Source organism: Clostridium sp. NkU-1 (assembly GCA_001312405.1).
This window is the reverse complement of the sequence record BBDR01000025.1, coordinates 1-57,671: the sequence shown is the minus strand read 5'-3', so window position 1 is coordinate 57,671 and position 57,671 is coordinate 1. Positions and strand designations below refer to the sequence as shown.

Below are 57,671 nucleotides of genomic sequence, written 5' to 3'. Positions count from 1 at the left end.
GATTTCATCAAATAAGATACTGCCAGGTCCATATTATAAATGGGAATATCTTCATTGGAGTACATTCTCCCCAATTGATACATTGCAGAATCTTTCTCTTGTGCGGCTGAGTCATTCAGGTAAGAAATGGCAAGGGGATAATCCGGTTCCCCATAGTCAGGAGAGCTGAAGATCCTGCCCAGTTGGTATTGAGCGAATTGGTTTGCTAATTCAGCAGAACTTTTAAAATAATCAATTGCTTTACCGATAGCATAAAATTCAAGATCGGAATTTTTGTAGAGTACAGCCAGCCGGTACATAGCAAAGTCGTTGCCCTGTGCGGCCGAGGCCTCTAGGTAAGAAATAGCTAGAGAGTAATCAGTTTTCCCTAAGTCAGGAGAGTAATAGATCTTGCCCAGCTGGTATTGTGCAAATTGGTTCCCGTCATTGGCTGATTTTTCTAAATACTTTTTATCTTTATATAAACTAGTATCATCTGTTATGATGGAGTTATCATATACTTGGGATTTATAAAAGTGATCAATTTGATCATCTTCAACATGATGGCTATTGTATTGGTCAAGGAGAGCAGTGACAAAGGCTGTAAAGCCTGAATGAATCGCAATTTGTTTTTTTAATATCCTTGAGAATAACATTACTTAAATCTTTGCGTATATTAGCAATTGCATTATCTATCCATGCAGCATGTTTTTGTTTTGCTTCTGAAGGAGAGCAAGTCATACTAATTTTATTAATACTGCTTAGATACTTTTCATATGCCTCATTAACAGATGTATTTTTTTATATAATATCCACTATTTTATTAATCTGCTCTTTAACATGGGGGGCATGAGCTTATAATTCAGACGGCCTTTCTGTGGAATCATTGAAATAAGGGTCAATGCTCCTCTGTAGTGTTCTCAAGCTGTCTTATAGGAATTTTTTTGAGATAGAGTAGTATTATGTCTGATGCCAGAAGTCATGGTACTGATTTTATTTATTTCCTCAGAGGACCAAAACATATAATGAACGTGGGGATGTTCAATTTCTGCGTGATAAGCGGCTGCCCACTCCAGTTTATCTATGCCTATACCAAATTCTTTCGCTACATCTGGTATTACGGATCGGATATAGGTTTCCCACTTGGATTTATCATAATATCCCAATTCTTCTGCATCTCTTGAATCAAGAGATACGATTCCACGATAAATATTACGTTTTTGCTTTGATATTTCATATATGTCTTTACTAAATTTATTAATATCATCTAATGGTATATTTCCAAATAATCCATGGCTATGTGGGCGTTTTGCGATATACCGGGCATAATCTTCTGATGAGGCCATTTCTTTCTCAAATTTATCTGTATTTTCGCATTTTAATGGTGTAAGATCCGTTCCTTCTCTGGTCCCTATATATAAAATGATTTTTGTTATATATAGCAGCATTTTTTTGTTTGGGTTGTTACATCTTATTTTTGAGACTAAAACATTATGTGGCAAATTAGTACCTCCTTATGTTAATAAATCAGCCACATGATCGTTTCAGATTATGTGACTGATTTTCAAATTTATTATTCGTCCTCCTTTATTTTTCCCTTCATGTATGCTATCGATTTTTTCCTGGCTAATTCGTAGGATATTTCTACTTCCTGTTGCCTAGACGTCGGCGCAAACCATAATATGGCTTCTGCGGCTATATAAGCGGCTGTTCCCGATTGACATACAAGTCTTTGCGTTTAATGTTGCTAGACGGTCAATAGAAGGGCGTAAAACATCTTGTAATTGGGTACGGACTATATCGGTGATCAGACCAATGCTCTGAGCGTTATGATCCCCATTTAATCCCTGCAAAGACCAGTTTCTTACGACTTCGGCCATGGACTTTTTTTTGTTTGGCAGCAAGAAGTTTAATATGCTCATAAGATTCCGGATCAAAAGATACGTTGATTCTAGGATTTTCGCCTGTAGTTTTCGAAGCTTTTTTTACTCATCGCTTTACTCCTAATTAGGTTCTGATGCAACAGGCATAGGAACTGCCGGTTGCTGTCTATGCAATTCCTGGTACTGTAATTCCCGGACAAGTTCATGTATAATGGGCTGTTCCTCTTTGGAAAGAGAGTTCAAATTGCAGAACTTATTATGTATATCTTTTAAAAGATATGAGTTAGAAAACGGAATTGTAAGGGAACGGAATAAATCAGCTCGAAAAAGCAAACCTAAAGGGACTGGCCGGGTGCATCTATTAAGGGGCGATTCGCTTACCAGGCACGTAAATACAATGATTACATAGAAAGAAATATTTTATCGCGAATTGATTATCAGAAATTGTTTGATTCCTACCATACGGAAGATATGGAATATGCAAAGGGGATATTCAATCTATTGCACCAGGCAATGATAAAAACATATGGCAGTGATACTATTTCAGACGGAAATTCCTCTGAATCAATATTGATACCTGGTGCAGCTGCTGGAAATGGGGAAATATGTTTGGTATTATTAGTGCTTGATCTGGCCGGAACAATCAGGAGAGTTGATTTTCTTACAAAATATGGTTGCTGTACAGATTATGAGGACATGCTACCTGAAGAGAAAGAAAGATACAAGGAGGTAGCCCTGAGGTACACTCCTTATATGTGCGGATATGCGGTTGAACTTCTGGATGATAATTTTAATATGAATACGCTGCCAGATAAAGCTAAAGAATTGCTGACAAATTTTATAATTGCGAAGTAAGGCTGTTGTGCGATTGGAATATAAATCTAAGTTAATGTTAAGAAATGAATTATTCTTCTTGGCACTAACACTTAGAAAGGGTTTATTTATCTAGAAACTCTCTATAAATTTCGGCCGGTATTGCTGTTAGTGGTACTATAACAATAAAATTATACACTTTTGTTATGTAATATAGACATATATTTATTAAATCATTTGTTCCGCCTTCAGGCATTTTTCCGTAATTACTTATTGCATTATTGAAACTTTTAACAGTTAATTCATTAGGGTTCTGATAAGCGGTATATAAAGATATAATACAAATAAATGCTAAAACTAGCAAGAAACTTGTGTATATAAATCTATTGGCTTTTTTTTTCATTTTCTTTAGAGCAAGTTCTAACATAATCATGTAAAACAAAATTAGTATAAAGGCTATCACAGTAAAACGATTTGAACCTTTTATTATTATAAGTACACAAAAGTATAAAATAAAAAAATGTTATAAGAATGATAAAAAAAATAGCAATGATTGTTGATGGTATAGTGTCACTTTTTGTAAAAAAAGTAGATCATAAATATGGCTGCTATAAAAAAAGGCGACGATAATAATTATTGAATTTATAAAATTAGGTAATTCACCCATGTTCATTGAATATATTCCTGTATTCAAATATTGTAATGCGAGTAGGTATATTAAATTTTTTTTAGCTTACGTAAACTAAAATTGTATTTATACTTTCCTATTTCAAAAAAGTATGACTAAACTTATAAAAAAAATAAAAGAGAGAAAAAAACAATTATATTAAGCATTACATTAACCCCTTATTATACATTGTCTGTTATAATTATATATGGTAATAATTGGAAAGTAAATAGTAATAGTGTGATCAAAAAGTACACAAATGTGGAGAAAAACAGCCTGATCGATGATCTTATAGAAAAAGAGGAGCTTTTAAAGATTGTTCATATGATTCAGTATTTAAAGGAACCCCATCAAACAATAATTATTCAAAGGCTTTTTTTTAGAATTAGATTACTCTGAGATTGGAGAACAGTTTGGAAAAACGGAAAATTGGGTTCGTATAAATTTTTACAGAGCCAAAAATAAACTGCATGATATGATTAGTGAAATGGAGGATGTTGGTAATGAAATGTGAAGTTATTAAGGATTTACTGCCACTATATGCACAAGACTTGTGCAGCGAAGAAAGTAAGATAATTGTTAATGAACATATAAGTACATGCAGCGATTGCGGAAGACATCTGGATAGTATTACAAAGAAAATAGAGCCCCTTATTCCTTATGAAGCGGAAATCAAAAAAAAGAATGTCTGAAAAAGATCTGCTGTCTAAAAGTAAACAGAGCATACAAAATAATATATTGAAAAAGATACTAACGGCATTTAATATTATTTCAATCGCAATAACAATTCTTGCTATAATTATAAGTGTTATTTTTATGTTTAAAGAATATTCAATAAAGTATCCAATGCTTCACTATACACCTGGCATTAGCTTTTTCTACCTTATTTGTTTTATTATAGGATTATCACCTGTCCTTATTGCATTATTACAGTTATTTAGTATCATTAAAAATGATAATACACAACATTATATCCGGAAATTCATTTTTAATATCCTACTGCAAATCGCAGCATTGCTTTTGAGCTTAATTATAACTATTACAATATTTTTAATTGTTCCCCCATTGGAGTCACAAACAAATAAGATAAAAAAATATTTAGATGTGGATAGGGATATAATAAAGTATGAAGCTGTTTATAACAGTTTCTTCCCGGCAGAAATTCCGAAAGCTGCAGAAAATTTAGAATATCATTATAAGAAATACAGTAATCTAATTAATACCAATGTTCAAATACAATTTTCTATGGTACTGCCTGAAATGGAGTACTTAACTGAAAAAGACAGGGTGTTAGAAAATAATGCAGCCCCGATTACAGGAGAAGAAAATGCCTTTGATATTACACTGCATGGAGTAAGGTATCCAGGTAAAATTAAATTAGAATTTAGATTTGATGATGTAAGTAAAAAAATTAATTTATAATTTATATTTAGATGATAATTAAGTAATCTATGGTCTTTATATCTTGACAAGGAAGAGGATGCCCCAAAGGCATTCTCTTTTTTTGTGGAAATTCCATGATGTATGAAAAAGATGCCTCTTTCAGAGCAAATATTTTCGCACGCCTCCTAAGCGTTTTCCAGGAACTTCATATTAAAAATACTTGTTTAATTTGGCCGAATAGGAATGACCATTAAATTCGACGACATTCCTGTTCTTTACTCCTGTCTGCATGTTGACATACAGGAGCTTTTTTGTTGATCGATAGACCTGGATAATGCATTATCTGGTTAAACATTCGTAAATTTTTTGAAAAAAACAAGAATAATTTAACAATAATATAAGAAGAAATATAGATTATAAGTGAAAAATATAGATTTAAATTTAATAAGTTTGTATATAATGACGAAGTTTTGTCAGCGATAAGTCTATTTTTCACACTGGAAGAAATTAGTTGTTTTTTTCATATACAATTAAATCGTTATCAAAAATATTTAATCCTGTCGAGGTTTACATTTACTTCCTTTTTTTTCTTTTTTTCCTTTTAGGAGGAAGAAAAATATGGAGATAAACTAAGTACACTAATACAAGAATTTAAAGGCGGTGACAAAGAAAAATTTCTATTAATTTTAGACAAGATGGAACCTATAATTAAAAAGTACGTTCGTCTTTTATATAAAGATGAAAAAGAGGATACATATGCAGAGTTGGTACTTTGCCTTCTTGAGTCCGTAAACAAGATGGAATATTACGAGGACGAGGGTCAATGTGTGCGTTTTTTTGAGTCAAGCCATAAAAAACAGGTTTTATGAATTGTATAAAAAAAAGTAGAAAAAAATTTTGATAATAAGGTTGAAGTAGAGGAAGAATATTTTGACAGTCTATATTGCAAACAATCGGAATATGAAGATATTGTGATTAAAGAGGATTTAAGTAAATTACTATTAAAGGTAAACGGTAAACAATATCAAATATTTTATTCCATGATATTTAATGAAGAAACTGATGCTGAGATAGCTAAGAAGTTCGGGATATCCAGGCAATATGTAAATCGTGTAAGAAAAAAGTTAATTAAGTTACTTAAAGATGAGTATTTTTAGGTAAGTAAACAGAATAGAAGCAGCTTGTACCGTACCATTTTGAAAAGTATAATATAATATAGAAATGGAGACGATATCAGAATGAAAATAAATTTCATACAGGACGCTAAAAAAATATATGTAATTTTGAAAGGAGGTGGCCGCGTGGACAATCATAAAGACATACCCAATAGATTAATCAAAGAAAAATCCCCTTACCTGATGCAGCATGCCTATAATCCGGTGAACTGGTATCCATGGGGAGAAGAAGCATTTGAGAAAGCAAGGCAAGAAGACAAGCCTGTTTTCCTATCTATTGGGTATTCGTAACTTGTCTGCAATAGTTGACTTGTCATTGGTGTCATGTCATGGCTCATGAGTCCTTTGAGGACCAGGAAGCAGCAGAAATTCTTAACAGGTATTATGTGGCGATAAAGGTGGACAGGGAAGAGCGGCCGGATATTGATTCCGTATATATGTCGGTCTGCCAGGCTCTCACCGGTTCCGGTGGATGGCCTCTTACGATCATTATGACGCCGGAACAAAAACCATTTTATGCAGGGACTTACCTGCCCAAACATTCGAGATGGGGATCCGCCGGTCTTCTGGATGTTTTGACCTCCATACGGAAGCTTTGGGAAAATGAGAAACATAAGCTTCTGGAAGCGGGAGATGAGATAACCGGATATTTAAACAAAGAAGGGACATCTGTTAATAATGAGGGCAGGGAACCTGCAAAGGAAATGTTTCTGTCAGCTGCGGATCAGCTAAAACGGTCCTTTGATAAGAGATGGGGAGGTTTTGGAAGGGCGCCTAAATTTCCCATGCCCCATAATCTGATTTTCCTTTTAAGACATCACTTTTTTTGAAAAAGATAAAGACGCTCTTCTGGCTGCGGAAAAGACCCTTAGGCAGATGTACCGGGGGGGTATTTATGACCACATTGGAGGCGGCTTTTCCCGTTATTCCACCGATGAAAAATGGCGGGTACCCCATTTTGAAAAAAATGCTGTACGACAATGCCCTTTTGCTGTATGCCTATACGGAAGCCTTTGCCATAACGGAAGACAGTCTTTATGCCAGAGTATCCAGGGGAATCCTTCGATACGTCCGGGAGGTGCTGACTGATGAGCAGGGTGGATTTTACTGCGGTCAGGACGCTGACAGCGAAGGAGTGGAAGGAAAGTTTTATACGTTTCGGAAGGAAGAGATCGAACAGGTCCTTAAGGACGATGCAGATGAATTCTGTAAATGGTTTGGAGTTTCGGAAAAAGGCAATTTTGAGGGAAAGAATATTCCAAATCTCATTGATAATGAAAATTACGGCACTGGCAGCGAAAAGTTGAAAAATCTGTGTAAAAAGCTTTCTGATTACCGGATAACAAGGACCACCCTTCATACGGATGATAAGATATTAACTTCCTGGAACGGACTTATGATCGGAGCACTTGCAAAATCATATGAGGTTTTGGGAGATGACTGGTGTCTTGATGCGGCAAAAAAATGCGCAGGCGTTTATAGGGAAGTATCTGACCTCTGATAAGGGCAGGCTCTTTATCCGCTACAGGGAGGGCCAGGCGGTTCACGACGGGCAGCTTGATGATTATGCGTTTTATGCATTTGGCCTGTTGGAGCTTTATGAAGCTTCCTTTGATATCAGGTATCTAAACATTGCCTCTGAAATCTCAGAAAAGATGCTTGAACTGTTTTTCGATGAAGCTCAGGGAGGCTTTTATATGTATGCCCACGACAGGGATAAGCTGATCAGCCGCCCAAAGGAGCTTTATGATGGCGCGCTTCCTTCCGGGAATTCCGTGGCAGCATATGTACTAAGCAGGCTCTATCACCTGACCGGGAAAATCAAATGGCAGAGCGTTCTTGAAAAGCAGGTTTCTTATCTGACGCAGGAAGTGGAGAAAAGCCCTGCAAACTACTGCTTTTCTTTGCTGGCATTCCAAAGCCTTCTTTATCCGTCTACGGAAATTGTATGTGTTTCCGGTGAGGATTCTATATTAAAAGAAATACAGGGGCTGCAAAGAAGCCGGACGCCTGATGTAAGTATAATTTTAAAAACTTCTCTGAACCAGGAAGCCCTGACAGAGGCTGCTCCGTTTACAGCGGATTATCCCATTCCGCCTGAGGGAAGCAACTATTATGTATGCCGCAACGGGGCTTGTTTAAAGCCTGTAAAAGGCATGGATGAATTAAAAAAAAGTAATGCAATCCCTGTAAATTGGAGCTGCAAAAGAAATTTGTAATGGCAGATTATTTAATAAAATAGTGCTTTTGGCAGAAGATGAGCTTTGAAAATGGATTATAAAACCAATCAAAGCTCATTTTTGCACACTTTTCCAGTGAGACTATTTATGGCAGCCCCTTTGATCTTCCCCCTATTTTACATACATAAAAACCACAGGCCCCCATATAAATAAGTAAGCAATTTACAATATGGGAGGTAGTTTATATGTGCACGGCATTTACCTTGAGATCCCGGCAAGGGGAAACCTTTTTTTGGAAGGAATATGGATTTTTCTTATGATATTGAGCCTCATCTTTACATTGTTCCAAAGAATTATGAATGGGATAATGCATTAAGCAGGGAAAAAATCCGTGATATCTACTGCTTTATCGGTATTGGACAGGAACTGGAGGGGGACCTGGGATTTTTTGACGGGGTCAATGAAATGGGGTTTGCGGCAGCCGTTCTTTATTTTGCAGGCTATGCCCAATATAATAGCGGGCAGGATTCGGGGGCACGAGAACAAATCGCCTCCAAAGATTTCCTTCATTATATATTGGGAAGATGCACGGGTATAGATGATTTACGGGAATTATTAAAAACCATCTCAATCGTTGGCCTTGAAGATCCGGTGACACAGACCGTGGCTCCCTTGCACTGGATAGCGGTAGACCGCAGCGGGGAATGCGTTGTCATAGAGCAGACAGAAAGAGGCATGGAAGTAATAACTAATCCGATTGGTGTCATGTCTAACAGCCCTGATTTCCGGTGGCATATGACGAACTTAAGAAATTACATGGAGGCCTCTCCCTATCAGTCCGAGGAGGCTGTCTGGGGGAATGTCCGGCTGACTCCATTTGGACAGGCAGGAGGTACCCAGGCTCTGCCGGTGGGTATACATCTCCAGAGCGTTTTGTAAGGACCGCTTATTTAAAATCATTTATTCCAACACCTCAAAGCCGTATGGAAGCGGTTATTTCATGCTTTCATGTTATGGAGAGCGTTTCCATACCAAAAGGAGCAGTCGTAACAAGCAAGAATTCTTATGATTACACCAAATATACGGCCTTTATCAATACGGCCACCTGTGAATATTTTTTTAAAACCTATGATAATATACAGGTAGAATCGGCGAGCCTTTTTGAGAATTGCTGCCAATTTCCGGAGCTTGTGAATCTGGGGGGATTATAGAAGCAAGCCGGAATGACAAACGGTCAATTAATAAAAGGCATGGCCAAAGAAAAAGGCGTACTGCATGGCTGATTCTGAGAACCAGTCATGCAATACGCCATGCAAAAGTTATTTCAAAAAGGGAGGAGAGCTGATAATAAATTACCAGCTCGAGTATTATGAAAAAAATCTTATAAGCAATTTGTATTTCATGTTTTAAGTATATCCATGAAACATGAAGAAATCATGTTATTTGTGTAAAAGGTTTTTGAATGAAATTTAAACAAAATATGAACGATCGACAAATACGTTTTGATATTTTTGCAGAAAATCAGGTAATGCTTGTTGCAAAAAGGGGTTGACAAATCAGAACTACGGAAATATACTGTTTTTGGATGATTTTTTTCCGTTTCGGTAGGTGAGGCTACCACAGGGATACGGGTTGCTGCCGCAGAGTAGTGGAGACACTATGAGAAGGTTAAACAGTCCATGTCGAATCCAAGGCATGGAATAACGTAACTTCATCGCCCTGTGAAGCTAAAACTTGAACGATGGCGAGAAAACGCTTTCGAGCAATCAGGCGTTATATGTATGAGGATATATCCTCTGTTATCGTTGTCGTTATGAAACGTTAACAGAGGATTTTTTTTGTAAGGAGGTGAGGTCATGGATAGCGGCAGTAGTTATAAACAATATATAAATGATGGCAAAATTAGGAAGAGCGCCTTTTTTGAGGGCGCATGGCAGCTGCGTGTTCGTGGCCGTCTTAAAATTGATACACCTGCTGGCATTTAGGCCGGCCGGATATCTCCTTATGCCATCGTTTAGTTTTCCGAACGGTGGTTTTTTTCATGCCCTTTTTAGGGCGTTAAGATACTCGGCAACACCCTGTCAGGGTTTTATATAGATATTTCAAAGATAAGCGAGGTGAACGGAATGGAAACCGGAAGTCAAGGCAGCCCTGATCCTGACGGGCAGCAACATATATGGTTATGGAATGAAAACGTGGTTTCTGTTCCGTTACCATAAAAAGTGATGTGGCTCATCAGTTATGGGCTGTGCTTTCAACCATCTTTTTAAAATCAAGAAATGGAGGTACAGACCAATGAAGAACAAAAACAATCGCATAGAAACAAAAAAAATGCTTGCAGAAATGGTACGCCGCAACGAGGTGAACGACAGGCTCACCTTTGCCGCCGCTTCTAAAACTGATATTCTGCTCGACAAGCTGGGGACGGCTCAAGAGGGGTTAAATGATGCCCTTGTAGAGGCTTCCCGGGAGAAATATGGTGACAACAAGGTTACCCATGGTAAAAAAAATTCCCTGTTTCATCGTATCTGCACAGCATTTATCAATCCATTTACCGCTATCCTGATCGGGCTGGCGGCGGTATCGGCTTTCACCGATATTATTTTAGCGGAGCCGGGAGATGCCGACCCCATGACCGTCATGATTATTATGACAATGGTAATGATATCAGGTATTTTACGGCTGGTTCAGGAAACAAGAAGCGGAAACTCGGCGGAGAGCCTGCTGAAAATGATTAAGACTACCATCTGCGTCCAGAGGCAGGAGGCCGGAAAAGAGGAAATTCCTCTTGAAGATGCAGTGGTGGGTGACATTGTGCATCTTGCGGCAGGCGATATGATTCCTGCTGATATGCGTATACTGCATGCCAAAGACTTATTCGTCAGCCAGTCGGCCCTGACCGGTGAAAGTGAGGCGGTGGAGAAATTTCCTGACTCCCCCAGAGACGGTTACGATACTGTGACCGAATGCCCGAACCTTGCCTTTATGGGTACTAACGTTATCAGCGGCAGCGCAATTGGTGTAGTAGTGGCAACGGGTGATGACACAATTTTTGGCAGCATGGCGAAAAATGTCAGCGAAGAGTCTGTTCAAACCAGTTTTGAAAAAGGTGTAAATTCGGTATCATGGCTGCTTATCCGCTTTATGCTGGTGATGGTACCGGTGGTGTTGTTTATCAATGGCTTTACCAAAGGCGACTGGATGGAAGCCGTCCTGTTTGCTCTTTCCATTGCGGTGGGGCTTACACCTGAAATGCTGCCGATGATTGTCACCACCTGCCTTGCCAAAGGTGCGGTGGCTATGTCTAAGGAAAAGACGATTATCAAGAACTTAAACTCCATACAGAACATCGGTTCCATAGACATTTTATGCACAGACAAAACGGGTACGCTGACGCAGGATAAGGTAGTACTTGAGTACCATCTAAACATCCACGGCCAGGAAGATGCGCGGGTGCTGCGCCACGCGTTCCTTAACAGCTATTATCAGACGGGGCTTAAAAACCTTATGGACATAGCTATCATTGAGCGGACACAGCAAGAACAGGATGTTGTGGAGGAACTGCGCGGCCTTACGGACAGATTTACAAAGGTGGATGAGATTCCCTTTGACTTTGAACGCCGCCGCATGAGCGTAGTGGTGAAAAACGGCAAAACGCAGATGATAACAAAGGGTGCGGTAGAGGAAATGCTGTCGATTTGCAGCTTTGCTGAATATGAAGGAAAGGTTCTGCCGCTGACCGATGATATCCGGGCATATATTCTCAAAAAGGTGGATGAACTCAATGAGGACGGGATGCGTGTCATCGCCGTGGCACAAAAGACCAATCCATCTCCCGTAGGTGCGTTCTCTGTAGCCGATGAATCGGAAATGGTATTGATGGGTTATCTGGCGTTTCTTGACCCGCCGAAGGAATCTACGGCTGCAGCGGTAAAAGCCTTAAACGCCCATGGGGTAGATGTGAAAATCCTTACCGGAGATAACGACAAGGTGACACGATGCGTGTGCCGCCAGGTGGGCATCCCAGTTGACCGCATTTTGCTGGGCTCTGATTTGGATCATATGACTGACGAAATGTTGGGGAAAGCTGCTGAAAAAGTAAGTGTTTTTGCTAAGCTGTCTCCACAGCAAAAGGCGCGCGTCATCACTGCTTTACGGAATAACGGCCATGGTGTGGGCTATATGGGCGACGGCATAAACGACGCAGCGGCTATGAAGCTTCCGATGTGGGTATTTCAGTGGATACCGCCGTGGACATTGCCAAGGAATCTGCCGATGTTATCCTGCTGGAAAAAGATTTAATGGTGCTGGAAAAGGGGATTATCGAAGGCCGCATAACCTATGCCAACATGATCAAGTACATCAAGATGACGGCAAGCTCCAATTTCGGAAATATGTTCTCAGTTCTGGCGGCAAGCGCCTTTCTGCCCTTTATGCCGATGATGCCGATTCATCTGATACTGCTTAACCTGATTTATGATTTAAGCTGCACAGCCATTCCGTGGGACAATGTGGATAAAGAATTTCTTGCCGTGCCGAGAAAGTGGGATGCATCCTCTATAGGCAAGTTCATGGTATGGATAGGCCCTACAAGTTCAGTATTTGATGTCACAACATACCTGCTGATGTACTTCATCATATGCCCAGCCATGAGCGGCGGGCAGTTGTTCCACCAGCTTACTGACCCGGCGATGCAGGCGTACTATATTGCTGTTTTCCAGGCAGGCTGGTTCGTGGAATCCATGTGGAGTCAAACGCTTGTCATACACATGATCCGTACGCCGAAAATACCGTTTATCCAGAGCCGCGCGTCGCTGCCGGTGACACTGCTCACCTTTACAGGAATTGCTGTTCTGACCATCATTCCCTTTACCGGTCTTGGTGTGTCAATTGGTCTGGCTGCGCTGCCGCCCGTATACTTTGCCTGGCTGGCGCTGACCATATTACTATATATGGTTCTGGTGACTATTTTTAAAAAAACTTTTTGTCAGAAGATATGGGGAACTGCTTTAGGATTTTTAGCACTGAAATAGGGCTATACAAAAACATGAGGATTTGATAAAATATATCCATATGCGGAATTTGATGCAAGAGATACCTTACAGGTATACATTTTATGTCCCAAAACAAGGGCAGGAAAGCAGAAATACCTTGCAGGCATACCTTTATGCCCAAAGAACAAGGGCAGGAAAGCAGAAAGGGAGAAAAACATGAAAAATCCGGTTATAACGATTACAATGGAAAACGGCGATGTGATGAAAGCAGAGCTTTATCCGGAAATTGCGCCAAACACAGTAAATAATTTTATCAGTCTGGTAAAGAAAGGTTTTTATAACGGACTGGTCTTCCACAGGGTTATCAATGGGTTTATGATTCAGGGTGGATGCCCGGAAGGTAGCGGAACGGGAGGCCCTGGCTATTCCATTAAGGGAGAATTCAGCCAGAACGGCGTTTCCAATGCTTTCAAGCATTCAGCGGGAGTGCTTTCCATGGCAAGAGCTATGCATCCCGATTCTGCAGGTTCCCAGTTCTTCATCATGCACAAGGATGCGCCACATTTGGATGGCTCCTATGCTGCATTTGGTAAGATCACTGAGGCATGGATATTGTAAACAAAATCGCCGAGGTGAAAACAGATTACAATGACCGCCCCATGAAAGAGCAGAAGATCCAGTCCATGGCAGTGGAAACCTTTGGGGAAGAATATCCGGAACCAGAGACCTGCTAAAGCAATGAACTGGGAACGGGAAATCACAGTAGAAGGAAAGATTTTCCAGGTGACCATATCCGACGATCATGAGGCCCTGCGTTCTGCTTTTGCGGAAGGCAGGGCCGTTGTTGGTTTATGGGATCGGAAACGGACGGACCAGAACCTTGCGCCTGCCGCCTATGTGGTGGAGGATCTTGAGGACATTGACGATGTGTTTCTAGAACGGGTCGTCCGGAGAAGAGAGGGACTTCCATGGAATATTGCCCAAACACCGCGCCTGACAATCCGGGAATTGGTCCCCCAGGATTTTGCTGATATACCGGATGAGCCTGAGGCCGGGAAGTCGGGAGCCCTGTTTTTAAAGGAAGAAACCCTGAATGATTACATCAGACATCAATACGTTTTTTATGAGTACGGTATCTGGGCCGTAGTTGACCATGTTACCGGGCGGCTTGTGGGTAAGGCAGGAATATCCAACCTGGAGCTTACCGGGCAGGAAGAGTTTTTAAGAGAAATAAAAATAATGATACCCCGGTGGAACTGGGATATCACATTTTTTCCTCATACAGGCAGCAGGGATATGGGAAGGAAGCCTGTATGGCCATCCTTTCCTATGCTGCTCTGGCTGTTTCCGAAAGAATCTATGCAAGGATCGATGAACGGAACCTTGCGTCAATAAAGCTGGCAGAGGATCTGGGGTTCCGGCTTATTGCCCGAACACATAGCGGATCAGTTCCACGGCTGTGTCTGTATGAGTGGAATTGCTCATGACCGAAAGAACCGGATCATCTATAATAAGACCGGTTTTTTTGGAGAAATCGGTGCTGCTGATGAGAATTCCGCAGGCCGTTTTTTTCACCAGTCTCCTGATTGGTTACAAAATAGAGGTTCTCCTTTACCTTGTTGTAAACGTCGGCAGGAAGGAGTTCCTTTAAATCAATAAATCCGCCCATTTCGCCGAAGTGGTCTATGGTATCCGGCTTTCCGATCATAACATCCAGACTCTTGCTGGATATCATGGCGGTGATTTTGGCCAGCTGGGCATAGGTAAACTCATTCATGGAGGATTCGTCAAAGGTGGGGGACATGGAGTAGTCCACATCGATCTTTACATCTTCCTTAAGGTCAATGTACTGGCGGAAGCTGGTTAAAGTAATCATCTGCGGAATTGGCTTCACCTGTAGGGCTGCTGTTTAAAATGACGCAGGAAAGAGCGGTTTCAAACCGGTTGTTATACACGGCTGATCCGATGGAAGAGATAAAGACTACGGCAACTACGGCAATGATAATGGGGATCTTGTAATATTCCCAGATGTACCAGAGCCTGTCTTTTACGCTCATATTTTTTTAGCTTGTCCCGTTCCTCCCGCAGGGAGTCCTTCAGGGTTTTGTCCTCGTATGGGGTCATGATTTACGCCTCTTTCTTTATTATTGCAGGTACTTTTCTAATTATATCATGAACCTGCGGTTCATGACCGGCATTCACCGTTCGCGCTGATGAGCAGGCTTATCTTTGCTCTCTTGCGCTCATTATATCATGAACCTGCGGTTCATGATCAACATTCACCGTTCACGCCGATGAGCGAGCTCATCTTCGCTCTCTTGCGCTCATTATATCACACAACGACAGATTTTTATTAAAATAAAAATAAAATTTTGGTGAAAAAAAGAAAGAAATGTTTGCTTTTTAAGGGCAAATCCGCTATAATATCCTTTAATGCCACTATGAAAAGGGGAAGAACATATGTTTTCTGGCTTTTTTTAATTATGATAATCCGGTATGGCGGTTTATCGGTAAATTTGGAGATTTGATTATTTTAAATATTCTGTGGCTGGTATGCAGCATTCCTATTTTTACCATAGGAGCTTCTACTACAGCCGTATATTATGTAACCCTGAAACTTGCAAGAGATGACGATGGATATACCATCCGCTCTTTTTTTAAGTCTTTTAAAGAGAATTTTAAACAGTCCACAGCAATATGGCTTATCCTTTTAGCAGTGGGAATGATCCTTGGGATAGATATGTACTTCTTTACCAGATTGTATACAGGATCCGGGTCCTTACGGACGGTAATGGTTACCGTATTCCTGGCAATGGCTCTTATTTATGCGGCTGTTTTTACGTATATTTTCCCGCTTCAGGCCAGATTTTTCAACACAGTAAAACGCACCTTTTTCAATGCCTTTTTTATGTCCCTGCGCCATTTATTCCGCACCATCGGGCTGATTGCCATTGATGGGGTACTGCTGGCAGCAGGATTCGTATTTATGATACCGCCGGTGCTGATGATATTCATGCTGTTCGGTTTTCCGCTGCTGGCATTTATCAATTCCTATATCCTGACTCCTGTATTTAATCAGTACATTCCCAAGGAGGAGGAAAAGAGGGAGGAGCTAAGGCCGTTGTTTACAGACGAGGAAGAGTCTGTGAGCAGCATTTTGATGGCCAAGGGTGACGAGCATCAGGAAGAGATGCCTGAGAATGAGGAAACAGAAGTAAAAGAAACGCAAGACGGGCAGGAATAATTTCTGCCAACAGCCGGCCGGGATCGCCCATGCATCCCCTTCCGGCTGTTTTTTTGCGTATGAGGAAATTTCTTTGGAATTCCTGATATATAAAAACCATTCCGTTTAGGATACTTTTATGCGGAGTTCATACTATGGACACCATATAGACACAAAAAAAAGATATACTTAATAACTGTGACAAGGAAATGCCTGGGAGGTGGAATATGACTGAAGAAGAGTATCTCTGTTTTATTCAGCCCTATAAGGATGCACTTAAAAACATCCGTGTGAGAGTGGATGTGCTGAATAATGATTACAGGAGAAAGAACCAGAATTACCCCATCCATCATATCCAGCACAGAATCAAGCAAAAGGAAAGCATTGAGAACAAGCTGGAAAAGAACGGATATGAGACCAGCGTGGATTCGGCCAGAAACTATCTGACGGATGTTGCAGGAATCCGGGTCATCTGCTATTTTGTGGAGAATATCTATGACATTGTCTGCCTGTTAAAGAAGCAGTCGGACATTGTGATTATTAAAGAAAGTGATTATATTGCCAATCCAAAGCCCAATGGATATAGAAGCTTTCACATTGTTTTTGGAGTTCCTGTCTATCACACCGATGGCATGGAATATTATCCGGTAGAAATACAGCTGCGGACCATGTCCATGGACTTATGGGCCAGTATGGAGCACCGGATCTGCTATAAGGGAGAGAAGAAGGAACTGGCAGCTGCGGAATTTAAGAAGTATGCCATAGCCTTAAGGCAGATGGAGAAAGAGATGGAGGAATTTCTCTGAGATAAAAATGAGAGACCTATAAGACGAAGAGCAGCACTGCCACAGAACTTTACATAGCCGTTTGTTCAAAAAGGAGCAAGCGGCTATTAATATTGTTTATGAAAATTTAACAATGAAGGAAGCATATTAGGGAATAAACCTCTTGTACTTTTTCCTGTTTCGTTATATACTAAATACTGTATACAAAAAAATGCAAAAATACAATCCTAAAGAATAAAAAGTGAGGGATGTTTGCCTATGATAAGACATCTGGGGTTAAAAGCATATGGAAAGGTTAATCTGGGACTTGATGTTTTGAGAAAACGGGAAGACGGATACCATGAAGTACGAATGATCATGCAGACCGTAGGCCTTTATGATAAGATTGATATTTACTTAAAAGAGACTCCGGGAATTGAGGTTGTGACAAATCTGTATTATCTTCCGGTGAATGAAAACAACCTGGTTTATAAGGCCGCCAAGCTTCTTATGGAGGAGTTTCACGTCCTTCACGGCATCCGCGTTCACTTAAATAAATTCATTCCTGTTTCTGCAGGCATGGCAGGAGGCAGCAGCGATGCGGCGGCAGTTTTATTCGGAGTCAATAAGATGTTCCAGCTTGGCCTGACAAGAGAAGAGCTGATGGAACGGGGAGTAAAGATCGGAGCAGATGTTCCCTATTGTCTGATGAGAGGAACTGCGCTGAGCGAAGGAATCGGGGAAATATTAACTCCCCTTCCGGATATGCCCCAATGCCAGGTGCTCATAGTAAAGCCCGGGGTCAGCGTATCCACGAAGTTCGTTTATGAACATCTGGATTTATCCGCCTTAGGTCAGGAGGACCATCCGGATATTGACGGAATGATCGAAGCCATTGGGAACCACAACATATACCAGATATCAGAGCGGCTGGGAAATGTGCTTGAAACGGTTACGATCCCGGAATATCCGGTGATTGCACAGATTAAGGACAAAATTAAAGAATTGGGAGCTGTGAATGCCTTGATGAGCGGAAGCGGTCCCACGGTTTTTGGCATTTTTACCAGTCCCAGAGCCGCAGAAAGGGCTTATGAGGAATTGAGATACGGCGAGGCAAAGGGCCTTGCAAAGCAGGTTTATCTGACGAATTTTTATAATACCAGGGAGGTTACAAATGAGCAATGATTTAAAGGTTAATATGAATGAATATCTGCCGCTTCGGGACGTAGTCTTTAACACGCTGCGCCAGGCGATTTTAAAAGGAGAACTGGCACCGGGAGAACGCCTTATGGAGATTCAGCTTGCGGAACGCCTTGGAGTCAGCCGTACCCCTATCCGTGAAGCCATCCGGAAGCTGGAGCTGGAAGGGCTTGTATTAATGGTGCCCAGAAAGGGAGCTGAGGTTGCAAAAATTTCGGAAAAGAGCTTAAGGGATGTATTGGAGGTCCGCAGATCCTTAGAGGAGCTGGCCATTGAACTGGCCTGCCAGCGAATGACCCCGGAGGCCGTGGAGGAGCTTGAAAGAAAGCAGGAGGAATTTAAGACGGCCGTTGAAGAGGGCAATGCCATGGATATTGCGGAGACGGATGAAGCTTATCATGATGTGATTTATAAAGGTACCTGCAATGACAGGCTGGTGCAGATGATCAACAATTTAAGAGAGCAGATGTACCGTTACCGTTTGGAATATATCAAGGATGAGGACAAACGCCAGATTCTTCTGCTGGAACATGACAACATATTAAAGGCAGTCAGACAGCGGAAGGTACAGGAAGCCAAGGAAGCAATGCGGGAGCATATTGATAATCAGGAGATCACCGTATCAAAGAATATCAAGGAACAGGATTAAGAAGAGAGGTATTTTATGGCATTTAAGGAAAAGTATCTGGCTGGTGAGATAAAATTTGAAGCCATTGATGATTTTATTGAAGAATGGAATAACAGCAGCACAACCGAAACTCTTGCCCAGTTCCTCGGCCTCAATGAAGAGGAAGAGGATGTGTGGATTGAAGAGAGCGATGAAGCCTTAAAGGAGCTTCTGGACAGGAAATAGTTAATCATAAACAGAATTGGAAAAAATTATTAAATAAATATAACCTTTCTTGACAAGGTGACAACATGTCATTATAATGAGTGACATATTGTCACCTTTTTGTGTGGTCACAGGATTCACATAGAAAAAGGGAAAGGAGAGAAGAAAAAAATGCCAACGGAGCGGTTTTATAATCTTCCGGCAGCGAAAAAGAAAACGATCCGCGATGCCGCTTTGGGAGAGTTCACGAGGGTACCGTTTGAAAAGGTTTCTATTAACAAGATAATCCAGACTGCAGGAATATCAAGAGGAAGCTTTTATACTTATTTTGAAGATAAGCGTGATGTCCTGGGATATATTTTTGAAGATGCCACTGAAAAATTTCAGAATGCTGGGTGAACTGCGCCGAAAGAAACAGCGGCGATTTATGGAAAACAGCGGAATCGTTTTTGCAATACAGCATAGCCAGTACAAAGGAAAATGTATTACGGCTGGTTAAGAACATTGTTGACAGTGAAAAAATGTTCGGTACAACCCACTGCTTATGCCATGAAAATACTCAGGCCCAACGGGAACTGCAGGAGGTAATGTATCGTTCCATCGATACATCGGATTTTAAAGATCAGAGCATTGAGACTTTCGGAAAACTGGTATCCATGATTTTCTTTGAACTGGTTCATTGCATGGGCTGGTACTACCATCATCCGGAAGATGAAGAAAAAAATTAAGAAACTTTTCCAGGAAAAATTAGAAATTCTGCAATATGGAATTCGTAAACAACCGTTACAATCTTAATATGGCCAAATAAGGAGTTACTATGACTAAGAAAAAAGCATTCATCATTGCAGGAGTGGTTGTGATTGTAGCAGCCGCAGCAGGACTGACTCTTCCAAAGGTATTGGAGGGTAAGAAGGAAGAGCTTGTGGCAGAGGTCCCGCCTGCAGTAACTGCGGAAAAACCTGAGACCAGGACCATTGAGATAAACAATGAGCTGATCGGAACAATTGAGCCAGACAGCATTGTCCATGTTACGCCTCTTGGAGCGGGGGAAGTTACAAGTGTAGGAGTTAAGACCGGCGACGTGGTATCCGCGGGCCAGCTTCTCTGTGTTATCGACACAAAGCAGGTAGAAAGTACACGGATCGCTGCGGAAACTGCCAGAATCACCTATGAAGACGCCAAGAAAGGTCTGGACCGGTATACGGTTCTTTATGCAGCCGGCGATGTGGCGGAAGCAGATTATCAGTCTTTGTCTGATAAAGTGGAGATGGCAAGGCTTCAATATGAAAATGCCAAGATCGCATATAAGATCCAGATGGAAAGCAGCCAGGTAACGGCTCCCATTGCAGGACGTGTGGAAAGTTTTAACATCAGCGTCCATGATATGGTCTCCCCTCAGACCACCCTTTGCGTTATTTCAGGGGAAGGAGGGAAATCCCTGACATTTTATGTTTCGGAACGCATTGTAGGAGGCTTGAAGGCAGGAGATTCCATAAGGGTGGAAAAGAATGGAACCGACCATGAGGCTTCCATTACGGAAGTGAGCACAATGATTGATCAGGAAAGCGGCCTGTTTAAGGTAAAGGCTTCCATTCCGGATGGGGATACCCTGGCTACGGGGACTTCCGTAAAGCTTTATGTAATCGCCCAAAGAGCGGAGAATGTCCTGACAGTTCCGGTTGACAGCGTTTATTATGAGGGCGGGAACCCGTTCATTTATACATATGCAGATGGATTACTTAAGAAAAATGCGGTGACCGTAGGACTGGCGGACCATAAGTATATGGAAGTCCAAAGCGGCATTACTGCAGAGGATCAGGTAGTGACCACATGGACCAGTGAATTATATGATGGTTCCAAGGTTACCCTTGCAGGCGGGAATGAAAGCGATTCCCAGACAGCACAAGGTACGGCAGAAGAAGGAACTGGAGCAGAGCCTTCCGGCCCTGCACAGTAAGGAGGCGGTAAAATGGGAATCACAAAAGGCGTTTTAAAGCGGCCCGTAACCACCGTCTTAACAGTGTTGTGCTTGCTTGTATTCGGTTTGTCCTCTGTCCTGTCTGCTAAAATGGAGCTGACGCCGGAAATGAACTTTCCAATGCTGCTGATCAGCAGCGTTTATGCCGGAGCTAACCCGGAGGATGTAAATGATCTGGTCACCAGGCCGGTGGAAGAGGCCGTAGGTACCCTGTCCGGTATTAAGAATGTTCAGTCCAGCTCCCAGGAGAATGTCTCCATCGTGCTGCTGGAGTATGAATATGGTACGGATATGAATAAGGCGTATTCGGATCTGAAAAAGAAAATGGATAATGTTAAGCTCCCTGACGATGTGGAAACTCCCAGCGTTATGGAATTCAATATCAATGAAATGCCGGTGGTGACTCTGGCTGTAAAGGACCCATCTCAGAATAATCTTTACAACTATGTGAACGATAAGATCGTACCGGAATTTGAGAAAATATCTTCCGTTGCAAGCATTGGTGTAAGCGGAGGCCAGAAGGGCTATGTGAGCGTCCGGCTGATTCCGGAAAAGATGAACCAGTATCATCTTACCATGAATTCCATCAGCCAGGCCATCAAAGCAGCTGATTTTACATACCCGGCAGGAAGTACGGGAGTGGGAAAAAGGGATTTATCTGTCAGTACCGGTGTAGAAGTGGGGAACATTGAAAGCCTTAAAAAGGTTCCTGTAGTAGCTGGAGATGGAAAGACCATTTATATGGAGGACATTGCCGATATTTCGGAAACCTCTGAAAAAAAGGAAGCCATCGGACGGTATAATGGAGAAGATACCATTACCTTATCCATAAATAAACAGCAGAAAAACAGTGCGGTGGATGTTTCCAAGGCAATGACAAAGACCATTGAAACTTTGAAAAGGGAATATCCCAACCTGGACATCGTAGTTGTTGACGATACCAGTGACCAGATCACATCGGCTCTTAACAGTGTTAAGGATACCATGATCATGGCGGTTATCATTTCCATGATTATTATTTTCCTGTTCTTTGGAGATATCAAGGCATCTCTCATTGTAGGAAGCTCCATTCCGGTATCCATTCTGGTGTCGCTGATCTTAATGGCGGCCATGGGCTTTTCCTTAAACGTTATCACCATGAGCAGTATTGTTCTTGGTGTAGGTATGATGGTAGATAACTCAATTGTGGTTATGGAGAGCTGCTTCCGATCCAAAAGGGTACCGGGTTTAGGGAATATATACAGGCGGCGCTGGAAGGAACCGGAGTTGTGCTGCAGTCCATTCTTGGCGGAACGATTACCACCTGTGTCGTATTTATCCCTCTGGCGCTTTTAGAAGCCTTACAGGCCAGCTCTTTAAGCCCCTGGGCTATACGATTGTATTTTGTATGCTGGCGTCTCTGCTTTCAGCCATTACCATTGTCCCTCTGTGCTACAGCCGGTTCCGCCCTATTGAAAAGCAGAATTCTCCCATGGGAGGAATTGTAAAAGCAATGCAGAATGGTTACCGCAGAATCGTGGATAGCTGCTTAACAGACGTGCCATGGTTATGATCATATCGGTTCTGCTTCTGATCGCTTCCTTTGTCCTTGCCACCAGGTTGGTTTTGAGCTGATGCCCGAGGTAGATCAGGGAACTGTCACGGTTTCTGCGGAAATGAAGCCTGGGCTTAAAGTGGAAGAGGCGGATAAAATCCTAAAGAGACTGGAAGACATTGTTACCAGTGAGGAAGATTTAAAGTCCTATATGGTAAGCTATGGAGGGAGCGGCCTAAGCTTTAGCGGAGGTAAGAAGGGAACCTTAACCGCTTACTTAAAGGATAACCGTAAGCTGTCCACCAAGGAGGTTGTAAACAAGTGGAAAAAGGAGATGAACCAGCTTCCTGACTGCAATGTTACGGTAGAGTCCACCTCCTCCATGAGCGAAATGAGCAGTAAAAATGATTTTGAGGTAATCCTTCAAAGCTCCCAGCTGGATAAATTGAAAAGTGTTTCCAGCCAGATGGTAGAAGAGCTGATCGATAGCCCCCAGCTGATCAAGGTCCATTCAGACTTAGAGAATGCAGCGCCTGTATTAAAGGTCCGGATTGATCCTATAAAGGCGGCGGCAGAAGGCGTTGTTCCAGCCAATGTGGGCGGCTTATTAAACAGCATGCTGAGCGGTACTAAGGCGGCCACCATGGAGGTGTCAGGCCAGGAAGTTGATATTAAAGTGGAATATCCAAAGGATTCCTATGATACTCTTGATAAGGTGGAGGGAATCATGGTTCCAAACAATTCCGGCGGCTCTGTGGGGCTTACAGATATTGCTGATATCGGTTATGAAGACAGCCCTTCCGCAATTAACAGGAAGAACAAACAATACATGGTTACCATAACAGGCTCCTTTACCGATGTAGTTAAAACGAAAAAGGATAAGGAAGCAGCCAAAAAGGATATTGATGAAAAGATTGTAAATAAGTATTTGAATGATATCGTTACAAGGGCAAAGAATAGTGAGGATGAATCCATGCAGGAGGAGTTTACCAGCCTGTTTAAAGCGATTGCTACGGCTATATTCCTGATCTTCATCGTTATGGCTGCCCAGTTTGAGTCTCCCAAATTTTCACTGATGGTCATGACGACTATCCCCTTCAGCCTGATCGGTTCCTTTGGTTTCCTGGCGGCTGCGGGAGTTGCTATCAGCATGCCGTCACTTCTTGGCTTTTTGATGCTCATCGGTACGGTGGTAAACTCAGGAATCCTTTATGTGGATACGGTGAACCAGTACCGAGCTACCATGGATAAACGCACCGCCCTGATCGAAGCAGGAGCTACCAGACTACGCCCTATCCTCATGACAACACTCACTACAGTGGTATCCATGGTTCCTATGGCAATGGCCATCGGGAAGAATGGGGAGACCATGCAGGGGCTTGCATTAGTAAACGTGGGCGGTCTGACAGCTTCCACCATCCTGTCGCTGCTCATGCTTCCGGTATATTATTCCCTTATGAGCGGTAAGACGGATAAGAGTATATTGCCGGATTAAGAGTCACCAGGGGGCCGGACCTTCGGAAAATCCGGTTCCCTTCTGGAAGAAAGTGGATTTCATGTTCAAAGCGTGATATGATAAAATAATGACAGGTATATAGCATAAAAATCCCAGTTAAGGAGGATTAAGGATGAGAAAATGGAAACATATTTGTACATACTGCCTTGCAGCAGCATTGACTGTTTCCGGACCGGCTGCAACAGCCTGGGCCGGCAGCCCGGAGTTTGCAAGAACCGCAGAAGAGTGGGCAAGGCTTAGGGATAATGTGATGGAATACGATGAACTGGCTGGCTGATCCGTGAATATAATGTGACGGTCCAGAAAAACCAGCTGGATATTAATGACAAGAAAAAGGATGACAGGATCACCAGTGACCAGAATGCCCAGTATTACCGTGATGCGGCAAACGATTACAGAAACATGATTACCGGAGATGACCCGATGTCTGATGCAAGCGGTGCGGCAAGTGCCAACCGGGCGGAAGCCGCGGCAGATACCAATGTGGAGGATTTAAAGGTATATCAGCTTACCTATGACCAGGAGGAAGCCAATCTGGTAGCAACAGCCCAGTCCTCCATGGTTGCCTATTTTCAGCAGAAATATGAGCTGGAAAGCGCAAAGAGCAGCCTGGAGTTTTTAGAGGCTGTATACCAGTCCACGCTGGTAAGGCAAAATGCAGGAATGGCAACCCAGGCGGATGTGCTGGGAGCTTTAGAGAGTATTCAGAGCACCCAGGCTTCCATTGATAAGCTGACGTCTTCTGTGGAAGAAACCAGGCAGAAGCTTTGCGTGATGCTGGGCTGGAAATACAACGATGCACCGGAGATCCTTGAAATTCCGGCTGTAAATATGGAACGCATTGCCGCCATGAACCGGACACTGATAAGGAATCGGCCCTGGGCAACAGCTATACCTTAAAAATCAATAAAAGAAAACTGGAAAATGCCGTCGGGGATGTGACGAAACAGACCTTGAACCGGACGATTGTAAACAATGAGCAGAATATCGGCTCCGATTTAACAAAACGCTACCGGGCGGTTCTTCAGGCAAAGGCAGCATATGACCAGGCAGGAGCAGAGCTTGCCCTGGAAAGCAAAAATATGGATACTGCCCAGAGGAAATTTGACCTGGGTTCTTTAAGCAGACTGGATTATCTGAAACAGAAAAATGCATATGACACAAAAAAATCTTGCTATAAAGACAGCAGAGCTTGCCTTGTTCCAGGCGGTTCAGAATTATGATAATGCAGTGAACGGACTGGCTTCGGCAGGAGGTTTATAAGATATGAGAAAGAAAGGTTACTTATCTGCCTGTATGGCAGTGACCCTTACCCTTACCGCTGCCTTGCCGGTTTACGGTGCAGCAGGACCCGGCAGTACGGGAACTGCCATTCCTGACGGGATGGCAGAGGAAACGTGGAGCAGGCTTCACGATCAGACCATAGAATTTGATGAGCTTTCCGATCTGGTAAGGTATTTTAACCCTGATGTTCAGAACATTGCCGATTCGGCCGGAAATGAGTTAAGCAACCAGCAGTATGTCTATGACGAAATGAGAAGGCATATCCGTGATCTTAATGACGACGCCCAGGCGCTGAAAGATTCAGGGGCCACAGACAGTGCGGAAGGGCTGACGGAATACAATGCTCTTAAAGGCACGGCAAAGGCACTGGATAGCAGAGCGGAGATGATGAATAACGGAATCAAACGTGCTAACACAGGGGTCAAGAAAAACGTTGACCGCTATTCTAGGACCTTTTCTTCTGCTGCAGATCAGATCATGATAGGCTATAACACCGCCCTGGCCAACCGGGCCGTGGTTCAAAAGGCGCTGGACGTAAGCATGGCAGGCTATGAGGCCCAGACCTTGAGCCTGAAACAGGGCATGGCGACAGAAGCAGATGTTCTGGCAGCTAACAAAGGGGTCCTGGCAGCCCAGGCAGCTCTTGACCAGCTTGACAACACCATTGACGGGCTGAAGCGTTCCTTATGCCTGATGACCGGATATCCGGCGGATGGGGCAGTCCAGATCGGAGAGGTTCCTCAGTTAGATCTTTCCGTCATTTCCACCCTGGATCTGGCAGCAGATACGGCAAAGGCCATCGGAAATAATTATGACCTGATTGATAAACGTCACGGGGCTTCGGGCAAGACCACCACCGGCGTAAAGAACAAGGAAGCCTCTGTTTCAGAGGAAGAGCAGAATCTTACGGTCACCATGCAGTCCTATTACCAGGAAATCCTTCAGGCGAAAACCGCCTATGACGCCGCCTCTACCGCTTATGAAAAGGCGGTGCTGGAAAAAGAAAAGGCAGACCGTTCTTATCAGCTTGGCATGCTGAGCAAAATAAACTATCTGCAGGCCCAGATGGCATTTGCACAGGCAGAGGGAGAAAAGCAAAGCGCTTATAACACCCTGTATCAGGCATATAATACCTACCAATGGGCGGTTAATGGGCTTGTAACGTCTTCTGAGCAGTAGGTTCCGGCTTGGAAAGCAGATCAGCCAGCTTGAAACGGATATGGATCTTCGGATTTTCCCGGCTTATCTTCATATAATCAGATTCATCCATGGAGCTTTTCAGTATTGCTTTGGAAGCATCCGGCACAACCGCATAAGAAGAATCTGTGAAACAAAGCGGAGGATAAAGGACGCACCACCAGTTGCGTCCTTTTCCTTCCCCTATTTTTACCCGGACGGCCTCATAATTGCCGCAGGGAAATACCATATCTCCATAGGTTTTGGTAGGAAAGTAACAATTGGTCAGTTCCATATGTGCGGGATAATCATATCCCAGTTTTTTCATGTAGTGTTCTGCTTGTCTTTCCAGACTGTTCTTGTGGGAAAGGACATAGTCTTTTGTTTCCTCAAGGGATGCTTTTTCGCCAAGGTCCTCATATATTGAATTGAGCAGCATGGTGCGCACTTTTAATTTCAGGGTTTGATCTTCTGAGCTGTCGCTGTTTGCAAGCACGTGAAAGCGCAGGATTTCCGGTGCGATCCGTGCGGCCAGAGCTTCCTCCTTTTGCCTTCCGCCTGATAAGGTAAGCAAAAATGCAATCAGAAGACAGGTAATACATAGAAATAAATCGCGTTTCTGTTTCATTGGGGTTCCTCCTTTTTTTCTGGAATCTATTTGTAATTGTTACCATATGTGCTATAATATAAACACTGTAAATTTGAGAAATTAATAAGGAGAGCAAAATGGACAGAAAAACTGCGGTTGTACTATTCGGCGGCCAGTCATCGGAGCATATTGTATCCTGTATGTCGGTGGTCAATGTTATTAACCATATTAATATAGAGAAATACAATATAGTTTTAATTGGGATCACAGAAGAGGGCCGCTGGATTAAGACAGACTCAGTAGAAGATATAGAAAAAGGCACATGGAAAGATGGACCGGTCTCTGCTGTTATCTCTCCTGATGCAACCATGGGTGGTGTTATCCTGATCGATGGGGAAAAGACGGAAATTGTCAGAGTTGATGTGGTATTCCCGGTGCTTCATGGATTGTTTGGAGAGGATGGGACTGTTCAGGGACTGCTTGAACTGGCGGGAATTCCATATGTGGGCTGCGGAGTACTGGCTTCCGCAATTTCCATGGATAAATTATATACAAAGATCGTTGTAGAGGATTTAGGGGTCACTCAGGCGGCTTATGTGCCGGTGATGCGCCATGACTTAAAGAATATAGAGGCGGTTGTAGGAAAGGTGGAGGAAAAGTTCTCTTACCCGGTATTTGTAAAGCCCTCCAATGCAGGCTCTTCCAAGGGGGTAAGCCGGGCAAATGACGGTAAAGAGCTTAGGGAGGCACTGGTGGAGGCCGCTAAACATGACCGCAAGATTCTGGTAGAAGAGATGATTGTCGGCCGGGAAATCGAATGCGCCGTATTTGGAGGTGGAAACATGCCGGTGGAAGCTTCCGGAGTGGGGGAGATCCTTGCGGCAGCAGAATTCTATGATTTTGATGCAAAGTATTACAACTCTGATTCCAGAACGGTTGTAGACCCGGTTCTGCCGGAGGGGGCAGCAGAACGGGTAAGAGACGCCGCTAAGGCCATTTTCCAGGCAGTAGATGGCTATGGCCTGGCAAGAGTTGACTTTTTTTGTGAAAAAGGACGGCGTTGTGGTATTCAATGAGATCAATACCATGCCCGGATTTACTGCGATCAGCATGTATCCCATGCTTTGGGAAGCGGCTGGGATGAATAAGGACCAACTGGTTGACCGGCTGTTGGAGCATGCAATGGGCCGCAATCGGGTATAGCAGGCAGGAAAGAGGAAATTTAATGGCAGACAGAAATTCACCCATAGGAGTATTTGATTCCGGCGTAGGCGGGCTTACGGTTGCCCGTGAGATCATGCGGCAGATGCCTGATGAAAGAATTGTATATTTTGGAGATACGGCAAGAGTGCCCTATGGCAGCAAATCCTGCAGCACGGTGGTCCGCTTTACCAGGCAGATCATCCGCTTTCTCATGACCCAGGATGTGAAAGCAATCGTGATAGCCTGCAATACAGCCACTGCCTGCGCTCTTGAAGCTGTGGAAAAGGAAGTGGACATTCCCATTCTTGGTGTGATCCATGCAGGGGCCAGAACCGCCGTAGAGGCTACCAAAAACGGGAAGATCGGTATCATTGGGACCGAAGGCACCATACGGAGCGGGGTATACACCAGAGTGATGAAGGAAATGAAAGAGGATATTGAAGTGACTGGAAAGCCATGCCCTCTTTTGGTACCTCTGGTGGAAGAGGGATTATTGCACGATTCCGTTACAGATGAGATCGCTTCCAGATATTTAAGTGAATTAAAGGGAAAATATATTGACACACTGGTACTGGGTTGTACCCATTATCCCCTTTTACGTTCAACCGTGGGAAGGCTTATGGGGCCGGAGGTGACATTGGTCAATCCTGCCTATGAAACTGCCTTGGAGTTAAAGCAGGTTTTGGAAGAAAACGGCCTTTTATGCGGGCAGGAAAGCAGTGATCTGGAAAAGTACCGTTTCTATGTCAGTGACCTGGCAGAGAAGTTTACCAGCTTTGCCGCTTCCATCCTTCCGGGACAGGTGAAAGAGACAAAACAAATCAACATTGAGGATTACTAAAGGAGTTCTTACTATGACAAGAGATGTTCTCATCAGCATCAGCGGGATGCAGATTGCAGAAGATGACAGCAATTCGGTTGAGATGATAACAGCCGGCGATTATTTCCTGAAAAACGGCAATCACTATATCCTGTATGACGAGATCCAGGAGGAAACAGGGGGAGTGACCAAGAACACCATCAAGATCCGCCGGTCCGGACTGGATATCATCAAACGCGGCAGCTCCAGCGTTCATATGACATTTGAAAAGGATAAAAAAAATATGTCCTGCTATGCCACGCCTTTTGGAGAACTGATGATCGGGATCAACACAAAGGATATCCAGATTAATGAGGAAGAGGACAGCTTAAAGGTACGGGTGGCCTATTCCCTTGATATCAATTACCAGCATGTATCGGAATGCAACATTGTGCTGGATATTCATTCCAAAGCCACAGCGGATATCCGCCTTTTAAATTAAAAAAGACATATGCCATTTTGATATGACCTCTGTCAAGCAGACAGAGGTCATATCATTTGGCAGTATGCCTTTTTCAGTTATCAGTTATTTTAGAAAATACATTCTTTAAGAAGCGGAATTGCCCCATATTTGCCTAAAAGATAGTCTTTGGAAAAGCTGGCGTCAGACCGGACTTTTATGTCTGCTAAGGTGTAGAGCCTGGATTCATGATATTCGTTCATATCCACAAAAGCTACTTCATCGCGGCGGAACTGCTGATTATTTAATATGGAGATATCATAGGTCGTGAAAATAATCTGTATGTTTGAGTTTTTGTCCTGCTGAAAAGTATCAATAAAGAATTTTGTAACAGCAGGATGGAATTCATTTGATATGTTATCAATGATCAGAATACCGTCGCCTCTTTGGGAAAGATGGTAAACCTGTATAAATAATTGAAGGTATTTCATTGTACATGGAAACTTTTGTGTAGTCCCTATATTGTATCTGGAACTGGCCGGTTTCCCGGGATTTTACCTTATATCCAAGCTTGGGAAGTCCCTTTTCAACAATAAATTCCACAGCCGGGATTCCAAGCTTTCTTAGCTGTGCCAATGCATAATTAAGGGCCTCCGGGTTTTCGAGGGCTTTGTATGCCCTTCCATCCATGATCAGATGGCCTGCAAGCTGGAATGGTTCAAGGAAATCACAGTAATAAGCGATCTGCTTCGAAAAAAAAGGTTTCAAAAGGTTCCATGATTGCGGTGATTTCGGGTATATCCAGGCATGATAAAATAGAACAGAATAACCGATCCTCGCGAGGAAGGATTCCTGTCTTTTGACGTAAGATTTTTTCATACTGGCGTCCAATGGTAATCTCATCGGCATTACGTGTGTATACCACATGGTTATCCACTGCCATATTTTCCGAGAGAATTTTCCCTTTGAGGACAGAAAAGCCGTATTCATAGACCTGCTCTCCGCTGATAAAGGAAAGTTCCATTTCCGTAGGCTGGGAATTGGAGTCCTCATCCAGGAATGGAAGGATTTTGTCCAAAGAGCTGATCTGCAGGAGCGACATAAAATGTTTTCTGGGAATGTCCTCCATTGAAAAGAGCTGCCAGAAAATAAAAGAATGAAAACTGGCAAAAGCGAGAAAAAGATTGGTTTTCCCGCTGGAGTTTGCTCCGTATACGGCCAGAGTCTTAATCAGTTTTTTTTATTTCCTGTCATTACCAGGTGGTTTGGGTGTTCCTTGTAATTAACTGCCTTCATATCAATAAAAGTTTCATCCAGGAAGGAACGGAAGTTTCTAAAACGAAATGAAATTATCATGGTATATTATCCTCCTTTTCGAGATTATACTGTAAAAATCTGTAAAAATAAATAAGAAAGTAAAAAAGTTGTCTACCATGTGATAATTTCGTCGAGGAGCTGCTGCTGTTCCTGGCTGGAACGGGTGAGATAAATTCTTGTAGTCTCAATGCTTTCATGCCCCATTAAATCCGCCAAAAGAGAAATATCGTTAAAGCAGGCCAAAAAGTTTTTGGCAAAACGGTGGCGGAAGGAATGGGGATAGACGGTGTCAGGATCTATCCCATAGCGTTTGGCCAGATGCTTTAGCTGAAAATTGATCCCCCGTGGGGTGATCAGGCGTCCTTCTTTATTTAAAAAGAGGAAACCGCTTTTTTTACCTTTGCTGTGACACCATTCCAGTGCCTCTTCGCATAGAGAGTCCGGAAAATAAATGCGGCGCACCTTTCCGCCCTTGGAATAAAGGTCCAGATATCCCAGGTTTAAATGTTCCACCTTGATTTGGATCAGTTCACTGACCCTGGCACCTGTTGCTGCCAGAAAGCGGACGATAAAATACCAGAAATAATTTTTCTCTTCTTTTAATTTAATTTTAAAGAGTTCATAATCTTCATTTGAAATAACGGTATCCAGGAATGTCTTTTGCTGGACTTTCACAGAAGGCAGATGGTAAGAGGCGACTAAAATATATTCCTCTCCATTGGTTTCCGCCAAAAAGCGGGAAAAGTGATTCATGGCATAGATCCGCTGGTTGACTGTTGCAGGACGGTAGCGGGAGATCAGGTAGCTTTTATAATGCTGAAGGCTCTCCGGTGTGATTTCTTTATACATACTGTAAAAAAAGCCGGACGCTGCCGCATAGGCCGTGATGGTATTACTTGATAAATTCTTTTTCTTCAAAAATTTCTTAAAATCATTCAGCAATTCGTCATTTAACATAATATCCTACCAATTCACAATTTGATTAACAATCTGTTTTTGTTCCGTGCTGCTTCGATGAAGATAGATTCTTGTGGTTTCAATGCTTTCATGCCCTAAAATATCGGAAAGCATGGAAATATCCCCGCAGGTTTCAATAAAATTCTTTGCAAAGCGGTGACGGAAGGAATGAGGATAAACCACTTTTGGATCCAGATCATATAAAACGGTAAATTTTTTTTAGCTGTCCCCGGATTCCGGCAGGTGTAATCGGATCTCCGTAGCGGTTTAAAAACACGTATCCGCTCACCCGGTCAATCTGGCGCAGCCATTTCAGCGCATCCTCACGGAGGCTTTTAGGTATGTAGATTCTTCTTATTTTATTATCCTTGGAGTAAATATCCATATAACCGCGTTTTACGTGTTCTACCTTGATCTGGACCAGCTCGCTGACCCGGACGCCTGTGGCTGCCATAAAACGTATGATAAAATAAAACAGCATGTTTCCGGAACGTATCAGGCACTTTTTTTAAGTATTCGTAATCTGCCTGGCTGATAACGTTTTCCAGGAACGTTTTCTGTTGGACTCGTATCATCAGCATTTTGGAAGAAGACAGCTTTAAAGACTCTGTGAAACAATTAAGAGCTCTGATTCTTAAGTTGACTGTCTGGGGCTTGTAATGTTCCATAAGGTAACATTTATAAAGCATGAGATTATCATGGCTGATCACATGATATAAACCAAGAAATTGTTTTACTGCAAATAAATACACATGAATGGTATTTGAGGACATGTTGTTAAATTCCAGATAGCTTTGGAAATCATCAAGGCTTTGCTCCACGACACTTTTATTTTCTTCTTCTGAACCGGTTACAGTTTCTTCTTTTATCATATCTTTTTCCTCCTTGTATAATGATACAAAAACAGTTTTATATAAGTATATATGTTACGCAGAAAAAAAATCAAGAAAATTTCGAAAAAAACTGCATTAAATAATGAATAAATGCATGTAAAGTGCGTGTTGCTTACGATAATTTCCAATATTAGAAGTATAATTACCTCGTAATGCAATTAGGAATTTCGAAGAGTATTTCAAAAAGAAAAAAAAGGAGAGTGCATTAATTATGAGAAAGCAGACAAAATTAGTTGCTGTATTATCTACAGCAGCACTGCTGGCTTTAGGTGCTTCCATGTCCTCTTTTGCAGCAACCGGCTGGCAGGAGGAAAATGGTACATGGGTGTACTACAGTAAGAGCGGCGACTTAGAAACAGAGAAGTGGGAGAAATCAGGAGATAACTGGTTCTATCTTAATGAAGATGGCGAGATGGCTACCGATTTTATCGTTGAATATAACGATAACTACTATTATGTAGATGAAAATGGTGCTATGGTAACCAATAAGTGGGTTTCCGTTGAAAATAATGATTATGATGGAGATGACGATGAGGAACCAGTAAATCACTGGTACTACTTCGGTTCCAATGGTAAGGCTTATAAGAGCTCTTCTAACAGCAACAGTGCTTCATTTAAGGTTGTTAACGGAAAGAAATATATCTTTGATGATGAAGGCAAGATGCTGTATGGCTGGATTGGTGAAGACGGAGATAGAAAGACAGATGATGACGCTTGGAAAGATGGAAATGGTCTTTATTACTGTGGTGATGAGAATGATGGCGCACAGAGAATCGGTTGGGCTTATCTTGACATTGTAGACAATGACTATGACGAAGATGATGCTTGGCAATCCAGCAAAAACGTATTTGATGATGAGAATCAGACACGTTGGTTCTATTTCAAAGATAATGGTAAAAAGGTGACAAAAGAAAATGGCAAAACTATTAATGGTAGAAAATATAGTTTTGATGAGCACGGCCGTATGAATGCTGAGTGGGTAATCTTTGATGCTACTCCAACAACATCTGAAAAGGCTACTGGTAGCATTACCGCAACACAGGTTCTGCTGATTATACCAGAAATTGGAGATACTATGGATCACCGGAAGATGGTGCCAGAATAACTAAGGGCTGGTTTAAGGTAGTTCCTGACGAGAACCTTCATGAAGGCGATTATAATGACGATGAAGATGCATGGTACTATTCTGATAAAGATGGTAAATTAGTAGCTTCTGAAATCAAGACTGTTAATGGTAAGAAGTATGCATTCGACTCTTATGGTAGAATGAAGGATGGTCTGAAGTTTATCCGTTTCGAGGAGGAAGCACAACTAAGATTGTTGATATCTTATCTGATGATGATCGTGACGATGCTAAATTTGATACAGAAGACAACTTCAAAGATAATGCTAATAAGCTGTTAGGCGAGAAATATTACTGCTATTATTTTGGCAAAGACACTGATGGCGCAATGAAGACAAATAAGCAGACTGTTGAAATTGACGGTGACAACTTCAACTTCTTATTTAATAAGTCCGGCAGCTTAAAGGGCGCTGGTAAAACTGGTGTTGATGACAGCAAGTATTACTTGGCTGGTATGCTTTTAAAAGCGGACAAAGATGATAAGTATTCAGTTATTAAGATTGAAACTAAAGATGGAGCTGCTGAATATTCAGTATTAACTACAGATGACTTTATTAAAGAGACTAAGGATAAAGGATATGCTACACCTGATGAGGAAAAGTTAAAAGGTAGCAAGTATACTGAATACTACAATATAGACTATAAAAAGGCAGAAAAGGATAGTATTGTTTATAAATTAGTCAATACTTCTGGTTCTGTTCAGAAGAGTAAGTCTAAAGCTAAAGATGGTAACGATCGTTGCTATGTTCAGAGCAGTGAGAATATCACAGCACTTTATGTTGAGGATTAATTTTAATCTAATATAAGTGTTGCCTAATGTAAAGACGCATTGTATGCCTGGCTATTTGATAGCCGGGCTGCAATGCGTCTTTTTTAGCACTTTATGTCGATTCAATATTAAAGTAATGATGAGAATAGCTTAGTTGAATCCCAAATCAAGACTATTCCCCTAGTTATGTTCACTGCCTCCGGACTGACCTCTCAACAATGATACAACAGCCCTTGAAAGACAACTGGATTTATTACATTCAACAACGAATTATTCTTCTGCAAATACAGATGTGATTTCTTTATTGCTTTCAACTTTGTAGCAGTGATCATCGCCGCCTTTTGCTTTACTCTTGCTCCCAATAGCCCGTTTTTATAAAAAAAGCCAATGCAAAAAATACCGCTTCCTTACAGTATTTTTCAGAAAGCGGCATTTCCATGTTTAAGGGACTTATTTAGCTGATATATGACTTCAGCATCCATAAAAGCTTCTGGTATTCGGCCAGATAACCGTTAAATTGATCTGCAGTTGCTCCATCATCATCATTTTCGGCCAGCTTAACGATTTCCTTTGTATCCCGGATCCAGTATTCCACATCCGAAATCAGGCTGTTAATGGTTTCATCTGAGGAAATAGGAACATCCTCCAGTTCCTTGACGGAAGTGAGGGCCAGGGCCTTTTTTTAAGCTGGCAACAGGGGAACCGCCCAAAGCCAGCAGCCGCTCTGCAACCTCATCCATGATCTGGGCGGTCTGGTCATATAATTCCTCCAGCTTTGCATGGAGTGTGAAGAAACTGCGGCCTTTCACATACCAGTGCAGGTTATGAAGTTTGATATACATGACCTGCTGGTTGGCCAAATATTCATTAAGTTTTTCAAATAAATTTTTGCTCATGATATTCCTCCTTTTCTTAACTGTGTATTATTCTTTCATAGTTTGAAGCAACAGCCTTCCAATCAATCACATTGAAAAATGCTTTAATATAGTCAGCTCTGAGATTCTTATATTTCAGATAGTAGGCATGTTCCCAAACATCAATGCCCAGAATAGGGACAAAACCTTTGCCTTCCATGAGGGGATTGTCCTGATTAGCACTGGCGGAAAGAACCAGTCTGCCATCCCGGTTTGCCGACAGCCAGCCCCAGCCGGACCCAAACTGGCCGGCAGCCAGACCGCTTAACTGATTCTGAAAGTCGGAAAAGCTGCCAAAAGCTTTTTCCAGGGCATCTTTGAGGGGGCCTGCAGGTTCTCCGCCGCCGTCAGCTCATGGTTGAAAAATACAGGTTATGATTGTAGAAGCCGCCACCATTGTTGCGGATGGCCTTTCTGAGAGCTTCATCGGAAATGCTGTCCAGAGAAGAGAGCAGGGAGGTGATTTCCTTATCTGAAACACCGGCTTTCTGAGCAGCGTCATTTAAGTTTTTGGTGTAAGCCGCATGATGCTTGAAATAATGGGTCTCCATTGTGAGCGCATCGATGTGGGGTTCTAAAGCGTTATATGCGTAAGATAATTGTATTTGATTAAACATAGTAGTTCTCCTTTCGTTTCTGATTTTATCTTGTAAAGGTTATTTTATAAGTTGGTTAGTTAAAACTAACTACCTTGTGGCTTAATTGTATAATATAAATATGAGTTTGTCAATCAATTTATTAAAATTTAATTGAGAAAAACTATTATAGTTATATTGACCAAAAAAATGTTTTAAAATTGAGATTAATATGAGATTAAAACCAAATCGAAAAAAAGTTAATTTAAATTTTTATATCATTGACACGATGATGTTGATAAATATTTTCAAATAATAGTAATTATATAAATGCTCATAAACGCCTTATTGCGATCGGTACTTCTTCCTTATATATAGGGAAGCAGGACAGGTCTTTTTCATGAACCAATTTTCTGCAAAGAACTGACAAAATAATACCTCATAACCCCAAAATGTATTTTTATCAACAAAAATGCCGGAGCGCGATTGTAATCACACTTCGGCATTTTGCACAGATCTTATTATGATACAGATCATTTTCTAAAAATCGGGTATTGATGTATCCGTAAATACAGAAACCAGATATCTTACTTACCGCCCTTTTTAAACCTGTCCAGGAATTTCTTCTTTTTTTGGCGCCGGAGGAACCGCTTTGCCGCGAAGGCTCTTGATTTCGGTTATGTAGATACCGCTTACCACAACCTTAGCTTCTGTTTTGACCGGAAGCACTTCGAATACCTTGGCGTCAGCGATCAGTGTCATAACCTTTGGGCCAACCTTTGCCTTTACAATGGGCAGCTTTGTGCGGCGCATATACCATGGGGTTTGTTCGTACACGATCTTAGGAAGCCCTGCATCCTTTAGCTTCATCTTCTTTTTATCGATTACCAGCATGGATACGGACTGTGCCGCAGCTTCCAATGCCTGCTGCTGTTCCACCTGACGCTTTTCCAGCTTTCTTCCAAGAAAATAAAGGATTGCCAGAGCCACGGCTGCGATGAAAAGAATCACTAATAATACGTTTAAAAATGTGCTCACCGGGAATACCTCCAATAGTTCATTTTGTAAAATTGGGCCTATCTGCAATAGTATAACACATTTTATTGGAAAATACAAGCAAAAAAATGCTTGACACGTTGACATTCCCATGATATTATGGAATGTGCACTATTGTGGATTTGTGTGCCTTGAAGGCACATTTATGCCCAAAAACAGAAACGATTAGAAAGAAAACAGGGGTGAAACGTCAATGGAGAAAAGCAGAATGCGTCCGGTCCCAGCCGGTAAGAGCCTGAGAATGAGCTTCTCAAGACAAAAAGAAGTGCTTGAGATGCCTAACCTGATTGAGATTCAAAAGAATTCCTATCAGTGGTTCCTTGATGAAGGATTAAAGGAAGTCTTTGAAGACATCTCTCCGATTGCAGACTTTGCAGGACACTTAAGTCTTGAGTTTGTCAACTTTACATTATGTAAAGATGATATCAAGTACACAATAGAAGAATGCAAGGAAAGAGATGCAACTTATGCGGCTCCTTTAAAGGTAAAGGTAAGGCTTTGCAATAAAGATAAAGATGAGATTAATGAACATGAGATCTTCATGGGCGATCTTCCGCTTATGACAGATACCGGTTCCTTTGTGATCAACGGTGCCGAGCGAGTTATTGTTAGCCAGTTGGTACGTTCCCCAGGTATATATTATGGCATTGAACATGACAAGGTAGGGAAGGAGCTTTATGCCTGCACGGTAATCCCCAACAGGGGTGCATGGCTGGAGTACGAAACAGATTCCAACGACATCTTCTACGTGCGTGTAGACAGAACCAGAAAGGTTCCTGTAACCGTGCTGATCCGTGCCCTGGGCTTTGGCACCAACGCGGAGATCATTGAATTGTTCGGTGAAGAACCAAAATTATTAGCCAGCTTTGGTAAGGATACTTCCGACAATTACCAGGATGGCTTATTGGAGTTATATAAGAAGATCCGCCCAGGTGAGCCTTTATCTGTTGATAGTGCTGAAAGTTTGTTAAATAGTATGTTTTTTTGACCCCAGAAGATACGATCTTGCTAAGGTCGGAAGATATAAGTTCAATAAAAAGCTTCATTTCAAAAACCGCATTACAGGCCATGTTCTTGCCGAGGATGTGGTTGACACCACAACCGGGGAAATTCTGGCAGAGGCTGGAACCACAGTAGACAAGCAGCTTGCAACCGATATTCAGAATGCGGCTGTTCCTTTTGTCTGGCTGGAAGGAGTGGAGCACAAGCAAAAAGTTCTTTCCAATTTAATGGTTGATCTGACTTCATTTGTGAATTTTGATCCCAAGGAAGCGGGTATTACAGAGTTAGTATTCTATCCTGCACTTGAAAAAAATTCTGGCAGAAGCTGGAAGCGAGGATGAAGAAACCCTTAAAAAAAGCCCTTCACAGAAATATCAATGAACTGATTCCAAAGCATATTACAAAGGAAGATATTCTGGCTTCCATCAATTACAACATGCACCTGGAAGAAGAAGTGGGTGCGGCCGATGATATCGACCATTTGGGAAATCGTAGAATCCGTGCCGTTGGCGAGCTTTTGCAGAACCAGTACCGCATCGGTCTTTCCAGAATGGAACGTGTGGTCAGGGAACGTATGACAACACAGGATATGGATGGCATCACGCCTCAGTCCTTGATCAATATCAAGCCTGTTACTGCAGCGGTAAAGGAATTCTTTGGAAGTTCCCAGCTGTCACAGTTCATGGATCAGAACAACCCGCTGGCAGAGCTGACCCATAAGAGACGTTTATCCGCATTGGGACCTGGCGGTCTTTCCAGAGACCGTGCCGGATTTGAGGTACGAGACGTTCACTATACCCATTATGGACGTATGTGCCCGATTGAGACACCGGAAGGTCCTAACATCGGTCTGATCAACTCCCTTGCAACTTATGCAAGAGTAAATCAGTACGGATTTGTAGAAGCTCCTTACCGGGTGGTAGATAAGACCAATGCCCAGAATCCGGTGGTCACTGATGAAGTTGTTTATCTGACCGCTGACGAAGAAGATAATTTCGTGGTTGCACAGGCAAATGAGCCCCTTGATGATGAAGGTCATTTCATCCATAAGAATATTTCCGGACGTTTCCGTGAAGAAACCTCCGAATTCCAGAGGAAGAACATTGACCTTATGGACGTTTCTCCGAAGATGGTATTTTCCGTTGCAACTGCCATGATTCCTTTCCTTGAAAACGACGATGCCAACCGTGCCCTCATGGGATCCAACATGCAGCGTCAGGCCGTGCCCCTGCTGACAACAGAGACTCCTGTGGTAGGAACCGGTATGGAATCCAAGGCAGCGGTAGACTCCGGTGTTTGTGTTGTTGCCAAAAACTCCGGCGTTGTGGAGCGTTCTGCTTCCAATGAAATCATCATTAAGAGAGACTCCGACGGCGGAAAAGATGTTTACCGTCTGACCAAATTTAAGAGAAGCAACCAGTCCAACTGTTATAACCAGAAGCCGATCGTATTTAAGAACAATCATGTGGAAAAGGGAGAAGTTATTGCAGACGGACCTTCCACTCAGAACGGTGAGATCGCTCTCGGTAAGAACCCGCTGATTGGATTCATGACCTGGGAAGGTTATAACTACGAGGATGCGGTCCTCTTAAGCGAAAAGCTGGTACAGGAGGATGTTTATACCTCTGTCCATATCGAGGAATATGAGGCGGAAGCCCGTGACACCAAGTTAGGACCGGAAGAGATCACAAGGGATGTTCCTGGTGTGGGTGAGGATGCCTTAAAGGATCTTGATGAGAGAGGAATTATAAGAATCGGTGCGGAAGTCCGTGCCGGTGATATTCTGGTTGGAAAGGTTACTCCTAAGGGAGAGACTGAGCTGACCGCAGAAGAACGGCTGTTACGTGCGATCTTCGGTGAGAAGGCAAGAGAAGTCCGTGATACTTCTTTAAAGGTTCCTCACGGTGCCTATGGTATTATCGTGGATGCAAAAGTATTTACAAGAGAAAACGGTGACGAGCTTTCTCCAGGTGTGAACCAGACTGTCCGCATTTACATTGCCCAGAAGAGAAAAATCTCTGTAGGTGATAAGATGGCCGGCCGTCACGGAAACAAGGGTGTTGTTTCCCGTGTGCTTCCTGTAGAAGATATGCCGTTCCTTCCTAATGGCCGTCCTCTTGATATCGTATTAAACCCTCTGGGCGTGCCGTCCCGTATGAACATCGGCAGGTACTTGAGATCCATTTAAGCCTTGCAGCAAGGGCTCTTGGATTTAACGTATCAACCCCGGTATTTGACGGTGCAAACGAAATCGACATTATGGATACCCTGGATGTAGCCAACGACTATGTTAACATGGAGTGGGAGGATTTCCAGGAAAAATATAAAGAAACCTTAAAGCCTGAAGTTATCGATTATCTGGGCGATCACCTGGAGCACAAGGAATTGTGGAAGGGCGTTCCCTTAAACCGTGACGGTAAGGTCCGCCTTCGCGACGGACGTACCGGCGAGTATTTTGACAGCCCGGTTACCATCGGCCACATGCATTATCTGAAGCTTCACCATCTGGTCGATGATAAGATCCATGCCCGTTCCACAGGACCATACTCTCTGGTTACCCAGCAGCCTCTCGGCGGTAAAGCCCAGTTCGGCGGCCAGCGTTTCGGAGAGATGGAGGTTTGGGCCCTGGAGGCTTATGGCGCTTCCTATACGCTGCAGGAAATCATGACCGTGAAATCCGATGACGTGGTAGGACGTGTGAAGACCTACGAGGCTATTATCAAGGGTGATAATATTCCTGAGCCGGGAATTCCGGAATCCTTTAAGGTATTGTTAAAAGAGCTTCAGTCTCTGGCACTGGATGTAAGAGTGCTGCGTGACGACAATACAGAGGTACAGATTGCGGAAAGCACCGAATATGAAGAAACTGATTTAAGGTCCATCATTGAAGGCGACAGACGTTACCGGGATGAAGAATCCTTTGGCAGCTACGGTTACCAGAAGCAGGAATTTAAGGATGCAGAACTGGTAGCTGTGGAAGAAGAGGAAGTAGAGGAAGTAGAAGATGTAGAAGATGTAGAAGCAGACGGTATCGACGATTCTTTTGAGGAGTTCGATGACGTAGAATTTGAAGATTCAGACGAAGAATAATAGAAGGGAGAACCGCTCATGCCTGAAAATAATGAAACTTACCACCCAATGACATTTGATGCCATAAAGATCGGTTTGGCATCTCCGGAGAAGATTCTGGAATGGTCCCATGGTGAGGTGAAAAAGCCTGAGACAATCAACTACAGGACCTTAAAGCCGGAAAAAGACGGTTTGTTCTGTGAACGGATCTTCGGACCCAGCAAGGACTGGGAATGCCATTGTGGTAAATATAAGAAAATCCGGTACAAAGGCGTTATCTGTGACCGATGCGGCGTTGAAGTAACCAAGGCCAGTGTCCGCAGAGAGCGCATGGGTCATATCCAGCTTGCGGCTCCTGTTTCTCATATCTGGTATTTTAAAGGGATCCCCAGCCGAATGGGCCTGATCCTGGATATATCTCCAAGAACCCTGGAAAAGGTGCTGTATTTCGCATCTTATGTGGTGCTTGATGCCGGTAATACAGGACTGCAGTATAAGCAGGTCTTATCGGAAAAGGAATACCGGGAAGAAATAGATAAATATGGCTACGGCGCTTTCCGCGTAGGAATGGGAGCAGAAGCCATTCTGGAGCTTTTACAGTCCATTGACCTTGAAAAGGACTCTGAGGAGTTAAAGAAAGGGTTAAAAGAAGCTACCGGACAGAAACGTGCGAGAATTATCAAGAGGCTGGAGGTTGTGGAGGCATTCCGCAATTCCGGCAACTTGCCAGAGTGGATGATCATGACTGTGGTTCCGGTAATTCCGCCGGATATCCGTCCTATGGTACAGCTTGACGGCGGCCGTTTTGCAACTTCTGACTTAAATGATTTATACAGAAGGATCATAAACCGTAACAACCGTCTTGCACGTCTCTTGGAGTTAGGCGCTCCGGACATCATTGTCCGCAACGAAAAGCGTATGCTTCAGGAAGCGGTTGATGCTCTCATTGACAACGGCAGAAGAGGAAGGCCGGTAACCGGACCAGGAAACCGTGCATTAAAGTCCCTTTCTGATATGTTAAAGGGAAAACAGGGCCGTTTCCGTCAGAACCTTTTAGGAAAGCGTGTGGACTATTCCGGCCGTTCCGTTATCGTAGTCGGACCGGAGCTTAAGATTTACCAGTGCGGTCTGCCAAAAGAAATGGCGATCGAGCTGTTTAAGCCTTTTGTTATGAAAGAGCTGGTTTCCAACGGAACCGCTCATAATATAAAGAATGCAAAAAAAGATGGTGGAACGTCTTCAGACAGAGGTTTGGGATGTGCTGGAAGATGTAATCAAGGAACATCCGGTTATGTTAAACCGTGCGCCTACCCTTCACAGACTTGGTATCCAGGCATTTGAGCCAATTCTGGTAGAAGGTAAAGCCATTAAGCTTCACCCTCTGGTTTGTACCGCGTTCAACGCCGACTTTGACGGTGACCAGATGGCGGTCCATCTGCCTCTTTCTGTAGAAGCCCAGGCAGAATGCCGTTTCCTTCTGTTATCACCTAACAACTTATTAAAGCCGTCAGACGGCGGCCCTGTGGCAGTTCCTTCTCAGGATATGGTTCTGGGAATTTACTACCTGACCCAGGAAAGACCGGGAGCCAAGGGCGAGGGAATGGTATTTAAGAGCGTGAATGAAGCGATTCTTGCTTATGAAAATCAGGCAGTTACCCTTCATTCCAGAATTAAGGCCAGAGTGAGCAAAAAAATGGCTGATGGAACCGTAAAAACCGGAGCAGTAGAATCAACGGTAGGCCGTTTCATTTTCAATGAGATCGTTCCTCAGGACCTTGGCTTTGTTGACCGGTCTGTTCCAGGCAACGAGCTTTTGATGGAAGTTGATTTCCACGTAGGAAAGAAGCAGTTAAAGCAGATCCTTGAAAAGGTCATTAATGTCCATGGCGCAGTTCAGACTGCAGAAACCCTGGATGACATTAAGGCTATCGGTTATAAGTACTCTACCAGAGCTGCTATGACCGTATCCATTTCCGACATGACAGTGCCGGAGAGCAAACCGAAGCTGATTGCGGATGCACAGGCAACGGTTGATCAGATTGCAAAGAACTTCCGCCGCGGACTTATTACGGAGGAAGAGCGTTATAAAGAAGTTATTGACACATGGAAAGTTACTGATGACCAGTTGACCCATGACCTGCTGACCGGGCTTGATAAGTACAACAACATCTACATGATGGCCGATTCCGGAGCCCGTGGTTCCGATAAGCAGATCAAACAGCTGGCAGGTATGCGTGGACTTATGGCCGATACGACTGGACACACCATTGAACTTCCTATCAAGTCCAACTTCCGTGAAGGTCTTGACGTACTGGAGTACTTTATCTCCGCCCACGGTGCACGTAAAGGACTTTCCGATACGGCTCTTCGTACCGCTGACTCCGGTTATTTGACCAGACGTCTGGTAGACGTTTCCCAGGATATGATTATCCGTGAGATCGACTGCTGCGAAGGCAAGGATTCACCGTTTATGGAAATCAAGGCATTTACAGATGGCCAGGAAACCATTGAGGGGCTGCAGGAGCGTCTCACAGGACGGTTCATTGCGGAAACCATTGTTGATCCGGATACCGGAGAAGTGATCGTAAAAGCGAACCACATGTGTACACCGAAGCGTGCGGCTGCGGTCATGAACGTGTTAGGGAAGCTTGGCCGTGATTCCGTGAAGATCCGTACCGTATTAACCTGTAAATCCCATCTGGGTGTTTGCGCAAAATGTTACGGTGCCAACATGGCCACCGGACAGCCGGTTCAGGTAGGCGAAGCCGTCGGTATCATCGCTGCCCAGTCCATCGGTGAGCCCGGTACCCAGCTGACCATGCGTACCTTCCATACCGGCGGTGTTGCCGGTGGCGATATCACACAGGGTCTTCCCCGTGTTGAGGAGCTTTTTGAGGCCCGTAAGCCAAAGGGTCTTGCAATCATTGCAGAGTTCGGCGGCGTAGTGGCCATTAAGGATACTAAGAAAAAAAACGTGAGATCATTGTGACGGAGAATGAAACAGGCAACTCCAAGACCTATCTGATCCCTTACGGATCCAGAATCAAGGTTCAGGATGGCCAGGTGCTGGAGGCCGGTGATGAGCTGACAGAAGGTAGTGTGAACCCACACGATATCTTAAAGATCAAGGGTGTTCGTGCTGTCCAGGATTATATGATCCAGGAAGTACAGCGTGTATACCGCTTACAGGGTGTTGAAATCAATGACAAGCACGTTGAGATGATCGTAAGACAGATGCTTAAAAAGATCAAAATCGAGGAAAGCGGAGACAGTGATGTGCTTCCGGGAACCTCTATGGATGTTCTGGATTACAATGATTTAAATGAATCACTTCTTGCTGAAGGAAAGAATCCGGCAGAAGGAAAGCAGGTTATGCTTGGTATTACAAAAGCATCTCTGGCTACAGATTCCTTCTTATCTGCCGCTTCCTTCCAGGAGACCACAAAGGTTCTGACCGAAGCTGCCATTAACGGCAAGGTCGACCACTTAATTGGTCTGAAGGAGAACGTAATCATCGGTAAGCCGATTCCGGCAGGTACTGGTATGAAGCGTTACCGCACCATTGGACTTAATACAGATTCTGCTTTCGAGGAAAAGGATGAGATCAAGCTGTCAGAGGAAGAGGATGAGATCAAGCTGACAGAAGATGAATTTAATGAGGCGGAAGAGGTTCTGGATATTGACGAGAATGAGATGGTATAATAAAGCAATGAGGTAGCCCATAAATTGCAAAGCCCGGAGATGGATCTTTCTTGGAAATCCCATCTTTGGGCTTTAGCCATTGATCGCCTTTACTTTTATGACGTTATGCTTTTTAATAGGTTATCAGCACATATAAAAAAAATCCTTGACAGAAAAAACACAAAATGTATATAATAATTAGGCGTGCATTAACGCGTCATGTTTTTGTGCGTAAATTAAGCTGAAGATAACAGCAACCACAGACAATATCACAGGAGGTGAATGGAATGCCAACATTTAACCAGTTAGTAAGAAAGGGTAGACAGACAAGCGCAAGGAAATCTCAGGCACCAGCTCTGCAGAAGGGTTACAACTCTTTACAGAAGAAAGCAACTGATATTTCTGCTCCACAGAAGAGGGGCGTTTGCACGGCAGTTAAGACTGCTACACCTAAAAAACCTAACTCAGCTCTTAGAAAGATCGCCAGAGTACGTCTTTCTAACGGTATCGAAGTAACAAGTTACATCCCAGGTGAGGGTCATAACCTTCAGGAGCATAGCGTTGTTTTAATCCGTGGCGGTAGAGTAAAAGACTTACCAGGTACCAGATACCATATCGTCAGAGGTACACTGGATACCGCAGGAGTAGCTAACAGAAGACAGGCTCGTTCCAAGTATGGTGCAAAGAGACCTAAAGAGAAAAAAATAATTAGAACCACACATTTAAATTTCTAGTGCCGGACTTTAGATATTGAACCTGTAGGTTGCAGGATTATATAGATAGAAACCGAGCGCGAACGCAACTTGAATGTTTGTGAGTACCTAGGATCTAATGAATAGCCGATTAGCCGGTAAAGGCTGAACGGCCATATTAAGGAGGGAAGTAACGTGCCACGTAAAGGACATACTCAAAAAAGAGACGTATTAGTAGATCCGCTTTACAATAATAAGATTGTTACAAAGCTGATCAACAACATCATGTATGATGGTAAAAAAAGGTGTTGCTCAGAAGATCGTATACGGTGCATTTGCCCGTGTGGAAGAAAAGACCGGCAAACCAGCCGTTGAAGTATTCGAAGAAGCGATGAACAACATTATGCCTGTACTTGAAGTAAAGGCAAAACGTATCGGCGGAGCTACCTATCAGGTGCCGATCGAAGTAAGACCAGAGAGAAGACAAACATTAGCCTTAAGATGGATTACTCTGTACTCTCGTAAGAGAGGCGAAAAGACTCAGGAAGAAAGACTTGCTAACGAGCTGATGGATGCTGCCAACAACACAGGTGCTGCTGTAAAGAAGAAAGAAGATATGCACAAGATGGCTGAGGCAAACAAGGCATTCTCTCATTATAGATTCTAAGAGGAGGAAAAAGCTTTGGCTGGAAGAGAATATCCATTAGAAAGAACCAGAAATATTGGTATCATGGCCCACATCGATGCTGGTAAAACCACATTGACCGAGCGTATCCTCTATTATACTGGTGTAAACTACAAAATTGGCGATACTCATGAAGGTACTGCCACCATGGACTGGATGGAGCAGGAACAGGAAAGAGGTATTACAATTACTTCAGCTGCAACAACCTGCCACTGGACCATGCATGAAAACTGCCAGGTGAAACCGGGTGCTCCTGAGTATCGTATTAACATTATTGATACTCCAGGACACGTTGACTTTACAGTAGAGGTTGAGCGTTCCTTACGTGTACTGGATGGCGCTGTAGGCGTATTCTGTGCAAAGGGCGGTGTTGAACCACAGTCCGAGAACGTATGGCGTCAGGCTGATACCTATAACGTACCCCGTATGGCATTCATCAACAAGATGGATATCATGGGTGCAAATTTCTACGGTGCTGTTGAACAGATCAAAACCCGTCTGGGCAAGAATGCAATCTGCATTCAGCTGCCTATCGGTGCGGAAGATGAATTCAAAGGAATTGTCGATCTGTTTGAAATGAAGGCTTATATCTTCAACGGCGACAAGGGCGATGACGTTTCCATCATTGATATCCCAGAGGATATGCAGGATGACGCAGAGCTTTACCGTGGTGAATTAATTGAGAAAATCTGCGAGTTAGATGATGACTTAATGATGATGTACCTGGAAGGGGAAGAGCCTTCCGTAGAAGAATTAAAGAAAGCATTAAGAGCTGCAACCTGTAATTGTACAGCTATTCCTGTATGCTGCGGAAGCGCATACAGAAACAAGGGTGTTCAGAAGCTCCTTGATGCAGTTCTTGAATATATGCCTGCTCCTACTGACATTCCTTCTATTAAGGGCGTTGACATGGATGGCAATGAAATTGAGCGTCATTCTTCTGATGAAGAGCCATTTTCAGCTCTGGCATTTAAGATCATGACAGACCCGTTCGTTGGAAAGCTGGCATTCTTCCGCGTATATTCCGGTGTTATGAATTCCGGTTCCTACGTGCTGAATGCAACCAAGGGCAAGAAAGAGCGTGTTGGACGTATCCTTCAGATGCATGCCAACAAGAGATCTGAGCTGGACAAGGTTTATTCCGGTGATATTGCTGCTGCCGTTGGTTTTAAGGTAACAACAACAGGTGACACGATCTGTGACGATCAGCATCCGGTTATCCTGGAATCCATGGAATTCCCAGAGCCGGTTATCGATATTGCTATCGAGCCAAAGACCAAAGCTGGTCAGGGCAAGATGGGCGAGGCTTTGGCCAAGCTTGCAGAAGAAGATCCTACCTTCCGTGCAAAGACCAACCAGGAAACTGGCCAGGTTATCATTTCCGGTATGGGAGAGCTTCATCTGGAGATCATCGTAGACCGTCTGCTTCGTGAGTTCAACGTAGAAGCCAATGTAGGTGCTCCTCAGGTTGCTTATAAGGAGACATTTACAAAATCTGTTGAAGTTGACAGCAAGTATGCGAAACAGTCTGGTGGACGTGGTCAGTACGGACACTGTAAGGTTCGCTTTGAGCCGATGGATCCTAACGGCGAAGAGACCTTTAAGTTCGAGTCTTCCGTTGTCGGTGGTGCGATTCCGAAGGAATACATTCCGGCAGTCGGCCAAGGTATCGAGGAAGCTACTAAGTCCGGTATTCTGGGCGGATTCCCGGTACTGGGTGTTAAGGCCAACGTATATGACGGTTCCTACCATGAGGTAGACTCCAGTGAAATGGCATTCCACATCGCCGGTTCCATGGCGTTTAAGGATGCTATGAACAAGGGCGGCGCTATCCTTCTTGAGCCGATCATGAAGGTGGAAGTAACCATGCCTGAGGATTATATGGGCGATGTTATCGGTGATATCAACTCCCGTCGTGGCCGTATCGAAGGTATGGAAGACATCGGCGGCGGAAAGATGGTTAAAGCATATGTTCCGTTAGCAGAGATGTTCGGTTATTCCACAGATTTACGTTCCAGAACACAGGGACGCGGTAACTACTCCATGTTCTTTGAGAAATATGAGCAGGTACCGAAGAGTGTACAGGAAAAAGTTCTTGCAGATAAAAAGGGCAAATAATTCCTAACTGGTTCCACTGGGTTCCAGGCGGCTATGACTGTCTGGAATCCATCAAATAGGCTTGAAAATAGTGCACAAATAGCATATAATAAAAAAACAGCCTAACATAAAAATGAAAGCTCAAAAAGAGCATAAATTAAGGAGGACGTTATAAAATGGCTAAAGCTAAGTTTGAAAGAAACAAAACCCATTGTAACATCGGTACCATTGGTCACGTTGACCACGGTAAAACTACTTTAACAGCTGCTATCACAAAGACTCTTCATGAAAGATTAGGTACTGGACAGGCAGTAGCTTTCGAGAATATCGATAAGGCTCCAGAAGAGAGAGAGCGTGGTATCACAATTTCTACTTCTCACGTTGAGTATGAGACAGAGAAGAGACACTATGCACACGTTGACTGCCCAGGACATGCTGACTACGTTAAGAACATGATCACTGGTGCTGCTCAGATGGACGGCGCTATCTTAGTTGTAGCTTCTACTGATGGTGTTATGGCTCAGACAAGAGAGCACATCCTGCTTTCCCGTCAGGTAGGCGTTCCTTACATCGTTGTATTCATGAACAAGTGCGATATGGTTGACGATGCAGAATTACTTGAATTAGTAGACATGGAAATCCGTGAACTGTTAAACGAGTATGAATTCCCAGGCGATGATACACCAATTATCCAGGGTTCTGCTTTAAAGGCTCTTGAAGATCCTGCCAGCTCTTGGGGCGACAAGATTCTTGAATTAATGGCTGCAGTAGACGAGTGGATCCCAGATCCTGTACGTGAAACAGACAAGCCATTCTTAATGCCAGTTGAGGACGTTTTCTCCATCACAGGCCGTGGTACCGTTGCTACCGGTAGAGTAGAGCGTGGTACATTACACGTATCTGATGAAGTTGAAATCGTTGGTATTCACGAAGAGACACGTAAGGTTGTTGTAACCGGTATCGAAATGTTCCGTAAGCTGCTTGACGAAGCTCAGGCTGGTGATAACATTGGTGCATTACTTCGTGGTGTTCAGAGAACTGAAATCGAAAGAGGACAGTGTCTGGTTAAACCAGGTTCTGTAAAGTGCCACAAGAAGTTTACCGCTCAGGTTTACGTTTTAACAAAAGATGAAGGTGGACGTCATACTCCTTTCTTCAACAACTATAGACCTCAGTTCTATTTCAGAACAACTGACGTTACCGGCGTTTGCGATTTACCAGCTGGCACAGAGATGTGTATGCCTGGCGATAACGTAGAAATGTCTGTAGAGCTGATTCATCCGGTAGCTATGGAGCAGGGTCTTCGTTTCGCTATCCGTGAAGGCGGCCGTACAGTAGGTTCAGGTAGAGTTGTTACTATCGTTGAATAATTAAATTTAAAAGCCGAGCCCTTTGTTTATAAGGGTTTCGGCTTTTTTGTCTTGTGGTACTAAAATGGTACTATTTTAACCAAATTAAGTAAGCCCTCTGTTTCAAATGTGAAAATAATTAAGTGGTGAGCGGGGACTTGCTTGTGTCAGGTGGAGTATCATCATCTTGATGCTTCGCGACAAGATGCAAGAGCTCCGCCTGACAAGCAGCGACAGCTACTGTTCGGTTATACTCGGTAGAGCGGCGCACGCTGCGAGCAAGTAGCGAAGCGGGTTGCGAATATCCGCTTGACTGAATTGAACTTTTGGACTCCTATATTTTGATACTAAGCTCTCTATAGGCTGACATGGCTGTGCTAAAGTTGTGAATACGAGTTTGTATTATGCAGCTGGGGCTGTTCTTTATATTTGACAGATGCATATTTTATGCGTATAATATACTTAACAAGAGAGCCGGAAGCTGGGTGAAGTCCAGCCGCTGGCAAAATAATTTACTGTTTAAAGTAGCGCCTTATCTTACCAGGACGAGGGCGCTACTTTTTGTGTCTAACAAGAGTGATAATTGCACAAAGCATAATTACAAACGTAAATAAATCAGAGTATGTAATCATAACACCAGCCCCTTTCAAAGTGTCCAGTGGCTGGTATCGCCCCTCCGGTTCCCCGATTAAATATATTATAAAGGTACTAATTCGATAGAAAAACGGTTTTCTTCTTTCAGTATGAAAGATTATTTTTTAAAATTCTTAGTGTATTTCTTTAATCTTATTCAATTAAAATAAAAGAGGGGGATCAATACTTTCATCTAAAAGTATCAACTGTTCCTGGCCTATAGGTAGTTCACAGTCTATATAATAAATCCACAGATAATCTTCGGTATACCTCCCCCACGTATATAATCCACATGATATAATTCTTCCTCTATGGCAGAGAAGAAGAGCTGGAAAGTTATACGGAACCAGAGGTGCAGTTTAAAATACTCAAACCAATATTAGAAATTAGGGAAAATAGCGTCAGTTCGGCTGCAGTCCTCCCTGACGCTGTTTCTACCTACGTCTACTGAAAATAATTAAGTAAGCGCATGCTGCAAAGCATACAAAACAAAAAAATCTTTGGGTGAATGACAACAAGGGTGTACATATATTGCATAGTGTCTCTCCCATAAGTGCTCAGCAACGTAAGCATTAAAACTGTGATTCTCTCTGAATTTTTTCTCATACCACTTTCTCCTAAGTTTTTTTCTTGGGCAGGTTACCATATTCGTACGAAACCTACCCAAGCGCCAGAGATAGTGATATAAATTCAGAGATGGAAAAGGGTATGAGATAGCATTCAGAGTAGCTATAACATAATTGGTTTAAAAATATGTAGCCATGAATTCTGGCAATTAGTGTTCATTCCTGAGCTTCCCTTCTTTCCGTAACGTACACCCAATCATATTATACAATATTTTCCATCAAAAGCGAGAGTTAAATAATAATTAGGTATTAATTTGATCAGCATAAGGTCCTAAGAAAAGGTATTATTTTTGTTAAATAATTAATATTGGGAGCCAAGCCCTTTGTTTACAAAGAGATTTGGTTCTTCCTTGCACTTAATATCGTACTTTTATTCAATTTAAGATGTAATCATGTAAAAATTTAGACACATTACGCATAAAACCACTCAAATTTTGTTGTACTTTTTACTAAAATATCAACCATAAAAATGTTACTTATGTACAAATCGTATTATTTTTAATAAAAAAAGGACATAAGTCCTTTAGATAGTGAAAAGTAATTGCTATAATGTGAATATTTCAGGGGTATCAGAGATATAAGTCCTTTTATGATGGATAAGACTTGAAATGAAAGAGGTAGGATGCATGAATAAAATTTTAGACATTGTTACATCAAAAAAACCTGACTTATGAGCAAAAGGTTGTGGCCCTGGCCCATGCGGCGGAAAATAGTCTGGAGGTGCTTTCCATACCGGAAAAGACCCGTCATTATATGGACACAGGCGCGATTTGTGATCTGGATGAAGGGCATGCCCCTTACCGTCCAAGATACGTAATGCCGGACTACGAAAAAGCAGTAAAAAAACGGCTGTGAGTTTTTACAACTGGATCCACCTAAGGACCTGGACGAAGTATTGCAGTTTCTGATGATTCTGTACCGCCATGTCCCCTCTATCACCAGTTATCCCGTTTATCTAGGTAATATTGATAAACTGATCGAACCGTTTCTTGAAGGGGTGACAGATGAAGAAGCGGAAAAAAAGCTGAAGCTGTTCCTTATTTATTTAGACCGGACCATAACCGATGGCTTCTGCCATGCCAATTTGGGACCGGAAGAGACGAGAGCGGGCCGCCTGATTTTAAAGCTTGAAAAGGAGCTTCAAAATGCAGTTCCCAATTTAACGCTGAAATATGACAGGGACATGACACCGGATTCTTATGCAGAGCTTGCTCTTTATACCTCCCTGTACTGTGCGAACCCGGCTATCTGCAATCACAAGATGCATAAAGACACCTACGGCGATTACGGAATATCAAGCTGCTATAATATTCTTCCAATTGGCGGAGGTTCCTACACATTGACGAGAATCGTCCTTCCCAGGCTGGCGGCGGAAGCAAAGAACAGGGAAGAGTTTCTGACAGAGCGATTGCCTGATTGTCTTTCCTGCATGGGAGACTACATGAATGAAAGAATCCGTTTCCTAGTAGAAGAATCCAATTTCTTTGAGACCTCTTTCCTTTCCAGGGAAGGCTTCATCTCCAGGGATAACTTCCTTGCCATGTTTGGAGTCGTAGGACTGGCGGAATGCACCAACATGCTGATGGATGATCCGGAAAAAAACATATGGTCACAATGAAGAAGCAGATGACCTGGCAGAGCAGATCATGCAGGTGATTGCAGATTATGCAGGTAATACAAAAGCCTTATATTCAGAGGTCTTTGACAATCATTTTGCACTACATGCCCAGGTCGGCATTGATTCGGACCATGGCATTACCTCTGGCGTACGGATCCCGGTAGGAATGGAGCCGGAGCTGATGTTTGACCACCTTCGTCACAGCGCCAGATTCCACAGGTTTTTCCCAACTGGCTGTGCGGATATTTTCTCTTTTGATCCCACGGGAAGAAACAACCCGGCTGCCATGCTGGATATTGTAAAGGGAGCATTTTCTCTGGGAGACAAATATATAAGCTTCTATGCCTCAGACAGCGATCTGGTCCGGATAACGGGATATCTGGTCAAACGGAGCGAGATGGAAAAATATTATGAAGCGAAGCCGTACTCCAGAATACAGTACATTTAGGCGGTGACAATTACCGCAACGCCCATCTTGAGAACCGGAAGGTAAGGGGGCTGCAGTGAGAGCCGCGATCAACAAAATGATCCCCTTAAGCGTAGTGGACGGGCCGGGATGCCGGACTGCGGTGTTTGTCCAGGGCTGCAATATCGCCTGCGCTTACTGCCATAACCCGGAGACACAGAGATTGTGCAATGGCTGCGGCATTTGTGTCAGCCAGTGTCCGGCAGGCGCATTGTCCCTTTCAGGCAATCAAGTGATATGGGATGAGGCGGTCTGTACCCAGTGTGATCATTGCATTCAGGTCTGTCCCAATCAGTCATCTCCCAAGGTGAAGTGGGTGGAGGCGCCTGATGTCTGGGAGCAGATTTCAAAAAAACATACCTTTTATACAGGGGATCACCGTATCCGGCGGTGAATGCAGTCTTTATCCGGAATTTCTTACAGAGTTGTTTACGCTTGCAGGGGAAGCCGGGCTATCCTGTTTTCTGGACAGCAACGGCTGCGTGGATTTCACAAAGTATCCAGGTCTCATGGCGGTAACAGATAAAGTCATGCTGGATGTAAAAGCCTGGGACTCCCATGTGTTTCACCGGCTGACAGGCAGAGATAATTGTATCGTTAAAAAAAATCTGAAATATCTGGCACAGGCAGGAAAATTATATGAGGTAAGACTAGTATGTCTGGATGGAGAATCTTCTTCCGGTCTGGCAGAAGAAAAAAGATGTGGATATGGAGGAGGTCATTAAGGGCGTGGCCACCGAAGTGACCCCTTACCTGGAGAATTTCAGGCTAAAGCTCATTACATTCCGCAATTATGGAGTAAGAGGAAAAATGGAAAAGAGAAAAAGCCCTTCGCCGGAACAAATGGAGAAGTTAAAGGAACTGGCGGTTCAATGTGGGTTTAAAGAAATACAAATTGTATAGAATGAAAAATGGAGGAATCAGGTTATGATGAGAAAAGGTATTGTATTTGGTTTAACAGCGGCTATGGTGCTGTCACTTACGGCTTGCGGAGGCGCAAAAACAGAGACCACAAAGGTCCAGGAGGAAACTTCCGGAGGAAAGAGCAGCTTTTCCGTTGCAATGATTACGGACACAGGCGGAATCAATGACCAGTCCTTTAACCAGTCTGCATGGGAAGGGCTTACCGAGTTAAAGAACAAGACAGGTGCAGAGGTCAACTACATTGAGTCAAAGCAGGCATCAGATTTCGTAACGAATTTAGAGAGGCTGGGAGACAGCGGCGCCGATTTGTTATGGGGCGTAGCTACGCCTGTGCCGATGCAGTGCTGGAGGCAGCCGGCAGCAATCCTGATATCCAATATGCGATCATTGACAACGCTTATGAGGATACCCCTTCCAATGTGACTGGAGTTATGTTCCGTGCCCAGGAACCCTCCTTCCTGGTTGGATATGTGGCAGGACGGACTACACAGACTGGAAAAGTAGGTTTTGTAGGCGGAATTTCCTCAGGCCTGATCGACCAGTTCCAGTACGGTTATGAAGCCGGCGTAAAGTATGCGGCAAAAGAGCTTGGCAAGGATATTGATATTTCCGTGCAGTATGCAGAAAGCTTTAGTGATGCGGCTAAGGGAAAGGCCATTGCTGCAAGAATGTATTCTGATGGCTGTGATGTTATCTACCATGCTGCAGGCGGCACAGGAACCGGCGTTATTGAGGCGGCCAAGGAAGCGGACAAGTGGGTAATCGGCGTAGACCGTGATCAGGCATATCTGGCACCGGAAAATGTGTTGACATCAGCTCTTAAATTAGTTGGAAAAGCAGTACAGGAAGTATCTGAAAAAGCGTTGAACGGCCAGGAAATCGGCGGTCAGACCCTAACCTTTGGCTTACAGGAAGACTGTGTGGGAATTCCTGAGGAGCATGGCAACATGCCGGAAGGGGTTTATGAGGATACCTTAAAGGTGAAGGATAAAATTAAGAGCGGAGAACTGACACCGCCGACCACGAAAGAGGAATATGAAGCGTTTATTGCTAAATAGAGGAGAAAAAATTTTACACCGCAGGAATCGAAAGAGCCTGCGGTGTAAAAACGAAACACCCTGCGGGTATACCTTTATGTCCAGAAAGCATGGACAATAATGAAAGGAGAAGTATTGACATGATCACGGGAAACAGCGATTATGCGGTCCAGATGCACGGAATTACAAAACGGTTCGGGGCATTTTACGCTTTGAAGGATATGAGCCTGGATGTTAAGAAGGGGAGCATTCATTCTCTTCTGGGTGAAAACGGTGCGGGGAAATCTACGCTGATGAATGTGCTGTACGGATTGTATCAGGCCGATGAGGGAGAAATCTTTATCAATGGGAAAAAAGTAGACATAAAAATCCCAATGTGGCCATAGCAAACGGCATCGGCATGGTTCATCAGCATTTTATGCTGGTGGAGGATTTCACGGTCACACAGAATATTATTTTAGGAAATGAAACGACTTCCCGTGCGGGTATTGTAGATATGAAAAAGGCCAGGAACCAGATCCTGGAAATCGTTGAAAAATACGGGCTGGAAGTAGATCCGGATGCCAGAATCTGCGATATTTCTGTGGGAATGCAGCAGAGGGTGGAAATATTAAAGGCGTTGTACCGGGGAGCGGAATTATTAATTCTTGATGAGCCGACTGCTGTTTTGACTCCTCAGGAGATTGAAGATCTTCTGTCCATCATGCACAACCTGGTAGATGACGGAAAGGCCATTATTATCATCACCCATAAACTAAAGGAAATCAAGGCATCTTCCGATACCTGTACCATCATCCGCCGCGGCGAATACATTGACACGGTCCCGGTAGAGAAGGTTTCCGGACAAGAGCTGGCTGCTCTGATGGTAGGCCATGAAGTAAAGCTGGTGGTGGATAAGACTCCGGCAAAGCCGGGCGAAACGGTATTGGAAATCAAAGACCTTGTCGTGAAAAATGAGAGAAAGCTTGAAGCGGTAAAAGGCTTAACTTAAGGGTCCGCAAGGGAGAAATCGTGGGGATCGCCGGAATTGACGGAAACGGGCAGAAGGAGCTGGTGGAAGCCATCAGCAGCCTGGTTCCTGCAGAGAGGGGAAGCATTACGGTCTGCGGGAAACCGATCATCAACACAAACCCAAGGACAGTCATAGACAGCGGCGTCAGCATCATTCCTGAGGACCGTCAGAAAAGGGGTCTTGTCCTTGACTTCACTGTAAATGAGAATGCGGTATTGGAACGGTGCCGCAAAGAGCCATTTTCCAGAAAAGGGATCTTAAACAGAAAGAAAATGGAAGAGTTTACAAAAACCCTTATCGAGGCGTATGATGTCCGGCCGGATGACTGCGGTTCCAGACGGGTGGGGGAACTTTCAGGCGGAAATCAGCAGAAGGTTATTATCGGACGTGAAGTCGCCATGAATCCGGATATATTGATTGCAGTACAGCCCACAAGAGGACTTGACGTAGGAGCCATTGAGACCGTGCATAAGACCCTGATCCGTGAAAGGGATAAAGGAAAGGCGGTGCTTCTGATCTCTTTTGAATTGGACGAGGTTATGAATGTTTCTGATACCATAGCGGTGATTTACGACGGAAAGATTCAAGACACGTTTCAACAGGGAACCGTAGATGAAAATACGATCGGTCTGTTAATGGCAGGAGGAAAGAATCATGGATAAAGCTATAAAGATATTAAAAAAACCATTAACAATGACTTTGATCGCTGTTTTCTTTGGATTTATCGTAGCGGGGATCATACTCGCGGCGGCGGGATATCCGCCGGTTCATTCACTTGCCGTTTTATTTGACGGAGTCTTTTCCAGTCCGAAACACATTTCCAATGTAATTATCAAAAGTACGCCTATTATTCTCACGGGAATCGGCGTTGCATTTGCGTTTAAGACCGGACTTTTCAACATCGGAGCAGAAGGCCAGTTTATTATGGGGTGCGTGGCATCTACCGTGGTCGGCATTCTGTTTGATTTTCCTCCGGTGATCCAGGTTCCTCTCGTTGTCCTTGCAGGTGTGGCTGCCGGGGCAGTGTATGGAGGAGTTGCAGGTTTCTTAAAGGCGAAGTTCGGAATCCATGAGGTTCTTACCAGCATCATGCTGAACTGGATCGCACTTTATTTTTCCAATTATATATGCACCTTAAACCGGTTCCATAAGCCGGATACCATTGGAACTTATCCGATCAACCGTTCCGGCTATACGATGATTCTGGGAAATTACAAGACAACAGAGGCAGGAAAGGCAGCTCTTGCACAGAATGAATTTCTGCGCAGCACCATTCTGAAAACAGATGTAAACGTGGGAATTATTATTGCAGTCATTCTGGCTGTGTTTATCTGGTTCCTTCTATATAAAACGGCTAAGGGATTTGAACTGAGAGCGGTAGGATTCAACAAGAGCGCAGCGGAATTTTCTGGAATTTATGTAAATAGAAACATCCTGCACTCCATGCTTATTTCCGGAGCGATCTGCGGGCTGGCTGCATCTCTTTATATTACCGGAAATTCTCCTCACGGGATTGCCACATTGGCAGCCTTTGAAAACACGGG

General features: G+C 43.4%; 52 protein-coding genes, 10 pseudogenes and 1 riboswitch (1 of these 63 running past the window's edge). Of the genes and pseudogenes, 47 read left to right on the top strand and 15 right to left on the bottom strand.

Going from position 1 to position 57,671, the window contains the following annotated elements; all coding sequences use genetic code 11:
* Together JCM10519_RS23465 and mobL are read right to left on the bottom strand one after the other, a co-directional pair.
* On the bottom strand, positions 1 to 635 hold the 5' portion of the coding sequence (locus tag JCM10519_RS23465) for an SEL1-like repeat protein (RefSeq protein ID WP_054742274.1). The gene continues 313 nt to the left of window position 1, outside the view; only the first 635 of its 948 coding nucleotides appear in the window; its start codon is at positions 633 to 635; its stop codon lies beyond the left edge, outside the window.
* 264 nt (positions 636 to 899) lie between these two features.
* Positions 900 to 1,481: a relaxase MobL gene (gene mobL / locus JCM10519_RS23460; protein WP_054742272.1), complete on the bottom strand. Its 582-nt coding sequence runs from the start codon at positions 1,479 to 1,481 to the stop codon at positions 900 to 902.
* Positions 1,482 to 2,333: 852 nt separating this feature from the next.
* On the opposite strand from mobL, the gene JCM10519_RS23455 reads away from it, so the two are divergent.
* From JCM10519_RS23455 to JCM10519_RS33380, 14 genes and pseudogenes are all read left to right on the top strand, one after another.
* Positions 2,334 to 2,717, top strand: a complete 384-nt coding sequence (locus JCM10519_RS23455) for a hypothetical protein (protein ID WP_347845275.1) — start codon at positions 2,334 to 2,336, stop codon at positions 2,715 to 2,717.
* Positions 2,718 to 3,845: 1,128 nt separating this feature from the next.
* A complete protein-coding gene (locus JCM10519_RS23445; RefSeq protein ID WP_054742266.1) occupies positions 3,846 to 4,034 on the top strand; it encodes a zf-HC2 domain-containing protein in 189 nt (62 codons plus the stop codon).
* Complete coding sequence (locus tag JCM10519_RS23440) at positions 4,027 to 4,764, top strand: hypothetical protein (RefSeq protein WP_054742264.1); 738 nt, start codon at positions 4,027 to 4,029, stop codon at positions 4,762 to 4,764. The genes JCM10519_RS23445 and JCM10519_RS23440 overlap by 8 nt, the downstream gene beginning before the upstream one ends.
* A gap of 932 nt (positions 4,765 to 5,696) precedes the next feature.
* Positions 5,697 to 5,882 carry a hypothetical protein gene (locus JCM10519_RS23435; protein WP_054742262.1) on the top strand — a complete coding sequence of 62 codons (186 nt, stop codon included), beginning with the start codon at positions 5,697 to 5,699 and terminating at the stop codon, positions 5,880 to 5,882.
* 144 nt (positions 5,883 to 6,026) lie between these two features.
* Positions 6,027 to 6,191 carry a DUF255 domain-containing protein gene (locus JCM10519_RS23430; RefSeq protein WP_347845274.1) on the top strand — a complete coding sequence of 55 codons (165 nt, stop codon included), beginning with the start codon at positions 6,027 to 6,029 and terminating at the stop codon, positions 6,189 to 6,191.
* A 38-nt stretch (positions 6,192 to 6,229) separates the two neighbouring features.
* Positions 6,230 to 6,730 (top strand): DUF255 domain-containing protein, encoded by a 501-nt coding sequence (locus JCM10519_RS33405; RefSeq protein ID WP_347845273.1) that lies wholly within the window; start codon positions 6,230 to 6,232, stop codon positions 6,728 to 6,730.
* Between the two features lie 65 nt (positions 6,731 to 6,795).
* Positions 6,796 to 7,401: a hypothetical protein gene (locus JCM10519_RS33400; RefSeq protein ID WP_347845272.1), complete on the top strand. Its 606-nt coding sequence runs from the start codon at positions 6,796 to 6,798 to the stop codon at positions 7,399 to 7,401.
* Positions 7,352 to 8,119 carry a hypothetical protein gene (locus tag JCM10519_RS33395; protein WP_347845271.1) on the top strand — a complete coding sequence of 256 codons (768 nt, stop codon included), beginning with the start codon at positions 7,352 to 7,354 and terminating at the stop codon, positions 8,117 to 8,119. Before JCM10519_RS33400 ends, JCM10519_RS33395 begins: the two co-directional genes overlap by 50 nt.
* A gap of 264 nt (positions 8,120 to 8,383) precedes the next feature.
* Positions 8,384 to 9,019 (top strand): linear amide C-N hydrolase, encoded by a 636-nt coding sequence (locus tag JCM10519_RS33390; RefSeq protein WP_347845270.1) that lies wholly within the window; start codon positions 8,384 to 8,386, stop codon positions 9,017 to 9,019.
* Positions 8,932 to 9,291, top strand: coding sequence for a linear amide C-N hydrolase (locus JCM10519_RS23420; RefSeq protein ID WP_347845279.1), 360 nt, complete (start codon positions 8,932 to 8,934; stop codon positions 9,289 to 9,291). Before JCM10519_RS33390 ends, JCM10519_RS23420 begins: the two co-directional genes overlap by 88 nt.
* Before the next feature lie 382 nt (positions 9,292 to 9,673).
* Positions 9,674 to 9,833, top strand: a riboswitch (M-box (ykoK) riboswitch).
* A 103-nt stretch (positions 9,834 to 9,936) separates the two neighbouring features.
* On the top strand, positions 9,937 to 10,065 hold the full coding sequence (locus tag JCM10519_RS33385) for a hypothetical protein (RefSeq protein WP_347845269.1): 129 nt from the start codon (positions 9,937 to 9,939) through the stop codon (positions 10,063 to 10,065).
* Between the two features lie 310 nt (positions 10,066 to 10,375).
* Positions 10,376 to 13,093: pseudogene (gene mgtA, locus JCM10519_RS23415) on the top strand (magnesium-translocating P-type ATPase).
* Positions 13,094 to 13,290: 197 nt separating this feature from the next.
* Positions 13,291 to 13,808 (top strand): annotated as a pseudogene (locus tag JCM10519_RS23410) (peptidylprolyl isomerase).
* A 516-nt stretch (positions 13,809 to 14,324) separates the two neighbouring features.
* Entirely contained in the window at positions 14,325 to 14,561 is a 237-nt protein-coding gene (locus tag JCM10519_RS33380) for a GNAT family N-acetyltransferase (protein WP_347845268.1), read from the top strand.
* 14 nt (positions 14,562 to 14,575) lie between these two features.
* On the opposite strand, the gene JCM10519_RS23400 is transcribed toward JCM10519_RS33380, so the two are convergent.
* Together JCM10519_RS23400 and JCM10519_RS23395 are read right to left on the bottom strand one after the other, a co-directional pair.
* Positions 14,576 to 14,968, bottom strand: coding sequence for a hypothetical protein (locus tag JCM10519_RS23400; RefSeq protein WP_347845267.1), 393 nt, complete (start codon positions 14,966 to 14,968; stop codon positions 14,576 to 14,578).
* Positions 14,916 to 15,131 carry a hypothetical protein gene (locus JCM10519_RS23395; RefSeq protein ID WP_054742254.1) on the bottom strand — a complete coding sequence of 72 codons (216 nt, stop codon included), beginning with the start codon at positions 15,129 to 15,131 and terminating at the stop codon, positions 14,916 to 14,918. Before JCM10519_RS23395 ends, JCM10519_RS23400 begins: the two co-directional genes overlap by 53 nt.
* Positions 15,132 to 15,598: 467 nt before the next feature.
* Here JCM10519_RS23395 and JCM10519_RS23390 point away from each other — a divergent pair, with 467 nt between their 5' ends.
* The 13 genes and pseudogenes from JCM10519_RS23390 to JCM10519_RS23340 all read left to right on the top strand — a co-directional run bounded on the left by JCM10519_RS23390 (position 15,599) and on the right by JCM10519_RS23340 (position 26,584).
* Positions 15,599 to 16,318 carry a YesL family protein gene (locus JCM10519_RS23390; protein WP_347845266.1) on the top strand — a complete coding sequence of 240 codons (720 nt, stop codon included), beginning with the start codon at positions 15,599 to 15,601 and terminating at the stop codon, positions 16,316 to 16,318.
* A 206-nt stretch (positions 16,319 to 16,524) separates the two neighbouring features.
* A complete protein-coding gene (locus tag JCM10519_RS23385) occupies positions 16,525 to 17,103 on the top strand; it encodes a (p)ppGpp synthetase (protein WP_054742250.1) in 579 nt (192 codons plus the stop codon).
* 237 nt (positions 17,104 to 17,340) lie between these two features.
* On the top strand, positions 17,341 to 18,246 hold the full coding sequence (gene ispE, locus JCM10519_RS23380; RefSeq protein WP_054742249.1) for a 4-(cytidine 5'-diphospho)-2-C-methyl-D-erythritol kinase: 906 nt from the start codon (positions 17,341 to 17,343) through the stop codon (positions 18,244 to 18,246).
* Complete coding sequence (locus JCM10519_RS23375; protein ID WP_054742247.1) at positions 18,236 to 18,910, top strand: FCD domain-containing protein; 675 nt, start codon at positions 18,236 to 18,238, stop codon at positions 18,908 to 18,910. The genes ispE and JCM10519_RS23375 overlap by 11 nt, the downstream gene beginning before the upstream one ends.
* A 15-nt stretch (positions 18,911 to 18,925) precedes the next feature.
* Positions 18,926 to 19,114, top strand: coding sequence for a hypothetical protein (locus JCM10519_RS23370; protein WP_054742245.1), 189 nt, complete (start codon positions 18,926 to 18,928; stop codon positions 19,112 to 19,114).
* Between the two features lie 150 nt (positions 19,115 to 19,264).
* Positions 19,265 to 19,492, top strand: coding sequence for a TetR family transcriptional regulator (locus JCM10519_RS23365; RefSeq protein WP_054742243.1), 228 nt, complete (start codon positions 19,265 to 19,267; stop codon positions 19,490 to 19,492).
* Complete coding sequence (locus tag JCM10519_RS23360) at positions 19,489 to 19,821, top strand: hypothetical protein (RefSeq protein ID WP_054742237.1); 333 nt, start codon at positions 19,489 to 19,491, stop codon at positions 19,819 to 19,821. The genes JCM10519_RS23365 and JCM10519_RS23360 overlap by 4 nt, the downstream gene beginning before the upstream one ends.
* Positions 19,822 to 19,910: 89 nt before the next feature.
* Positions 19,911 to 21,050: an efflux RND transporter periplasmic adaptor subunit gene (locus tag JCM10519_RS23355; RefSeq protein WP_054742234.1), complete on the top strand. Its 1,140-nt coding sequence runs from the start codon at positions 19,911 to 19,913 to the stop codon at positions 21,048 to 21,050.
* Between the two features lie 12 nt (positions 21,051 to 21,062).
* A pseudogene (locus JCM10519_RS23350) lies at positions 21,063 to 24,100 on the top strand (efflux RND transporter permease subunit).
* Between the two features lie 133 nt (positions 24,101 to 24,233).
* Positions 24,234 to 24,398 carry a hypothetical protein gene (locus tag JCM10519_RS33375; protein ID WP_347845265.1) on the top strand — a complete coding sequence of 55 codons (165 nt, stop codon included), beginning with the start codon at positions 24,234 to 24,236 and terminating at the stop codon, positions 24,396 to 24,398.
* A 14-nt stretch (positions 24,399 to 24,412) separates the two neighbouring features.
* The gene (locus JCM10519_RS33370; protein WP_347845264.1) at positions 24,413 to 25,021 is read left to right on the top strand and encodes a TolC family protein; all 609 of its coding nucleotides are present in this window, start codon (positions 24,413 to 24,415) and stop codon (positions 25,019 to 25,021) included.
* A gap of 38 nt (positions 25,022 to 25,059) precedes the next feature.
* The gene (locus JCM10519_RS33365; protein ID WP_347845263.1) at positions 25,060 to 25,344 is read left to right on the top strand and encodes a TolC family protein; all 285 of its coding nucleotides are present in this window, start codon (positions 25,060 to 25,062) and stop codon (positions 25,342 to 25,344) included.
* Positions 25,345 to 25,387: 43 nt separating this feature from the next.
* Entirely contained in the window at positions 25,388 to 26,584 is a 1,197-nt protein-coding gene (locus JCM10519_RS23340) for a TolC family protein (protein ID WP_054742232.1), read from the top strand.
* Here JCM10519_RS23340 and spoIIR read toward each other — a convergent pair.
* Complete coding sequence (gene spoIIR, locus JCM10519_RS23335) at positions 26,553 to 27,209, bottom strand: stage II sporulation protein R (RefSeq protein ID WP_054742230.1); 657 nt, start codon at positions 27,207 to 27,209, stop codon at positions 26,553 to 26,555. The two genes, JCM10519_RS23340 and spoIIR, sit on opposite strands and share 32 nt — an antisense overlap.
* A 98-nt stretch (positions 27,210 to 27,307) precedes the next feature.
* Here spoIIR and JCM10519_RS23330 point away from each other — a divergent pair.
* From JCM10519_RS23330 to JCM10519_RS23320, 3 genes and pseudogenes are all read left to right on the top strand, one after another.
* Positions 27,308 to 28,373, top strand: a pseudogene (locus JCM10519_RS23330) (D-alanine--D-alanine ligase family protein).
* 22 nt (positions 28,374 to 28,395) lie between these two features.
* Positions 28,396 to 29,214, top strand: a complete 819-nt coding sequence (gene murI / locus JCM10519_RS23325; RefSeq protein ID WP_054742223.1) for a glutamate racemase — start codon at positions 28,396 to 28,398, stop codon at positions 29,212 to 29,214.
* Positions 29,215 to 29,227: 13 nt separating this feature from the next.
* On the top strand, positions 29,228 to 29,674 hold the full coding sequence (locus tag JCM10519_RS23320) for a DUF1934 family protein (RefSeq protein ID WP_054742221.1): 447 nt from the start codon (positions 29,228 to 29,230) through the stop codon (positions 29,672 to 29,674).
* A 378-nt stretch (positions 29,675 to 30,052) separates the two neighbouring features.
* Here the strand turns inward: JCM10519_RS23320 and JCM10519_RS33360 are convergent, their stop codons facing one another.
* The 5 genes and pseudogenes from JCM10519_RS33360 to JCM10519_RS23300 form a co-directional block, all read right to left on the bottom strand.
* Positions 30,053 to 30,322, bottom strand: coding sequence for a hypothetical protein (locus JCM10519_RS33360; protein WP_347845262.1), 270 nt, complete (start codon positions 30,320 to 30,322; stop codon positions 30,053 to 30,055).
* 37 nt (positions 30,323 to 30,359) lie between these two features.
* Positions 30,360 to 30,854: an AAA family ATPase gene (locus JCM10519_RS23310; RefSeq protein ID WP_347845278.1), complete on the bottom strand. Its 495-nt coding sequence runs from the start codon at positions 30,852 to 30,854 to the stop codon at positions 30,360 to 30,362.
* Between the two features lie 8 nt (positions 30,855 to 30,862).
* Positions 30,863 to 30,988, bottom strand: a complete 126-nt coding sequence (locus JCM10519_RS33355) for a hypothetical protein (RefSeq protein ID WP_347845261.1) — start codon at positions 30,986 to 30,988, stop codon at positions 30,863 to 30,865.
* 72 nt (positions 30,989 to 31,060) lie between these two features.
* A complete protein-coding gene (locus tag JCM10519_RS23305; protein WP_054742211.1) occupies positions 31,061 to 31,906 on the bottom strand; it encodes a tyrosine-type recombinase/integrase in 846 nt (281 codons plus the stop codon).
* A gap of 6 nt (positions 31,907 to 31,912) precedes the next feature.
* Positions 31,913 to 32,679: pseudogene (locus JCM10519_RS23300) on the bottom strand (tyrosine-type recombinase/integrase).
* Between the two features lie 331 nt (positions 32,680 to 33,010).
* Here JCM10519_RS23300 and JCM10519_RS33350 point away from each other — a divergent pair.
* Together JCM10519_RS33350 and JCM10519_RS33345 are read left to right on the top strand one after the other, a co-directional pair.
* Positions 33,011 to 33,904 carry a hypothetical protein gene (locus JCM10519_RS33350; protein ID WP_347845260.1) on the top strand — a complete coding sequence of 298 codons (894 nt, stop codon included), beginning with the start codon at positions 33,011 to 33,013 and terminating at the stop codon, positions 33,902 to 33,904.
* Positions 33,905 to 34,250: 346 nt separating this feature from the next.
* A complete protein-coding gene (locus JCM10519_RS33345; protein ID WP_347845259.1) occupies positions 34,251 to 34,712 on the top strand; it encodes a hypothetical protein in 462 nt (153 codons plus the stop codon).
* Between the two features lie 433 nt (positions 34,713 to 35,145).
* Here JCM10519_RS33345 and JCM10519_RS33340 read toward each other — a convergent pair whose 3' ends face one another.
* From JCM10519_RS33340 to JCM10519_RS23280, 5 genes are all read right to left on the bottom strand, one after another.
* Complete coding sequence (locus tag JCM10519_RS33340) at positions 35,146 to 35,286, bottom strand: hypothetical protein (protein ID WP_347845258.1); 141 nt, start codon at positions 35,284 to 35,286, stop codon at positions 35,146 to 35,148.
* Between the two features lie 25 nt (positions 35,287 to 35,311).
* A complete protein-coding gene (locus JCM10519_RS33335; protein ID WP_347845257.1) occupies positions 35,312 to 35,587 on the bottom strand; it encodes a DNA starvation/stationary phase protection protein in 276 nt (91 codons plus the stop codon).
* A gap of 16 nt (positions 35,588 to 35,603) precedes the next feature.
* A complete protein-coding gene (locus tag JCM10519_RS33330) occupies positions 35,604 to 35,915 on the bottom strand; it encodes a Fe-Mn family superoxide dismutase (protein WP_347845277.1) in 312 nt (103 codons plus the stop codon).
* A 37-nt stretch (positions 35,916 to 35,952) separates the two neighbouring features.
* The gene (locus JCM10519_RS33325; protein ID WP_347845256.1) at positions 35,953 to 36,222 is read right to left on the bottom strand and encodes a hypothetical protein; all 270 of its coding nucleotides are present in this window, start codon (positions 36,220 to 36,222) and stop codon (positions 35,953 to 35,955) included.
* Positions 36,223 to 36,783: 561 nt separating this feature from the next.
* Positions 36,784 to 37,218 (bottom strand): hypothetical protein, encoded by a 435-nt coding sequence (locus tag JCM10519_RS23280; protein ID WP_347845255.1) that lies wholly within the window; start codon positions 37,216 to 37,218, stop codon positions 36,784 to 36,786.
* 226 nt (positions 37,219 to 37,444) lie between these two features.
* Here JCM10519_RS23280 and JCM10519_RS23275 point away from each other — a divergent pair.
* The 15 genes and pseudogenes from JCM10519_RS23275 to JCM10519_RS23225 all read left to right on the top strand — a co-directional run.
* A pseudogene (locus JCM10519_RS23275) lies at positions 37,445 to 41,328 on the top strand (DNA-directed RNA polymerase subunit beta).
* Between the two features lie 18 nt (positions 41,329 to 41,346).
* Positions 41,347 to 45,009 (top strand): annotated as a pseudogene (gene rpoC, locus JCM10519_RS23270) (DNA-directed RNA polymerase subunit beta').
* A 266-nt stretch (positions 45,010 to 45,275) separates the two neighbouring features.
* Entirely contained in the window at positions 45,276 to 45,722 is a 447-nt protein-coding gene (gene rpsL / locus JCM10519_RS23265; protein WP_054742209.1) for a 30S ribosomal protein S12, read from the top strand.
* 153 nt (positions 45,723 to 45,875) lie between these two features.
* A pseudogene (gene rpsG / locus JCM10519_RS23260) lies at positions 45,876 to 46,347 on the top strand (30S ribosomal protein S7).
* A 15-nt stretch (positions 46,348 to 46,362) separates the two neighbouring features.
* Entirely contained in the window at positions 46,363 to 48,483 is a 2,121-nt protein-coding gene (gene fusA / locus JCM10519_RS23255) for an elongation factor G (RefSeq protein ID WP_054742205.1), read from the top strand.
* Positions 48,484 to 48,638: 155 nt separating this feature from the next.
* Positions 48,639 to 49,832 (top strand): elongation factor Tu, encoded by a 1,194-nt coding sequence (gene tuf / locus JCM10519_RS23250; RefSeq protein ID WP_054742203.1) that lies wholly within the window; start codon positions 48,639 to 48,641, stop codon positions 49,830 to 49,832.
* Positions 49,833 to 51,754: 1,922 nt separating this feature from the next.
* Positions 51,755 to 51,925 (top strand): glycyl radical enzyme domain-containing protein, encoded by a 171-nt coding sequence (locus JCM10519_RS33320; RefSeq protein ID WP_347845254.1) that lies wholly within the window; start codon positions 51,755 to 51,757, stop codon positions 51,923 to 51,925.
* Between the two features lie 40 nt (positions 51,926 to 51,965).
* Positions 51,966 to 53,136: pseudogene (locus JCM10519_RS23245) on the top strand (glycyl radical enzyme domain-containing protein).
* Positions 53,137 to 53,191: 55 nt separating this feature from the next.
* A complete protein-coding gene (locus tag JCM10519_RS33315) occupies positions 53,192 to 53,548 on the top strand; it encodes a 4Fe-4S binding protein (RefSeq protein ID WP_347845253.1) in 357 nt (118 codons plus the stop codon).
* On the top strand, positions 53,484 to 53,879 hold the full coding sequence (locus tag JCM10519_RS33310; RefSeq protein WP_347845252.1) for a hypothetical protein: 396 nt from the start codon (positions 53,484 to 53,486) through the stop codon (positions 53,877 to 53,879). The genes JCM10519_RS33315 and JCM10519_RS33310 overlap by 65 nt, the downstream gene beginning before the upstream one ends.
* Complete coding sequence (locus JCM10519_RS33305) at positions 53,857 to 54,057, top strand: hypothetical protein (RefSeq protein ID WP_347845251.1); 201 nt, start codon at positions 53,857 to 53,859, stop codon at positions 54,055 to 54,057. Before JCM10519_RS33310 ends, JCM10519_RS33305 begins: the two co-directional genes overlap by 23 nt.
* A 24-nt stretch (positions 54,058 to 54,081) precedes the next feature.
* On the top strand, positions 54,082 to 54,501 hold the full coding sequence (locus tag JCM10519_RS33300) for a BMP family ABC transporter substrate-binding protein (RefSeq protein ID WP_347845250.1): 420 nt from the start codon (positions 54,082 to 54,084) through the stop codon (positions 54,499 to 54,501).
* On the top strand, positions 54,390 to 55,136 hold the full coding sequence (locus JCM10519_RS23235; RefSeq protein ID WP_347845249.1) for a BMP family ABC transporter substrate-binding protein: 747 nt from the start codon (positions 54,390 to 54,392) through the stop codon (positions 55,134 to 55,136). The genes JCM10519_RS33300 and JCM10519_RS23235 overlap by 112 nt, the downstream gene beginning before the upstream one ends.
* A gap of 119 nt (positions 55,137 to 55,255) precedes the next feature.
* Positions 55,256 to 56,789 (top strand): annotated as a pseudogene (locus tag JCM10519_RS23230) (ABC transporter ATP-binding protein).
* The coding region (locus JCM10519_RS23225) for an ABC transporter permease (RefSeq protein ID WP_054742201.1) at positions 56,782 to 57,671 on the top strand (890 nt) is incomplete at its 3' end. The pseudogene JCM10519_RS23230 and the gene JCM10519_RS23225, both read left to right, overlap by 8 nt.

Coding starts and splice junctions, on each gene's coding strand:
- JCM10519_RS33350 (WP_347845260.1), top strand. CDS start 33,011: ATGAGAAAGCAGACAAAATTAGTTGCTGTATTATCTACAGCAGCACTG.
- JCM10519_RS23305 (WP_054742211.1), bottom strand. CDS start 31,906: ATGTTAAATGACGAATTGCTGAATGATTTTAAGAAATTTTTGAAGAAA.
- JCM10519_RS33300 (WP_347845250.1), top strand. CDS start 54,082: ATGATGAGAAAAGGTATTGTATTTGGTTTAACAGCGGCTATGGTGCTG.
- JCM10519_RS33400 (WP_347845272.1), top strand. CDS start 6,796: ATGACCACATTGGAGGCGGCTTTTCCCGTTATTCCACCGATGAAAAAT.
- JCM10519_RS23440 (WP_054742264.1), top strand. CDS start 4,027: ATGTCTGAAAAAGATCTGCTGTCTAAAAGTAAACAGAGCATACAAAAT.
- JCM10519_RS23355 (WP_054742234.1), top strand. CDS start 19,911: ATGACTAAGAAAAAAGCATTCATCATTGCAGGAGTGGTTGTGATTGTA.
- JCM10519_RS23385 (WP_054742250.1), top strand. CDS start 16,525: ATGACTGAAGAAGAGTATCTCTGTTTTATTCAGCCCTATAAGGATGCA.
- tuf (WP_054742203.1), top strand. CDS start 48,639: ATGGCTAAAGCTAAGTTTGAAAGAAACAAAACCCATTGTAACATCGGT.
- JCM10519_RS23235 (WP_347845249.1), top strand. CDS start 54,390: ATGGGGCGTAGCTACGCCTGTGCCGATGCAGTGCTGGAGGCAGCCGGC.
- JCM10519_RS33360 (WP_347845262.1), bottom strand. CDS start 30,322: ATGGATGGAAGGGCATACAAAGCCCTCGAAAACCCGGAGGCCCTTAAT.
- ispE (WP_054742249.1), top strand. CDS start 17,341: ATGATAAGACATCTGGGGTTAAAAGCATATGGAAAGGTTAATCTGGGA.
- JCM10519_RS23445 (WP_054742266.1), top strand. CDS start 3,846: ATGAAATGTGAAGTTATTAAGGATTTACTGCCACTATATGCACAAGAC.
- JCM10519_RS33325 (WP_347845256.1), bottom strand. CDS start 36,222: ATGTTTAATCAAATACAATTATCTTACGCATATAACGCTTTAGAACCC.
- JCM10519_RS23365 (WP_054742243.1), top strand. CDS start 19,265: ATGCCAACGGAGCGGTTTTATAATCTTCCGGCAGCGAAAAAGAAAACG.
- JCM10519_RS23455 (WP_347845275.1), top strand. CDS start 2,334: ATGGAATATGCAAAGGGGATATTCAATCTATTGCACCAGGCAATGATA.
- JCM10519_RS33385 (WP_347845269.1), top strand. CDS start 9,937: ATGGATAGCGGCAGTAGTTATAAACAATATATAAATGATGGCAAAATT.
- JCM10519_RS33375 (WP_347845265.1), top strand. CDS start 24,234: ATGAGAAAATGGAAACATATTTGTACATACTGCCTTGCAGCAGCATTG.
- JCM10519_RS23395 (WP_054742254.1), bottom strand. CDS start 15,131: ATGAGCGTAAAAGACAGGCTCTGGTACATCTGGGAATATTACAAGATC.
- JCM10519_RS23375 (WP_054742247.1), top strand. CDS start 18,236: ATGAGCAATGATTTAAAGGTTAATATGAATGAATATCTGCCGCTTCGG.
- JCM10519_RS33310 (WP_347845252.1), top strand. CDS start 53,484: ATGTCTGGGAGCAGATTTCAAAAAAACATACCTTTTATACAGGGGATC.
- JCM10519_RS23340 (WP_054742232.1), top strand. CDS start 25,388: ATGAGAAAGAAAGGTTACTTATCTGCCTGTATGGCAGTGACCCTTACC.
- JCM10519_RS33335 (WP_347845257.1), bottom strand. CDS start 35,587: ATGAGCAAAAATTTATTTGAAAAACTTAATGAATATTTGGCCAACCAG.
- rpsL (WP_054742209.1), top strand. CDS start 45,276: ATGCCAACATTTAACCAGTTAGTAAGAAAGGGTAGACAGACAAGCGCA.
- JCM10519_RS33395 (WP_347845271.1), top strand. CDS start 7,352: ATGCGGCAAAAAAATGCGCAGGCGTTTATAGGGAAGTATCTGACCTCT.
- spoIIR (WP_054742230.1), bottom strand. CDS start 27,209: ATGAAACAGAAACGCGATTTATTTCTATGTATTACCTGTCTTCTGATT.
- JCM10519_RS23370 (WP_054742245.1), top strand. CDS start 18,926: ATGGCATTTAAGGAAAAGTATCTGGCTGGTGAGATAAAATTTGAAGCC.
- JCM10519_RS33405 (WP_347845273.1), top strand. CDS start 6,230: ATGGCTCATGAGTCCTTTGAGGACCAGGAAGCAGCAGAAATTCTTAAC.
- JCM10519_RS33345 (WP_347845259.1), top strand. CDS start 34,251: ATGAAGACAAATAAGCAGACTGTTGAAATTGACGGTGACAACTTCAAC.
- JCM10519_RS33390 (WP_347845270.1), top strand. CDS start 8,384: ATGGATTTTTCTTATGATATTGAGCCTCATCTTTACATTGTTCCAAAG.
- JCM10519_RS23320 (WP_054742221.1), top strand. CDS start 29,228: ATGACAAGAGATGTTCTCATCAGCATCAGCGGGATGCAGATTGCAGAA.
- murI (WP_054742223.1), top strand. CDS start 28,396: ATGGCAGACAGAAATTCACCCATAGGAGTATTTGATTCCGGCGTAGGC.
- JCM10519_RS33355 (WP_347845261.1), bottom strand. CDS start 30,988: ATGATAATTTCATTTCGTTTTAGAAACTTCCGTTCCTTCCTGGATGAA.